Source organism: Actinosynnema sp. NPDC050436, from assembly GCF_040655415.1.
GTDB lineage: Bacteria > Actinomycetota > Actinomycetes > Mycobacteriales > Pseudonocardiaceae > Actinosynnema.
In genome coordinates this window covers 1-57000 of sequence record NZ_JBFAJV010000010.1, presented here as the reverse complement: position 1 = coordinate 57000, position 57000 = coordinate 1, and the positions used below count along the sequence as shown (strand labels likewise).

The 57000-nt window shown below is 72.6% G+C and carries 54 protein-coding genes (1 of these 54 only partly in view); 25 read left to right on the top strand and 29 right to left on the bottom strand.

The features are described 5' to 3' along the window. Nucleotides 1-231: the 3' portion of a preprotein translocase subunit SecG gene (gene secG / locus AB0I60_RS23450; protein WP_360732945.1), read on the top strand. Its footprint begins 3 nt before the window's first position; 231 of the gene's 234 nt are visible here — the last part of the coding sequence; its start codon lies off the left edge, out of view; it ends in the stop codon at nucleotides 229-231. 36 nt (nucleotides 232-267) lie between these two features. Then, nucleotides 268-612 (top strand): RNA polymerase-binding protein RbpA, encoded by a 345-nt coding sequence (locus AB0I60_RS23445; RefSeq protein ID WP_015103628.1) that lies wholly within the window; start codon nucleotides 268-270, stop codon nucleotides 610-612. Between the two features lie 401 nt (nucleotides 613-1013). Here AB0I60_RS23445 and AB0I60_RS23440 read toward each other — a convergent pair whose 3' ends face one another. The 3 genes from AB0I60_RS23440 to AB0I60_RS23430 all read right to left on the bottom strand — a co-directional run bounded on the left by AB0I60_RS23440 (nucleotide 1014) and on the right by AB0I60_RS23430 (nucleotide 2338). Continuing rightward, on the bottom strand, nucleotides 1014-1196 hold the full coding sequence (locus tag AB0I60_RS23440; RefSeq protein ID WP_360732943.1) for a hypothetical protein: 183 nt from the start codon (nucleotides 1194-1196) through the stop codon (nucleotides 1014-1016). Next, nucleotides 1193-1783 (bottom strand): hypothetical protein, encoded by a 591-nt coding sequence (locus AB0I60_RS23435; RefSeq protein ID WP_360732942.1) that lies wholly within the window; start codon nucleotides 1781-1783, stop codon nucleotides 1193-1195. Before AB0I60_RS23435 ends, AB0I60_RS23440 begins: the two co-directional genes overlap by 4 nt. Before the next feature lie 165 nt (nucleotides 1784-1948). Then, nucleotides 1949-2338, bottom strand: a complete 390-nt coding sequence (locus AB0I60_RS23430) for a hypothetical protein (protein ID WP_360732941.1) — start codon at nucleotides 2336-2338, stop codon at nucleotides 1949-1951. Between AB0I60_RS23430 and AB0I60_RS23425 the strand changes: the two genes are divergently transcribed. The 3 genes from AB0I60_RS23425 to AB0I60_RS23415 all read left to right on the top strand — a co-directional run bounded on the left by AB0I60_RS23425 (nucleotide 2328) and on the right by AB0I60_RS23415 (nucleotide 5374). After that, nucleotides 2328-2828 carry a hypothetical protein gene (locus AB0I60_RS23425; protein WP_360732939.1) on the top strand — a complete coding sequence of 167 codons (501 nt, stop codon included), beginning with the start codon at nucleotides 2328-2330 and terminating at the stop codon, nucleotides 2826-2828. The two genes, AB0I60_RS23430 and AB0I60_RS23425, sit on opposite strands and share 11 nt — an antisense overlap. A 99-nt stretch (nucleotides 2829-2927) precedes the next feature. Next, the gene (locus AB0I60_RS23420) at nucleotides 2928-3719 is read left to right on the top strand and encodes a hypothetical protein (RefSeq protein ID WP_360732938.1); all 792 of its coding nucleotides are present in this window, start codon (nucleotides 2928-2930) and stop codon (nucleotides 3717-3719) included. After that, nucleotides 3716-5374, top strand: a complete 1659-nt coding sequence (locus AB0I60_RS23415; RefSeq protein ID WP_360732936.1) for a serine/threonine-protein kinase — start codon at nucleotides 3716-3718, stop codon at nucleotides 5372-5374. Before AB0I60_RS23420 ends, AB0I60_RS23415 begins: the two co-directional genes overlap by 4 nt. On the opposite strand, the gene AB0I60_RS23410 is transcribed toward AB0I60_RS23415, so the two are convergent. From AB0I60_RS23410 to tkt, 7 genes are all read right to left on the bottom strand, one after another. Further along, nucleotides 5340-6599 carry a histidine kinase gene (locus AB0I60_RS23410; RefSeq protein WP_360732935.1) on the bottom strand — a complete coding sequence of 420 codons (1260 nt, stop codon included), beginning with the start codon at nucleotides 6597-6599 and terminating at the stop codon, nucleotides 5340-5342. The two genes, AB0I60_RS23415 and AB0I60_RS23410, sit on opposite strands and share 35 nt — an antisense overlap. A 242-nt stretch (nucleotides 6600-6841) precedes the next feature. After that, the gene (gene pgl / locus AB0I60_RS23405; RefSeq protein ID WP_360732933.1) at nucleotides 6842-7594 is read right to left on the bottom strand and encodes a 6-phosphogluconolactonase; all 753 of its coding nucleotides are present in this window, start codon (nucleotides 7592-7594) and stop codon (nucleotides 6842-6844) included. Further along, the gene (opcA, locus tag AB0I60_RS23400) at nucleotides 7591-8799 is read right to left on the bottom strand and encodes a glucose-6-phosphate dehydrogenase assembly protein OpcA (RefSeq protein ID WP_360732932.1); all 1209 of its coding nucleotides are present in this window, start codon (nucleotides 8797-8799) and stop codon (nucleotides 7591-7593) included. The genes pgl and opcA overlap by 4 nt, the downstream gene beginning before the upstream one ends. Further along, the gene (gene zwf, locus AB0I60_RS23395) at nucleotides 8796-10337 is read right to left on the bottom strand and encodes a glucose-6-phosphate dehydrogenase (RefSeq protein WP_360732930.1); all 1542 of its coding nucleotides are present in this window, start codon (nucleotides 10335-10337) and stop codon (nucleotides 8796-8798) included. Before zwf ends, opcA begins: the two co-directional genes overlap by 4 nt. After that, complete coding sequence (locus AB0I60_RS23390) at nucleotides 10334-11950, bottom strand: glucose-6-phosphate isomerase (RefSeq protein ID WP_360732928.1); 1617 nt, start codon at nucleotides 11948-11950, stop codon at nucleotides 10334-10336. The genes zwf and AB0I60_RS23390 overlap by 4 nt, the downstream gene beginning before the upstream one ends. A gap of 7 nt (nucleotides 11951-11957) precedes the next feature. Then, nucleotides 11958-13070, bottom strand: coding sequence for a transaldolase (tal, locus tag AB0I60_RS23385; RefSeq protein WP_360732926.1), 1113 nt, complete (start codon nucleotides 13068-13070; stop codon nucleotides 11958-11960). Between the two features lie 36 nt (nucleotides 13071-13106). Beyond that, complete coding sequence (tkt, locus tag AB0I60_RS23380) at nucleotides 13107-15200, bottom strand: transketolase (RefSeq protein WP_360732924.1); 2094 nt, start codon at nucleotides 15198-15200, stop codon at nucleotides 13107-13109. A 286-nt stretch (nucleotides 15201-15486) separates the two neighbouring features. Between tkt and AB0I60_RS23375 the strand changes: the two genes are divergently transcribed. Then, entirely contained in the window at nucleotides 15487-16410 is a 924-nt protein-coding gene (locus AB0I60_RS23375) for a heme o synthase (RefSeq protein ID WP_360732923.1), read from the top strand. 61 nt (nucleotides 16411-16471) lie between these two features. Here the strand turns inward: AB0I60_RS23375 and AB0I60_RS23370 are convergent, their stop codons facing one another. The 4 genes from AB0I60_RS23370 to AB0I60_RS23355 form a co-directional block, all read right to left on the bottom strand. After that, nucleotides 16472-17023, bottom strand: a complete 552-nt coding sequence (locus AB0I60_RS23370) for a sigma-70 family RNA polymerase sigma factor (protein WP_360732922.1) — start codon at nucleotides 17021-17023, stop codon at nucleotides 16472-16474. 185 nt (nucleotides 17024-17208) lie between these two features. After that, the gene (locus AB0I60_RS23365) at nucleotides 17209-17862 is read right to left on the bottom strand and encodes an HD family phosphohydrolase (RefSeq protein ID WP_360732921.1); all 654 of its coding nucleotides are present in this window, start codon (nucleotides 17860-17862) and stop codon (nucleotides 17209-17211) included. A 50-nt stretch (nucleotides 17863-17912) separates the two neighbouring features. Next, nucleotides 17913-18560, bottom strand: coding sequence for a hypothetical protein (locus AB0I60_RS23360; protein WP_360732920.1), 648 nt, complete (start codon nucleotides 18558-18560; stop codon nucleotides 17913-17915). Nucleotides 18561-18566: 6 nt separating this feature from the next. Continuing rightward, nucleotides 18567-19574 (bottom strand): hypothetical protein, encoded by a 1008-nt coding sequence (locus AB0I60_RS23355; RefSeq protein WP_360732919.1) that lies wholly within the window; start codon nucleotides 19572-19574, stop codon nucleotides 18567-18569. A gap of 222 nt (nucleotides 19575-19796) precedes the next feature. Here AB0I60_RS23355 and AB0I60_RS23350 point away from each other — a divergent pair, with 222 nt between their 5' ends. Beyond that, the gene (locus tag AB0I60_RS23350) at nucleotides 19797-20381 is read left to right on the top strand and encodes an FKBP-type peptidyl-prolyl cis-trans isomerase (RefSeq protein ID WP_360732918.1); all 585 of its coding nucleotides are present in this window, start codon (nucleotides 19797-19799) and stop codon (nucleotides 20379-20381) included. A gap of 84 nt (nucleotides 20382-20465) precedes the next feature. Here AB0I60_RS23350 and AB0I60_RS23345 read toward each other — a convergent pair whose 3' ends face one another. After that, the gene (locus AB0I60_RS23345; protein ID WP_360732917.1) at nucleotides 20466-21437 is read right to left on the bottom strand and encodes a quinone oxidoreductase; all 972 of its coding nucleotides are present in this window, start codon (nucleotides 21435-21437) and stop codon (nucleotides 20466-20468) included. A gap of 73 nt (nucleotides 21438-21510) precedes the next feature. After that, complete coding sequence (locus AB0I60_RS23340) at nucleotides 21511-23133, bottom strand: DUF885 domain-containing protein (protein ID WP_360732916.1); 1623 nt, start codon at nucleotides 23131-23133, stop codon at nucleotides 21511-21513. Between the two features lie 37 nt (nucleotides 23134-23170). Between AB0I60_RS23340 and AB0I60_RS23335 the strand changes: the two genes are divergently transcribed. Both AB0I60_RS23335 and AB0I60_RS23330 read left to right on the top strand, forming a co-directional pair. Continuing rightward, a complete protein-coding gene (locus AB0I60_RS23335) occupies nucleotides 23171-23458 on the top strand; it encodes a hypothetical protein (protein ID WP_360732915.1) in 288 nt (95 codons plus the stop codon). Nucleotides 23459-23600: 142 nt separating this feature from the next. Then, nucleotides 23601-24455, top strand: coding sequence for a hypothetical protein (locus AB0I60_RS23330; RefSeq protein ID WP_360732914.1), 855 nt, complete (start codon nucleotides 23601-23603; stop codon nucleotides 24453-24455). A gap of 215 nt (nucleotides 24456-24670) precedes the next feature. Here AB0I60_RS23330 and AB0I60_RS23325 read toward each other — a convergent pair whose 3' ends face one another. Beyond that, nucleotides 24671-26248, bottom strand: coding sequence for a cation acetate symporter (locus tag AB0I60_RS23325; protein ID WP_360732913.1), 1578 nt, complete (start codon nucleotides 26246-26248; stop codon nucleotides 24671-24673). Continuing rightward, the gene (locus AB0I60_RS23320) at nucleotides 26245-26652 is read right to left on the bottom strand and encodes a DUF485 domain-containing protein (protein WP_360732911.1); all 408 of its coding nucleotides are present in this window, start codon (nucleotides 26650-26652) and stop codon (nucleotides 26245-26247) included. Before AB0I60_RS23320 ends, AB0I60_RS23325 begins: the two co-directional genes overlap by 4 nt. Nucleotides 26653-26999: 347 nt before the next feature. Here AB0I60_RS23320 and AB0I60_RS23315 point away from each other — a divergent pair, with 347 nt between their 5' ends. The 4 genes from AB0I60_RS23315 (at nucleotide 27000) to AB0I60_RS23300 (ending at nucleotide 31105) form a co-directional block, all read left to right on the top strand. Then, on the top strand, nucleotides 27000-29648 hold the full coding sequence (locus AB0I60_RS23315; RefSeq protein WP_360732909.1) for a nitrate- and nitrite sensing domain-containing protein: 2649 nt from the start codon (nucleotides 27000-27002) through the stop codon (nucleotides 29646-29648). Continuing rightward, nucleotides 29645-30088 carry a roadblock/LC7 domain-containing protein gene (locus AB0I60_RS23310; RefSeq protein WP_360732907.1) on the top strand — a complete coding sequence of 148 codons (444 nt, stop codon included), beginning with the start codon at nucleotides 29645-29647 and terminating at the stop codon, nucleotides 30086-30088. Before AB0I60_RS23315 ends, AB0I60_RS23310 begins: the two co-directional genes overlap by 4 nt. A 7-nt stretch (nucleotides 30089-30095) precedes the next feature. Continuing rightward, complete coding sequence (locus tag AB0I60_RS23305) at nucleotides 30096-30593, top strand: DUF742 domain-containing protein (RefSeq protein ID WP_360732905.1); 498 nt, start codon at nucleotides 30096-30098, stop codon at nucleotides 30591-30593. 71 nt (nucleotides 30594-30664) lie between these two features. Continuing rightward, a complete protein-coding gene (locus AB0I60_RS23300) occupies nucleotides 30665-31105 on the top strand; it encodes a helix-turn-helix domain-containing protein (RefSeq protein ID WP_360732904.1) in 441 nt (146 codons plus the stop codon). Here AB0I60_RS23300 and AB0I60_RS23295 read toward each other — a convergent pair. Then, complete coding sequence (locus AB0I60_RS23295; protein WP_360732903.1) at nucleotides 31042-31983, bottom strand: COX15/CtaA family protein; 942 nt, start codon at nucleotides 31981-31983, stop codon at nucleotides 31042-31044. The two genes, AB0I60_RS23300 and AB0I60_RS23295, sit on opposite strands and share 64 nt — an antisense overlap. Nucleotides 31984-32169: 186 nt before the next feature. On the opposite strand from AB0I60_RS23295, the gene AB0I60_RS23290 reads away from it, so the two are divergent. Continuing rightward, complete coding sequence (locus AB0I60_RS23290) at nucleotides 32170-32736, top strand: hypothetical protein (protein ID WP_360732901.1); 567 nt, start codon at nucleotides 32170-32172, stop codon at nucleotides 32734-32736. 4 nt (nucleotides 32737-32740) lie between these two features. Here AB0I60_RS23290 and AB0I60_RS23285 read toward each other — a convergent pair whose 3' ends face one another. Further along, nucleotides 32741-33517 carry an ABC transporter permease gene (locus AB0I60_RS23285; protein ID WP_360732900.1) on the bottom strand — a complete coding sequence of 259 codons (777 nt, stop codon included), beginning with the start codon at nucleotides 33515-33517 and terminating at the stop codon, nucleotides 32741-32743. Continuing rightward, entirely contained in the window at nucleotides 33514-34446 is a 933-nt protein-coding gene (locus tag AB0I60_RS23280) for an ABC transporter ATP-binding protein (RefSeq protein ID WP_360732899.1), read from the bottom strand. The genes AB0I60_RS23285 and AB0I60_RS23280 overlap by 4 nt, the downstream gene beginning before the upstream one ends. 168 nt (nucleotides 34447-34614) lie before the next feature. Here AB0I60_RS23280 and AB0I60_RS23275 point away from each other — a divergent pair, with 168 nt between their 5' ends. Together AB0I60_RS23275 and AB0I60_RS23270 are read left to right on the top strand one after the other, a co-directional pair. Continuing rightward, nucleotides 34615-35226 (top strand): DUF998 domain-containing protein, encoded by a 612-nt coding sequence (locus tag AB0I60_RS23275; RefSeq protein WP_360733366.1) that lies wholly within the window; start codon nucleotides 34615-34617, stop codon nucleotides 35224-35226. Next, complete coding sequence (locus AB0I60_RS23270) at nucleotides 35223-37265, top strand: glycosyltransferase (protein WP_360732898.1); 2043 nt, start codon at nucleotides 35223-35225, stop codon at nucleotides 37263-37265. Before AB0I60_RS23275 ends, AB0I60_RS23270 begins: the two co-directional genes overlap by 4 nt. Nucleotides 37266-37334: 69 nt before the next feature. Here the strand turns inward: AB0I60_RS23270 and AB0I60_RS23265 are convergent, their stop codons facing one another. The 3 genes from AB0I60_RS23265 to mptB form a co-directional block, all read right to left on the bottom strand. Then, nucleotides 37335-37643: a hypothetical protein gene (locus tag AB0I60_RS23265; protein WP_360732896.1), complete on the bottom strand. Its 309-nt coding sequence runs from the start codon at nucleotides 37641-37643 to the stop codon at nucleotides 37335-37337. 247 nt (nucleotides 37644-37890) lie between these two features. Continuing rightward, nucleotides 37891-41574 (bottom strand): patatin-like protein, encoded by a 3684-nt coding sequence (locus AB0I60_RS23260; protein ID WP_360732894.1) that lies wholly within the window; start codon nucleotides 41572-41574, stop codon nucleotides 37891-37893. A gap of 172 nt (nucleotides 41575-41746) precedes the next feature. After that, entirely contained in the window at nucleotides 41747-43330 is a 1584-nt protein-coding gene (gene mptB / locus AB0I60_RS23255; protein ID WP_360732893.1) for a polyprenol phosphomannose-dependent alpha 1,6 mannosyltransferase MptB, read from the bottom strand. A gap of 95 nt (nucleotides 43331-43425) precedes the next feature. Here mptB and AB0I60_RS23250 point away from each other — a divergent pair, with 95 nt between their 5' ends. From AB0I60_RS23250 to AB0I60_RS23215, 8 genes are all read left to right on the top strand, one after another. Then, nucleotides 43426-44154 carry a metalloregulator ArsR/SmtB family transcription factor gene (locus AB0I60_RS23250; RefSeq protein WP_360732891.1) on the top strand — a complete coding sequence of 243 codons (729 nt, stop codon included), beginning with the start codon at nucleotides 43426-43428 and terminating at the stop codon, nucleotides 44152-44154. Further along, nucleotides 44151-45596, top strand: coding sequence for a Fe-S cluster assembly protein SufB (gene sufB, locus AB0I60_RS23245; RefSeq protein WP_360732889.1), 1446 nt, complete (start codon nucleotides 44151-44153; stop codon nucleotides 45594-45596). Before AB0I60_RS23250 ends, sufB begins: the two co-directional genes overlap by 4 nt. 1 nt (nucleotide 45597) lies before the next feature. Further along, nucleotides 45598-46773: a Fe-S cluster assembly protein SufD gene (sufD, locus tag AB0I60_RS23240; protein ID WP_360732888.1), complete on the top strand. Its 1176-nt coding sequence runs from the start codon at nucleotides 45598-45600 to the stop codon at nucleotides 46771-46773. Then, nucleotides 46770-47102, top strand: coding sequence for a non-heme iron oxygenase ferredoxin subunit (locus tag AB0I60_RS23235; RefSeq protein ID WP_360732886.1), 333 nt, complete (start codon nucleotides 46770-46772; stop codon nucleotides 47100-47102). Before sufD ends, AB0I60_RS23235 begins: the two co-directional genes overlap by 4 nt. A gap of 46 nt (nucleotides 47103-47148) precedes the next feature. Next, a complete protein-coding gene (sufC, locus tag AB0I60_RS23230; RefSeq protein WP_360732884.1) occupies nucleotides 47149-47922 on the top strand; it encodes a Fe-S cluster assembly ATPase SufC in 774 nt (257 codons plus the stop codon). Nucleotides 47923-47970: 48 nt separating this feature from the next. After that, complete coding sequence (locus AB0I60_RS23225; RefSeq protein WP_360732882.1) at nucleotides 47971-49251, top strand: cysteine desulfurase; 1281 nt, start codon at nucleotides 47971-47973, stop codon at nucleotides 49249-49251. Then, on the top strand, nucleotides 49252-49695 hold the full coding sequence (gene sufU / locus AB0I60_RS23220) for a Fe-S cluster assembly sulfur transfer protein SufU (protein ID WP_360732880.1): 444 nt from the start codon (nucleotides 49252-49254) through the stop codon (nucleotides 49693-49695). It begins immediately after the preceding gene. Between the two features lie 83 nt (nucleotides 49696-49778). After that, nucleotides 49779-50132 carry a metal-sulfur cluster assembly factor gene (locus tag AB0I60_RS23215; RefSeq protein WP_360733364.1) on the top strand — a complete coding sequence of 118 codons (354 nt, stop codon included), beginning with the start codon at nucleotides 49779-49781 and terminating at the stop codon, nucleotides 50130-50132. Between the two features lie 74 nt (nucleotides 50133-50206). Here the strand turns inward: AB0I60_RS23215 and AB0I60_RS23210 are convergent, their stop codons facing one another. Then, complete coding sequence (locus AB0I60_RS23210) at nucleotides 50207-50410, bottom strand: hypothetical protein (RefSeq protein WP_360732879.1); 204 nt, start codon at nucleotides 50408-50410, stop codon at nucleotides 50207-50209. 103 nt (nucleotides 50411-50513) lie between these two features. On the opposite strand from AB0I60_RS23210, the gene AB0I60_RS23205 reads away from it, so the two are divergent. Then, nucleotides 50514-51347, top strand: a complete 834-nt coding sequence (locus tag AB0I60_RS23205; RefSeq protein ID WP_360732877.1) for a DUF5753 domain-containing protein — start codon at nucleotides 50514-50516, stop codon at nucleotides 51345-51347. A gap of 127 nt (nucleotides 51348-51474) precedes the next feature. On the opposite strand, the gene AB0I60_RS23200 is transcribed toward AB0I60_RS23205, so the two are convergent. The 4 genes from AB0I60_RS23200 to AB0I60_RS23185 form a co-directional block, all read right to left on the bottom strand. Continuing rightward, the gene (locus AB0I60_RS23200; RefSeq protein WP_360732875.1) at nucleotides 51475-52593 is read right to left on the bottom strand and encodes a glutamate--cysteine ligase; all 1119 of its coding nucleotides are present in this window, start codon (nucleotides 52591-52593) and stop codon (nucleotides 51475-51477) included. A gap of 90 nt (nucleotides 52594-52683) precedes the next feature. After that, a complete protein-coding gene (locus tag AB0I60_RS23195) occupies nucleotides 52684-54387 on the bottom strand; it encodes a GGDEF domain-containing protein (protein ID WP_360732873.1) in 1704 nt (567 codons plus the stop codon). 42 nt (nucleotides 54388-54429) lie between these two features. Beyond that, the gene (locus AB0I60_RS23190) at nucleotides 54430-55512 is read right to left on the bottom strand and encodes a lycopene cyclase family protein (protein ID WP_360732871.1); all 1083 of its coding nucleotides are present in this window, start codon (nucleotides 55510-55512) and stop codon (nucleotides 54430-54432) included. Beyond that, nucleotides 55512-56486 (bottom strand): MASE1 domain-containing protein, encoded by a 975-nt coding sequence (locus tag AB0I60_RS23185; RefSeq protein WP_360732869.1) that lies wholly within the window; start codon nucleotides 56484-56486, stop codon nucleotides 55512-55514. The genes AB0I60_RS23190 and AB0I60_RS23185 overlap by 1 nt, the downstream gene beginning before the upstream one ends. Nucleotides 56487-57000: the final 514 nt, after the last annotated feature.

The following is a 57000-nucleotide window of genomic DNA, read 5'->3' as shown; positions in this document are numbered from 1 at the left end:
ACACTGTTCCTGCAGATCCTGTTGGTCGTCTCCAGTGTGCTGCTGATCCTCCTGGTGCTGCTGCACCGAGGCCGTGGCGGCGGTCTGTCCTCGCTGTTCGGCGGCGGAATGCAGTCGAGCCTGTCCGGGTCGAGTGTGGTGGAGAAGAACCTGGACCGCCTGACGCTGTTCGTCGGCGCCATCTGGGTGATCGCCATCGTCGGCATCGGGCTGCTGATCAAGGTCAACTGACGACAGGGAAACCACGTGGTGGGGGTGTGAGGGTCGATGGCTGGTGGTAACGCGATTCGCGGTACCCGCGTCGGCGCAGGCCCGATGGGTGAATCGGAGCGCGGCGAGTCCGCGCCCCGGCGTCGGGTGTCGTACTGGTGCGCCAACGCGCACGAGTCGCGTCCGTCGTTCGCGGTCGAAGCGGAAATCCCGGAGAACTGGGACTGCCCCCGGTGCGGTCTGCCGGCGGGCCGCGACGAGCAGGCTCCGCCTGCTCCTCCGCGCAACGAGCCGTACAAGACGCACTTGGCGTACGTGAAGGAGCGCCGTTCCGACGCGGACGGAGAGGCGATCCTCGAAGAGGCGCTCACCAAGCTGCGCAAGCAGCGCGAAGAGCCCTAGCCGCACGACAACGCGCCGGCCCCCGTGGACCCACCACGGGGGCCGGCGCGTCTGCACACCCGAACACCCACCCCGCCCCCTCCACTCCCGCGCCCGCGACTGGCCGCGACTCGCCGTGACTGTCGGTGGGTGCTGGGACAATGGTGATCGGGGGCCGGAGGCCGACCCGATCACAGGCCGCGCCGCCTGGCTGAGATCCAGGACCATCGGCTGAGCGCCAAGCCCGCCAAGCCGCAGGCAACACCCGCCAGGATGCGGCTCCCGGGCCTCAACCCCCGGGACGGGCAGACCCGCTCGCCGAGTCCCAGGCAGAGCCGCTCGCCAGGCCGCTCACCGTCGACGAAGCCGGCACACCTGGCACGGGTTCGAAGATCGTCGTGGACCAGTGGTGACCAGTGGGTTCACGTGCCCAGCGCGCCGGCGACCGCCGTGGCCACGTGCTGGGCCTGGAGGTCACGACCCCGGGTGTTCGGGTGCAGGAACCACGGCAGCACCGCGTCCTCGCCGAACTTGACCTGCGAATTCTCGAACAGGCCGCCGATACCCCGCTCCGCGCCGTCGCACGCCGTGTTGTCGCCGGTCACCGCGTACAGGTCGATGAACCTCGCCCGGCCTCGGTGGCGCGGGTGCGCATCACGTCGTTCAGGCGTTGCTCGATCGCGTCGAACACGGGCAGCGCGTCGGCAGGGACGTTGGCCAGCGGCTTCAGCGCCGGTGGTGAGTACTCGGCGCACTGGCCGGCCGGCTGGTCACCGTCGACCAACCCGACGGTGTTCCCGCCGAGGCTGCCGACGGCGAGTCTGGTCTCCGTGCCCAGGGCTTCCTGCTGCGGTGGCCTGGCGGGTACTCCGTCCAGCAGGGTCCGGGCGGTCCAGAAGTGCTCGGCCGGTGCACCGCCGCAGGACCGGTCGGAGGCGATGTCGAGCGCGACGCCCTGCCGATCGGGTTGCCGGGCGACGACCGCCGGGTGGTTCTCCTCGGCCCGGAAGCAGAACAGGGTCTCGATGTCGTCCGCCCTCGTGCACGGGGGCGATGCCGTAGTCGGCGGTGTAGGAGTCGCCGAAGAACACCGTCGACACCGGCTCCGCCCGCAACGCCTGCTGCGCCCCGGCCGGCCCGGCGGCCCCGTGCCCACCGCCGCCACGAGCAGGCCCCGCCTCATCGCTGTCACCACTGCAACGTTCCTCCACAACATCCCTCCACCGGAGTCCGAAGAGGACCGCAGCGGCAGTCGCCCACCTGGCGACCCGTCGAGGAGCGTCGGTCGGGGTCGAACCCGCCGCCGGCGGCGGGCGCGAACTCCACCCGTCCGTGCGCCGGGGTCCGCTCCTGCCGGTCAGGCCGGGGTGCGGCGGAACGCGCTGAACTGGCGGCGGAGCAGGACGGCTCCGATCAGCAGGAAGAAGACCAGGACGACCAGGGTGGAGGTGGTTCCGGACGTGGAGCTGGTCAGGGCGACGTCCACGCTGCCCAGCAGGACGATGCCGCAGTCGGCGCGGATGACGTGCCGGCCCGGCTGGATCGTCGAGAACTCGACCCGCGTGCTGAACGTCCCGGCCTGGTCCGCCCGCGCGGTGCCGACGTCCTCGCCGAGGGAGCTGAGCTTCACCTCCGACCCCGGTGCGCACCCCGTGCCGGTGGCGGTCAGCGGGTCGCCGGGCTGGATGTTGTCCTTGTCCAGCGTCAACGCCCCGTCGCCGCGCTCGAACGTGGCCGTGGTCGGCACCGGGCCCGTGCTGCTCCCGGTGGTGGTGGTCGTGGACGTCGTGGTGGACGTGCTGGTCGTCGTCGTGGTGGGCGGCGTGGTCGTGGTGACCGGCGGGGGAGTCGTGGTCACGGCGGGCGCCGTGGTGGTCGTCGTGACGGGCGGGGGAGTGGTCGTCGTCGGCCTGGTCGGCGCGACGGTCACCGAGTACGTCGCGCGGGCGGTGCTGCCCCGGCACACCGTCCGCAGCACGACGGTGTGCGTGCCCGGGTCGGACCACGTCGGCGAGGACACCGTGACCGAGCCCCGGTACGCCTGCGCCGGCGTCGCCAGGACGTTGCCCAGGTTGTCCCACAGCACCTGCATCCGCTGGTGGCAGTCGGGATCCCAGGAGAACCCCACCCAGCTCACCGTGAACGCCGACCCGGCCGTCCCGGTCGCGGGGGAGAGCGTGATCGACGGGGGAACCTGCGCGGAGGCCGGGGCGGACCACGGGGAGGTAACGCCATAGGCCACTGCGCCGAGTAGAGCTAGTGTTCCTGCCGATCGCATACCGACTCCCGGACTCGTCCGCGTCCCTGAACTTCGAGGTGCCCCTGTGAGACGCATTATGAGCGGGGTCGGTTTGCTGCTCGTCTGCGGGATCTTCGGGGTGCTCCCCGGTGTGGTCGTCCCGCCCGCCGCGCGGGCCGCCGGCGACGGGGTCACCCTGACCGCCTACGTGGACGGTCGCCAGGTCGGCCCGGACGACCTGGTGCTCGACCCGTCCCGCTCGGTGAAGGTCGCGGTGACCGTCCACAACGGAACGGACACGGCTCGCCACGTGAAGACCGTCCGGCTCTCCGGCACGGCGCTCGCGCTCACGTTCTTCTCCTACGACACCACCGTCCCGTTCGAGGTGCCCGCGAAGCAGAGCGTCAGCCGGGCCTTCCACCTCGACCTCGGTCAGCTCGGCACCCAGGCGACCGGTCTGCTGCCGACCGACGTCGAGGTGCTCGACGGGCAGCGCGAGGTGGTCGCCGCGATCAGCGCCACGGGTGACGTGCGCGGTTCGCTGTGGTCGGTCTACGGCGTGTTCGGCCTCGCCGTGTTCTTCCTGACCGCGCTGGCGTGGGCGGGTGCGCTGTGGGCGCTGGCCCGCCGCCGGCTGCCCGCGAACCGGTGGCAGCGGGCGATGCAGTTCCTCCCGGCCGGTGTCGGCACCGGGCTGGTCGCGGTCATCTCGCTGTCCGTGCTGCGGGTGGTGGCCCCGTCGCCGGCCGCCGAGGTGCCGTTCGTCCTCGGCGCGGCGGCGGCGGCGTTCCTGCTCGGCTACCTGACCCCGAACGCGGCCGAGCCGCCGCCGGTCGACCCGGAGGCGACCCTGCGGATCACCCGCCCGCTGCCCGGCGGTGCGGCGTGAGCGCCGGCACGGCACCGAGCCCGACCGTGGTGGCCGCGCTGCCGCAGTACGAGATCGGCGCGCAGATCGGCCACGGCGGCATGGGCGTGGTCTACGAGGGCGTGCACCGCCCGCTGGGCCGCCCCGTCGCGATCAAGCGGCTGCCGCACGTGCTCGCCGAGGACGTCCGGATGAGCGCCCGGTTCGAGCACGAGGCACGGCTGCTGGCTCGCCTGGACCACCCGCACATCGTGCCGGTCTACGACTACGTGCAGAGCCACGGCGAACACCTGCTGGTGATCGAGAAGCTGGACGGCGGCACGGTCTGGTCGGCGTCCACCGGGCGCGGCCTCACGCCGTCCGAGTCGTGCGCGATCGCCCTGGCGGCGCTGTCCGGCCTGCACGCCGCGCACGGCGCGGGCGTCCTGCACCTGGACGTGAAGCCGAAGAACCTGCTGTTCACCGCGCAGGGCGCGCTGAAGGTCGCCGACTTCGGCATCTCCCAGGTGGTCAGCGAGGGCGCGACCCTGGTCACGCACGGCGGCCAGGTGCTCGGGACGCCCGCCTACCTGTCGCCGGAGCAGGCGCTGGGCAACCCGCTCAGCCCGGCCGCCGACGTCTACGCGACGGCCACCGTGCTCTACGAGCTGCTCAGCGGCCGGCTGCCGTTCGAGTCCGGCGGCGGCGCGCTGGCGGTGATCCAGCGGCACGTGCACCAGCGGCCCCGCCCGCTGACCGAGGTGCCCGACCCGCTGGCGCGGGTGGTGATGCGCGGGCTGGAACGAGACCCGCAGGCCCGCTACCGCAACGCGGAGACCTTCGCCGTCGACCTGGCGGGCGCGGCGGCCGAGGTGCTCGGGCCGGACTGGCTGCTGCGGGCGGCGCTGCCGGTGCACCTCGCGCCGCAGGTGGCCGCCGCGAGCACCCGGCCGTCCGGCCGGCCCTCGGTGCCGCGCGAGACGCTGGACATCCCGGTCCGGGCCACCGCCGTCGACCTGCCGCCGCCGGCCCGGCTCGACGGCCGGACCCTGCTGCCGGCCGCTGGCCTGCTCGACCGGCCCAAGCCCGCCCGCTGGTTCGCCCTGGCCGCCGTCGTGGCGGCGCTGGTCGCGGTGGCGCTGCCGTTCGCGCGGCCCGGCCGCGACCTGCCGGTGCTGGAACGCGACCTGAGCAGGCCCGTCGTCGTGGAGGACGCGGTCGCGCCCGCCCGGCTCACCGTCACCGCCGGCGGGTTCCCGCTCGCGGAGGTGACCGCCGTGCCGCAGAGCGCGCCCGCCGCGTTCGAGCTGCCCGGCGCGGCCCGCTGGATCGTCGGCGGCGCGGCCGTGGCGACCGTCGAGGCCGGCGACCGGCGCACCGAGTACTCGCTGCGGCCCACCGAGCACCCGATGATCAGCGTCATGGGCGTGGGCGGCGCGGTGCTGCTGCTGTTCACCCTGGCCTACCTGGAGTCGCTGCTGCGCTCGCTGCGCCGCCGCCAGGCGGGTGCCGCCGCGCTGGTCGCGTCGGCACCCCTCGGGTTCGGCCTGGGTGTCGCGGTGTGGCTGCTGCCGTCCGTGCTGCTGCGCCACGAACCCACGCCGCTGCCGGCCCTGGTGTGCGGAGTCCTGGGCGCGGCGGCGGCCGTGTGCACGGCGGTGGCTACCCGTCGAGCGGCCGGGCCAGCGGGAAGGTGACCGCGAGCCGGAACCCGCCGTCCTCGCTGGGCCCCGCCTCGAACGTGCCGTCCAGCAGCGCCGCGCGCTCCTGGAGCCCGACCAGGCCGTGCCCGCCGCTGGGCAGGAGCGGGCACTCGCGCGGCTGGACCGGCGGGTCGTTGCGGATCTCCACCCGCAGCACGTCCGGCTCGGCCTGGACGTGCACGGCGGTCGACGCGCAGCCCGCGTGCTTGCGGACGTTGGTCAGCGCCTCCTGCACGGTCCGGTAGACCGCGCCCGAGATCGGCGCGGGCAGGTCGCCCACCGGGCCCAGCACGGTCAGCGACGCCGGGATGCCCGCGCCCGCGACGAGCTGCGGCAGGTCCTCCACGCGCGGCTGGGGCGAGTCGTCGCCGCCGGTCGTGCGCAGCACGCTGACCAGGTGGCGCAGCTCGTCCAGGGTCCGCGTGCTCAGCGTGCGGATCGTGCCCGCGACCTGCTTGGCGTCCGGGTCGGCGACGGCGATCCGCAGCGCGCCGGCCTGCATCGCGATGAGGCTCACCTGGTGCGACACCACGTCGTGCATCTCGCGGGCCAGCCGCGCCCGCTCGTCGGCCCGCACGGCGTGCGCGTGCAGCACCCGCTCCCGCTCCCGGCTGGCGGCCAGCTCGGCGATCCGGGCGGACAGCTCCTCCCGGGCGTGCGCGAGCAGCCCGATGGCGATCGGCATCCCGGCGACGATGCAGCCGTAGATCGCGTCGTGGATGTGCGTGGTCCAGGGCAGCGCCAGGAACTCGTCCGGCGGCCACAGGAAGAACCGGCTCAGCCACACCAGCCCGGCCGCGACGCAGGTCTGCGTCGACAGCAGCTTCTGCCGGGCCAACGTGCCCAGGGCGATCATCGCGGCGAGCTGCGCCATGCCCGCGAAGAACCCGGGCACGGTCAGCAGCACCACCAGGAACGGGAAGCGCCGGCGCAGCACGAGCGCCGACACGGCGATGATGGAGAGCACGTAGTTGTAGTGCTCGGCGTCCGGCGCGAACCAGAACCAGACGTCGAACGCGCCGATCGCCACGGCGGCGAAGTCCAACGCCAACTGCCGGTGCCGGAACAGCCGCTCCCGCCACCCGCGGGCAGCGCGAGGCACCCGCTCGGTGGGGACGCCGTTGACCCCGCCGCTCGGCAGCCGTTCGACAGCGTTGCCGGCCAGGACTCGCCCTCCCGTGTCAGCTACCCGCTGGTCGTCACCGTACTGCGCTGTCATCACGCTTGGCATGACCGCCCCTTCGCCCCCGAAAGTGCCTGCCGAGCCCCCCTCACCCAACGAGATGCAACGATTACCCGAAAGGGACGTGCGCACCACTACAAAGTTGCGACCGCGAACGCTTGTTCGACATCCGGACGTCTGACGGGTGATGTGGATCACCGGGGCCGATGGGGGTGCGGAGAAGCGAAACGGGGCGGTGGCGACCCGCAGGTCGCCACCGCCCCGTTCGTTCGACCCGGCTAGCTCGGGAGCTTGCCCGCCGCTGCCGCGTCGAGCAGCCAGAGCGTGCGGTCGGAGCCGGTTGCGCCGGCGGCCGGCAGATCGGTCGGGGACGCGCCCGCCAGGGCTGCCGCCACCGCGTCGGCCTTGGCCTCGCCGGTCGTCATCAGCCACACCTCGCGGGCGCGGCGGATCGCCGGGAGGGTCAGGCTGACCCGGGTCGGCGGGGGCTTGGGGCAGTCCCGGACCGCGACGACGGTCCGCGCGCCCTCGTGCACCGCCGGCGAGTCCGGGAAGATCGACGCCACGTGGCCCTCCTCGCCGACGCCGAGCAGCAGCACGTCGAACGCCGGCACGCCGCCCGCCGCCTCGCCGCCCGCTGCCAGCACCTCGGCGTACGCGGCGGCTGCGGCGTCCGGGTCGTCGCCGAACCGACCGTCGGACGGCTCCACCGCGTGCACCCGCGCCGGGTCGACCGGCACGTGGTCGAGCAGCGCCGCCCGGGACTGGGTCTCGTTGCGGTCCGGGTGCCCCGAGGGCAGGAACCGCTCGTCGCCCCAGTACAGGTCGACCCGCGACCAGTCCACGGCGTCGCGCGCCGGGCTCGCCCGGACCTGCTCCAGCACGGCGGCACCGGTCCGGCCGCCGGTCAGCACCAGGGACGCGGTGCCCCGGGCGGCCTGCGCGTCGACCAGCGCGGTGATCAGCCGGGCGGCCGTGACGGCGGCCAGCAGGCCACCGTCGCGGTGCACGACCACAGCGGGCCCGGTCATGCCCGCGCCCTCGACCGGGTGGCCTTCGCCGGAGCCGCCTTGGCCGCCGGGGTCTTGGCCGCCGAGGACTTCGCCGCCCGGGTCTTGGCCGGCTGAGCGCTGCCCGCTGCCTTGGCCGCCGGCTCCTCCGCCGGGATCGTGGCCGCCGCCACCTCCGCCACGGCCGCAGCCGTTGACGTCTTCGCCGCCTTGGCGGCGGCCGGGCCGTCGCCGTTCAGCGAACCGGCCGCGTCGGGTGCCGGGGCGGGTTTGCGGGCGGCGGGCTTGCGGGCCGTCGACGAGGTCCGGCCGCGCACGACCTTGCCCAGCGACCGCAGCGCCGACTCGTACACCTCGTCCGGGTCCAGCCGGCGCAGCTCCTCGGCCAGGCAGTCGCGGATCTCGCGGCGCTGCAGCGCCACCCGCCGCTCCGGCTGGCCGGGCTGGGACAGCGTGCCGACCTTGCCGTCCGGCCGGACCAGCTCCACGACCCCGGACCGGCGGACCAGCTTCACGTCCACGATGCCGACGCCGCGCGCCGCCTTGGACCGCTTGACCGGGGCCTTGAGCGCACCCGCCAGCCACGCGGCCAGCAGGTCCGTGGACGGCGAGTCGACCTCGCCGCCCACCTCGGCCTCGGTGACCTTCTCGAACGGCGGCAGGTCCAGCGCGGAGGCGAGCATGGCCCGCCACAGCGTCAACCGGGTCCACGCCAGGTCCGTGTCGCCCGGCGTGTATCCGGACTTGCGCTGCTCCAGGGCCTTGATCGGGTTCTTCTCGGCCGCCGCGTCGGTGATCCGGCGCTGCGCGAGCTGGCCGATCGGGTCCTTGGCCGGCACCGCCGGGGCCTCGTGCGGCCACCACGCCACGACCGGGGTGTCCGGCAGCAGCAGCGGCACCACGCACGACGCGCCCTCGTTGGCCAGCTCCCCGTACAGCCGCAGCACGATCACCTCGGACGCGCCCGCGTCGCCGCCCACCCGGATCTGGGCGTCCAGCCGGGGCGCGGCCTTGCGCGCGCCCCGCGCGACCACGATCACCCGGCACGGGTGCTCGCGGCTGGCGTCGTTGGCCGCGTCGACGGCGTCCTCGGTCTTCGCGCCGTCGTCGGTGACGATGACCAGGGTCAGCACCCGGCCGAGGGTGACCGCGCCGCCCTCCTCGCGCAGCTGCACGAGCTTGCTGTTGACCTGTGACGTGGTGGTCGAGGGCAGGTCGATGATCACGGGCGCCTCCAGTGCCTGCCGGTGCGGGCCAGCATCTCGTCCGCGGACGCCGGACCCCAGGTGCCCGCCTTGTACTTCTCCGGCGTCCCGGTCGCGGCCCAGTGCCGCAGCACCGGGTCGAGGATCTCCCAGGACAGCTCGACCTCGTCGTTCTTCGGGAACAGCGACGGCTCGCCGAGCAGCACGTCCAGCAGCAGCCGCTCGTACGCCTCGGGCGAGGACTCGGTGAACGCGTGGCCGTAGCCGAAGTCCATCGTGACGTCGCGGACCTCCATGGTGTTGCCGGGCACCTTGGAGCCGAACCGCATGGTCACGCCCTCGTCCGGCTGCACCCGCACCACCAGGGCGTTCTGCCCCAGCTCCTCGGTCGCGGTGTCGTCGAACGGCAGGTGCGGCGCGCGCTTGAACACCACGGCCACCTCGGTGACCCGGCGGCCCAGCCGCTTGCCGGTGCGCAGGTAGAACGGCACGCCCGCCCACCGCCGGGTGGCGATCTCGCAGGTGATCGCGGCGTAGGTCTCGGTGGTGGAGTCCTTGGCGAAACCGCCCTCCTCCAGCAGGCCGGGCACCTTCTGCCCGCCCTGCCAGCCACCGGTGTACTGGCCGCGCGCGGTGGTCTCGTCGAACGGGCCGACCGGCTTGGTCGCGGAGAGCACCTTGACCTTCTCCGCGCGCAGGTCGGCCGGCTTGAACGAGACCGGCTCCTCCATCGCGGTCAGCGCGAGCAGTTGGAGCAGGTGGTTCTGGATCACGTCGCGCGCCGCGCCGATGCCGTCGTAGTAGCCCGCGCGCCCGCCCAGGCCGATGTCCTCGGCCATGGTGATCTGCACGTGGTCGACGTAGTTCGCGTTCCAGATCGGTTCGTAGAGCTGGTTGGCGAAGCGCAGCGCCATGATGTTCTGCACCGTCTCCTTGCCGAGGTAGTGGTCGATGCGGAACACCGACTCCTCGGGGAAGACGTCGTTGACGATCTTGTTGAGGTGCTTGGCGCTGGGCAGGTCGTGCCCGAACGGCTTCTCGATGACGACCCGCCGCCACTGGCCGGGGCTGTCGTGCGGCGGGGACGCCAGGCCCGCGCGCTTGAGCTGGTTGACCACGGTGGTGAACGCGCTGGGCGGCACCGACAGGTAGAACGCGTGGTTGCCGCCCGTGCCGCGCTCGCGGTCGAGGTCGGCGATCGTCTCGGCCAGGGTGTCGAACGCGGTGTCGTCGTCGAAGGTGCCCTGCACGAACCGGATGCCCTCGGCGAGCTGGTCCCAGACCTCCTGCCGGAACGGCGTTCGCGCGTGCTCCTTGACCGCCTCGTGCACGACCTGCATGAAGTCCTGGTCGGCCCAGTCCCGCCGGGCGAAGCCGACGAGCGCGAAGCCCGGCGGCAGCAGGCCCCGGTTGGCCAGGTCGTAGATGGCGGGCATCAGCTTCTTGCGCGACAGGTCGCCGGTCACGCCGAAGATCACCAGCCCGCACGGGCCGGCGATCCTCGGCAGCCGCTTGTCCCGGGGGTCGCGCAGCGGATTGCGCTTGGCTGGCGCAGTCACGAACCGTCCTCCTGGATGGCCTCGACGAGCTGCGCGAGCCCGGCGACGCGGTCGGTGAGGTGCAGGCGCAGCACCGGGCGGCCGTGCCCGGCCAGCACCTGGCCGTCGCCCAGCGCCTGCGCCGTCTGCAGCGTGCCCAGGTCGTACGGCCGGCCCGGCACGTCGAGGGACGTCTCGGACGCCCCGGTGATCTGGAGGAACACCCCGTTCTGGTGCCCGCCCTTGTGGTACTGCCCGGTGGAGTGCAGGAACCGGGGCCCCCAGCCGAACGTGGTCTGGAGGTGGGCCCGCTGCGCCAGCTCCGGGCGGACCAGCGCGAACGACGCGTCGTCCAGCCGGTCCAGGTACGCCTGCACGGACAGGTAGCCGTGGTCCGGCGCGGCGGCGACGAGCTGCTTGAGCGCGTCCGCGACGGTCTTCACGTCGGTGGGCAGCCAGCCGTCGCTCGCGTGCACCTCGATCGGGCCGTCCACGAAGGCCGGTGCCGGTGCCGAGGAGGTCGGCGCGTCCAGCAGGGAGCGGGCGGCCTTCTTCGCCGCCTCCACGTCCGGCTGGTCGAACGGGTTGATGTCGAGCACCCGGCCCACCAGCGCGGTCGCGTACTCCCACACCAGGAACTGCGCGCCGAGCGCGCCCTCGACGGCCACCGACGACGAGCCGGTGGCCGGTCCGATGGCGACGGTCGTGGCGTCCGAGCGGGCGTCCACGAAACCGGGTGCCCCGGGACCTTCCACGACCACCGGCAGCAGGCCGGTGCCGTCCTTGCCGGTGGACTCGGCGATGAGCTGCTCGGCCCAGTCGCCGAAGCCCCGGATGCCCGACCCGGTGTCGGCGAAGACGACCTTCTCGGCGCCGTGCGCGTGCGCCACCGCGAAGGTCGCCGCCAGCACCACGGCCGGGTTGTCCGGCGAGTCCGCCGAGACCAGCGGCGCGACCGCCGCCGCGTCGTCGAGCAGGCCCGCGACGTCCGCGCCCGCCAGGCCGGAGGGCACCAGGCCGAACGCGGTCAGCGCCGAGTACCGGCCGCCGACGTGCGGGTCGGCCAGGAACACCCGGCGGTAGCCCGCCTCCCGCGACGCCGCTTCCAGCGGCGAGCCCGGGTCGGTCACGACGACGATCCGCGACGCCGCGTCCACGCCCGCGGCGGTGAACGCGGCCTCGAAGATCCGCCGGTGGCTGTCGGTCTCCACGGTGCCGCCCGACTTGGACGACACCACCAGCACGGTCCGCTCCAGGTCGCCCGCCAGCGCGTCGGCCACCTGGCCGGGGTCGGTGGTGTCCAGCACCACCAGCGGGACGCCGGCCGTGCCGGTGATCACCTCGGGCGCGAGCGACGAGCCGCCCATGCCCGCCAGCACCACCCGGTCCACGCCCTCGGCGAGCAGTTCCGCCCGCAGCGCCGCGATCTCGGCGACCAGCGGGCGGGACGTCTCGTGCAGCGCGGTCCAGGCGAGCCGGATGGACGCCTCGGGTTCCGCCTCGGGACCCCACAGGGTCGCGTCGCCGGCGGCGAGCCTGCTCGCGACCCGGTCCCCGACCAGGTCGGCCACCACGAGCGCGACCTGGTCCTCGTTGGGCGAGCGGACGATCTCCACGGAGACCACCTCGGTCATGTTCTTCTCAGTCCTTAGCCTGGTCCAGTTGGCCGGTCACCGTCTCGAGCAGTTCCGCCCAGGACTTCTCGAACTTGTCCACGCCCTCGGTCTCCAGCACGACGAACACGTCGTCGAGGTCGATGCCGACCTCGGTGAGCCCGTCGAAGACCTCCTGCGCCTGCGCGGCCCGCCCGGTCACGGTGTCACCCGTGATCTTGCCGTGGTCGGCGACGGCCTGCAGCGTCTTCTCCGGCATCGTGTTGACCGTCCCGGCGACGACCAGCTCGTCGACGTACCGGGTGTCGGAGTACGCGGGGTCCTTGACGCCGGTCGAGGCCCACAGCGGGCGCTGCGGGCGTGCGCCGGCGGCGGCCAGCGCCTCCCAGCGCTCGCCCTGGAAGGTCTCCTCGTACGCGGCGTAGGCCAGCCGCGCGTTGGCGATCGCGGCCTGGCCGCGCAGCTCCTTCGCGCGCGGGGTGTCCAGCGCTTCCAGCCGCTTGTCGATCTCGGTGTCCACCCGGGACACGAAGAACGACGCCACGGAGTGGATGCCGCGCAGGTCGTGGCCGTTCTCCTTGGCCTGCTCCAGGCCCGCGACGAACGCGTCCATCACGTGCCGGTAGCGCTCGACGGAGAAGATCAGCGTCACGTTCACGCTGATGCCCTCGGCCAGCACCTTGGTGATCGCGGGCAGGCCCTCGACCGTGGCCGGGATCTTGACCAGCAGGTTCGGCCGGTCCACCGCCTTGGCCAGGTCGAGCGCCTCGGCGATGGTGGCCCCGGTGTCGTTGGCCAGCCGGGGGTCGACCTCGATCGACACCCGGCCGTCCACGCCCTGGCTGGACTCGTAGAGCGGGCGGAACAGGTCGCACGCGGTGCGCACGTCGCTCGTGGTGATCTCGCGGACGGCGGCGTCGGTGTCCGCGCCGCGCGCCGCGAGTTCGCGCACCTGCTCGTCGTAGGCCGCGCCCTGGGACAGGGCGAGCGCGAAGATCGTCGGGTTGGTGGTCACGCCGACCACGTGCCGGTCGGCGACCAGCCCGGCCAGGTTGCCGGTGTTCAGCCGCTCGCGGGACAGGTCGTCCAGCCAGATCGACACGCCGGCGGCGCTCAGCGCGCCCAGGTTGTCGGTGCTCATCTCGTCATCTCCCGTTCGTGTCGCGCGGAGGTCGGGCTAGCGGGCGTTGGCCAGCGACCGGCGGGCCGCCGCGACGACGTTCTCGGTGGTGAAGCCGAACTCGCGGAACAGCGTCTGGTAGTCCGCCGACGCGCCGAAGTGCTCGATGGACACGATCTCGCCCGCGTCGCCGGCGAACCGGTGCCACGGCTGCGCGATGCCCGCCTCGACCACCACGCGCGCCTTCACCGACGGCGGCAGCACGGAGCGGCGGTAGGACTCGTCCTGCGCGTCGAACCACTCGACGCTGGGCATCGACACCACGCGGGTGGCCACGCCCTCGGCCTCGAACACCTCCCGCGCCTCGACCGCGACCTGGAGCTCGGAGCCGGTGGCGATCAGGATCAGCTCGGGCTCGCCCTCGCCGGCCAGCACGTAGCCGCCGCGCTTGACGCCCTCGACCGCCTTCTCCCGGGTGCCCTCCAGCACCGGCAGGTTCTGCCGGCTCAGCGCCAGGCCCACCGGGCCGTCGAGCTGCTCGATGGTGGCCCGCCAGGCGGCGGCGGTCTCGTTCGCGTCGCCGGGCCGCACCACGGCCAGGCCCGGGATCGCGCGCAGCGCGGCCAGGTGCTCGATCGGCTGGTGCGTCGGGCCGTCCTCGCCGAGGCCGATGGAGTCGTGCGTCCACACGTAGGTGACCGGCGACTTCATCACCGCCGCGAGCCGCACGGCCGGCCGCATGTAGTCGGAGAACACGAGGAACGTGCCGCCGTACGGGCGGGTCGGGCCGTGCAGCGCGATGCCGTTGAGGATCGAGCCCATGGCGTGCTCGCGGACGCCGAAGTGCAGCGTGCGGCCGTACGGGCTGGTCTTCCACATGCCGGTGGAGATCGACTCCGGCCCGAAGGACGTCTCGCCCTTCATCGTGGTCAGGTTCGACTCCGCGAGGTCGGCCGAGCCGCCCCACAGCTCCGGCAGCACGGCGGCGAGCGCGGTCAGCGTCTGGCCGGACGCCTTGCGGGTCGGCACGCCCTTGGCGTCCGGCTCCCACGACGGCAGCGCGTCGGTCCAGCCCTCGGGCAGCTCGCGCGCGGTGAGCCGGTCGAACAGCGCCTTGCGCTCCGGGTTGGCCGACGCCCACGCGTCGAACGACTCCTGCCACTCGGCGCGGGCGGACTCGCCGCGCTTGACGACCTCGCGGGCGTGCGCCAGCACGTCGTCGCCGACCTCGAAGGTCTGCTCCGGGTCGAAGCCCAGCGCCTTCTTGACCGCCGCCACCTCGTCGTCGCCCAGGGCCGCGCCGTGCGCCGCGCCGGTGTTCTGCTTGTTCGGCGCGGGGTAGCCGATGATCGTGCGCAGCAGGACGAACGACGGGCGCGAGGTCTCGGCGCGGGCGTTCTCCAGCGCGGCCAGGATGCCCGCGACGTTCTCGCCGCCCTCGACGACCTGCACGTGCCAGCCGTAAGCCTCGTAGCGCTTCGCGGTGTCCTCGGACAGCGCGATCGCAGTGTCGTCCTCGATGGAGATCTTGTTGTCGTCGTAGACCACCGTGAGGTTGCCCAGCTGCTGGGTGCCCGCGAGCGAGGACGCCTCGGAGGTCACGCCCTCCTCGATGTCGCCGTCGGAGGCGATCACGTAGATCTGGTGGTCGAACGGGCTCTCGCCGGGCGCGGCGTCCGGGTCGAACAGGCCGCGCTCGCGGCGCGCGCCCATCGCCATGCCGACCGCCGAGGCCAGGCCCTGGCCCAGCGGGCCGGTGGTGATCTCCACGCCCCGGGTGTGCCCGTGCTCGGGGTGGCCGGGGGTCTTGGAGCCCCACGTGCGCAGCGCCTTGAGGTCGTCGAGCTCCAGGCCGTAGCCGGAGAGGAAGAGCTGCACGTACAGGGTCAGGCTGGAGTGGCCGGCGCTGAGCACGAACCGGTCGCGGCCCGGCCAGTCGGCGTCCGCCGGGTCGTGGCGCATGACGCGCTGGAACAGCGTGTAGGCGAGCGGCGCCAGGCTCATCGCGGTGCCGGGGTGGCCGTTGCCGACCTTCTGGACCGCGTCGGCGGCCAGGACGCGGGCTGTGTCGACGGCGCGCTTGTCGAGCTCCGTCCAGTCGTCGGGCAGATGGGCCTCGGTCAGCCGGGTGATGTCATCGGTGACGGACACGGACTTCCAGCTCCAGTCTCACGTAGGCGGCAGGTGTTCGACGGGGCGTTCTCAATCGATCCCGTCAGGCCCGATCCGCGGTTTTCCCTCGTCCGCCGGCCAGCCTAGTCCGCTGACCGGACCCCCGTTGCGCGAACACTCTGTGGGTGTACGCACAGGGCGTGTGCACAGGTCGTCAAGCGCGTGCGGGACCGGTGCCCCGTCACCTCCAGGCGTACCCGAACGGGCTGTGCTTTCCACCCGCGGTTACGATCTGCGCATCCCCGTGACCTGACCAAGGAGTGCGATGAGTGCCGTCAGCGAGCTACCGGCGCGGTCGCCCCGACAGGTCGTCGGCGCGTACGTGGCGCTCACCAAGCCGCGCGTGATCGAGCTGCTGCTCATCACGACCATCCCGGCGATGCTGCTGGCCGCCCGGGGTCTGCCGCCGCTGTGGCTGATCGCGTGCACCCTGGCCGGCGGCACCCTCGCGGCGGGCTCGGCGAACGCGCTGAACTGCTACGTCGACGCCGACATCGACTCGGTGATGAAGCGGACCGGGGCCCGGCCGCTGGCCCGCAACACCATCCCGCCGCGCAACGCGCTGATCTTCGGCGTGGTGCTGGGCGTGGTGTCGTTCGGGTTCCTGTGGCTGACCACGAACCTGATCTCGGCCGTGTTCGCGGTGGCCACGATCCTGTTCTACATCTTCGTCTACACGCTGGTGCTCAAGCGGCGCACGTCGCAGAACATCATCTGGGGCGGCATGGCCGGCTGTATGCCGGTGATCATCGGCTGGTCCTCGGTGACGGGCACGGTCGCGTGGCCGGCGCTGGTCATGTTCGGCGTGATCTTCTTCTGGACGCCGCCCCACACGTGGGCGCTGGCGATGAAGTTCAAGGAGGACTACGCGCGGGCGGGCGTGCCGATGCTGCCGGTGGTGGCGACGGCGCAGCAGGTCACGCGGCAGATCGTGATCTACTCCTGGATCACCGTGGTGTGCACGCTGCTGCTGGCCCCCGTGACGTCGTGGATCTACGTGTCGGTCGCGGCCCTGTCGGGCATCTGGTTCGCGGTGTTCGCGCACCGGCTGCACGGCGTCGTGCGGCGCGGCGGGTCCACCAACACGATGAAGTTCTTCCACATGTCGAACCTGTACCTGATGCTGGTGTTCTGCGGCCTGGCCGTGGACGCGGTCGTCGGCCTGCCCGTGCTCGGCTGGCCCTCCTAGACCCCACGGCCGGACCGCCGCGACCCTGTAGCAGGGCCGGCGGCGGTGGGCGTCGAGTGGTTCAGTGGGTCACCAGGTGGTCCGCGATCACCTTGCGCAACCGGGTGAGCGCGCGGTGCTGCGCGACGCGCACCGCGCCCGGCGTCGACTCGACGGCCTCGGCCGTCTCCTCCGCCGACAGCCCCACCACGACCCGCAGCAGCAGGATCTCGCGCTGTTTGGGCGGCAGCACGTCGAGCAGCCGCGACATCTCCTCCGACAGTTCACCGCGCAGCAGGACCAGTTCCGGCCCGGCCTCGGTGACCGGCCCGTCCGGCACGTCGGCCACCGGGTCGATCCGGTTGCGCGCGCCGTACCGGTGGGCGTCGGCGACCTTGTGCGCGGCGATCCCGTACACGAACGCGAGGAACGGCCTGCCCTGGTCGCGGTAACGGGGGAGTGCCTGCAGCACGGCCACGCACACCTCCTGGGCGACGTCGTCGGGCGAGACCAGTGATCCGCCCAGCCGTGCCCGGCAGTAGCGCAGGACGGCCGGCCGGACCGCCCTGAGCAGCCGGTCCACGGCGTCGCGCACGCCCGCCACGGCCTGCGCCACGATTTCCGGGGACACCATCTCCTTTAACGGGACCGTCCTGTCGTCCGCGAACACCTCGCACCTCCACCCCCGCCACAGCGCCCACTGCGGCTTCGTACGGGTGACGCGCACTCTCGGTGAGCCTTACGCGGGCAGACGGAGTATTTTCGGGTGAGTTTCGGACCAACTTCGGTCGGATCAGGTTTGGAGAGTAACCAGAGCGGTCATGAGACGTCGGCCAGCAAGCGGTCGACAGTAGGATCGTCCAACGATTCAACGATGCAGTGCCAGAGTTCGAGGTTCGCCGTCGCCCACCGGGAGTAGGTCGCCGCCGCCTCCGGGTCGTAGAAGTAGTAGCCCTCGTCCTGCTTGGCCTGCTGCTCGCCGACGATCTTGTGCGCCAGCTCGCGCAGCGTGATGCCGTTCTCCTCCAGGTACTTGGGCGCGAGCACCACCGGCGTCACCGGCAGCGCCTTGAACAGGGTGTCCGCGTCGGACAGCGCCTGCGCCTCGCGCGAGATGTGGCGGTGGCGGGTGCGCATCTCGGCCTCCTCCACCACCGCGTCCACCCTGGCCGCGACGGTGTCCGGGACGCCCGCGCCGGCCAGGACGGACAGCCGCAGCTGCCGCCCGTCCACCGGCAGCGAGTTCTTCCGGACCATGTAGTTCACGTCGTGGACGAGGGCGGCGACCTCGACCAGCGCCACGTCCGCGCCGTTGCGCCGGGCGAAGCCGACCGCCTTGTCCCGCACGAAGCTGACGTGGTGCCAGCCGTGGAACTGGAGCTTGGCGGCCAGGGTGCGGCACAGCCGCCACACCTCGCACTCCACCGCGGAGACCGCCTGTGCCGTGATCGTCGGTGCCGAGACCGTGCTCATTGGACCCCTCCCGTGCCGGGTGGGGCGATGGTAATTCGGTCGGGTGATCCTTAGAACGCCTTCGCCAGTTCCTCCAACCTGGACTCGACCGGGACGTGCCGGTGGCTGGTGCGGGTGTCCGGGTCGTACGACAGGCTCCACGGCGTGACCGCCCGGCTCTTCACCAGGAACGTCACGGTGTCGTCCGCCGCTTTGGGGATGCGGTGGAATTCGTGCGCCAGCATCGTCCCGGAATCACCCTCGACGGCCTGGGTGCTGCGCAGGAACGTCGTGTCCCGGATGGACCGGCCGTCCGCCGCCAACCGCGCGGAGAAGCGTTCGTGCAGGTAGGAGCCCGCGAGCAGGACCGTGCAGAAGTGGTAGCGGTGATTGTGGATGGAATCGGCGTAACCCTGCCGCCAGTCCTGCTGCGGTTTGTACTCGTGCAGCCAGAAGGTGAACGGCTCGGCCGGCTCGTCCCGCAGGCACCACGCGAAGTGCGTCGTGGTCTCCCGCGATTTGGCGACCACCCGCATTTCCTCCTGCGGGGTCAGCCGGTGCAGGTGCGCGCGCAGCCGGTCCCGGAGGTCGGGTTCGGCCGACCACTCCCGGAACCGGCCGCGCACGTGTTCCCAGTGGTCGACGACAGGGGGGTCGGCCACGGCGATGCCCGTGGCGAGCTCCGCGAGGGCGGAGATCCCGGCAGACTCGGTCAACACGACTTATCAGCTCCCCAACCGAGCGGAGGCGGAGAATTCCCGGCGGAACCGGTGGAACTTGTCCTCCAGTGCTCGAAAACGTTCATCGGTCAGCGGCACGCCGGTGATCTTCTCGAACAGCACGCGGAAGTCGGCCCGCGTGCTGTTCGGTGTGATGACGACGTGCAGCCCTGCCTTGGAATTGCTGATGCGCAAGAACTCCGCGCGTTCCATCCCGTACAGGAAGGAGCCCTCGGAGAAGCGGAGCGTGCGCGGGTAGAGCCGGACCACGCCCGCGCCGGCGTTGCTGTAGAGGGTCAGCCAGGCGCTGTCGTCGAACAGCTCCAGCCGGTCCAGCGGCGGGTCGGACACGATCGTCAGGTCGATCCGCGAGCACCGGCTGCGGGCCAGGAACAGGCCGACCAGCCCGACCGAGATCTGCTCGCGCAACCGGTCCACGATGGTGCCGTAGTCGCCCTCCGCGCCCTCGTGGCGCAGCAGGTAGCGGGCCCGACCGCTGATCGCGTCGTCGTCGCGCGGGTCGGCCAGGACGGCCCGCAGCTCGCACTCCGACTGGGCCAGCAGCAGCCGGCAGGCCGCGTACCGGCCCGCGAACCCCCGGAACCCGTACAGCCTGGTCCGCTCCAGGTCCTGCATCATCACCTGGTTGAACGCCGGGTCCGGCCGCGCGGTCGGCTCGAACACGTCGCTCGGGAAGAACTCGCGGTCCAGCGCCCGGTACTCGGCGGTCAGCTCGCGCAGTGCCCGGCGGCTTTCCTCCACCACCGGGGTGATCAGCGCGCGCTGCGCGGCGGAACTGGTGACCAGCGTCTGCGTGAAACCCACCACCGCCGAGATCATCGTTCCGGTGCCGACCGACGTGATGAAGTTCCGCGCGGTTCCCGGGTCCATTCCACTCGAAATGGCCAGGCTCGTTCCGGCGGTCACCACGAGGAGCAGCAGAAGCAGCCCCGTCCTGGTCCAGAATAATTCCAGCAACAGGTTGCCGCGTACACCCCCGGGCTGCGCGGACACGGGGTTCACCTCCTTGGCGGGCACCCGGAAGGCCGAATGCCGGCGGTATCCGATCAACTGCGCGGAGTTACTGTACGCTGGGGTGTCGAACTGCGAAAGCGGTAATTAGTGGAACATTTGCGGATTAATTTCCGCCGGATCGGCAGCGGACCGTGACCGGCGTTGCGCCTGCGGTGGGCCTGGGCGTACGGCGTCCGGGGCCGCACCATAAGCTCCGCAACCATGCGTACTGTCGGCCGTACGGCCCTGGTCCTCGTTCCCCTGCTGTCCGCCGGCCTGGCGCTGTCCGCCTGCACGGCGAGCGACCGGCCGTCCACCAAGACGAACACCCCCACGGCGACCGCCCCCGCCACCTCCGAGGCGCAGGCCGAGCAACTGCCCGAGCCGAGCGGCCCGCCGTGCGAGGTCACCCAGTACGAGGTGACCGGCGAGGCCGGCGCGAAGCCGACCATCACCGTGCCCACCGGGTGCAAGCCGCAGGACGGGCTGCTGGTGAAGGACCTGACCGAGGGCACCGGCCCGGAGATCAAGGCGGGCTCCAACGCCGAGCTGCACTACGTACTGGCCACCTTCCGCGACCGCAAGACCCGCGAGGCGTCCTGGGACAACGGCGCACCGTTCCCGCTCAAGAACATCGGTCAGGCCCCGGTCATCCAGGGCTGGAACGAGGGCCTCATCGGCCTCAAGGAGGGCGGCCGACGCCTGCTGGTCGTGCCGTCCGACAAGGGCTACCCGCAGGGCAAGGGCACCATCCAGCCCGGCGAGACGCTGATCTTCGTCGTGGACGCCGTCAAGGTCGAGGGCTGATCCCCGGCCGACGACGAGGGGCCCGGCACACCGCCGGGGCCCCTCGTGGCATGAGCGCTGGTCACGCCAGTGCCGGCCGCGCCGTCACGGCACGAGCAGCAGCTTGCCCGTCGTGCGCCGGCCTTCGAGGTCCTCGTGCGCCTTGCGGGCGTCCGCGAGCGCGTAGCGCCCGCCGATCCGGACGGTCAACGACCCGTCCGCGACCGCCGCGAACAGCTCGCCCGCACGCCACTCCAGCTCCTCCCGGGTCGCCGTGTACGCGCCCAGCGACGGGCGGGTCAGGTACACCGACCCCGCCTGGTTGAGCCGCTGCGGGTCGACCGGCGGCACCGCGCCGCTCGACGCCCCGAACAGCGCCACGCACCCGCGCCGCCGCACGCTGGCCAGGCTCCCGTCGAACGTCGCCGCGCCCACCCCGTCGTACACGGCGGCCACGCCCTCGCCGCCGGTCAGCTCCCGGACCACCGGCGCGAACTCCACCCGGTCGTACCGGATCACCTCGTCCGCGCCCGCCTCGCGGGCCAGCGCCTCCTTGGCCTCGGTGGACACCGTCCCGATCACCCGCGCGCCGCGCGCCTTGGCCAACTGCACCAGCAGCAGCCCGACCCCGCCCGCAGCCGCGTGCACCAGCACGGTGTCGCCGCTGCGCACCGGGTACGTCGACGCCACCAGGTAGTGGGCGGTGAGGCCCTGCAACAGCAGCGCGCCCGCCGTGTCGTCGTCCACGCCGTCGGGCACCGGCACCGCGTCCGCCGCCGACACCAGCGCCTGCTCGGCGTAGCTGCCCGGGGCCGACGACCACGCCACCCGGTCGCCCACCGCGAACCCGGACACGTCCGCGCCCACCGCCGCCACCCGTCCCGAGCCCTCCAGCCCGATCCCGAACGGCAGCGGCAACGGGTACCGGCCCTCCCGGTGGTAGGTGTCGATGTAGTTCACGCCCGCCGCGGCCACGTCCACCACCACCTGGCCCGCACCCGGCGACTTCGCCCCGACCTCGCCGAACTCCAACACCTCGGGCCCGCCGGTCGCGCGCACCACCACTGCCTTGGGCATGTCCCGTCCTTCCGAAAGCGCCAGTACCGCTACAAGCCAACCCGCGCGCGGCCCACCCTGTTCCGCGCGCCGCTCAGCCGCCCAGGGCGACCCGGCGGGCCAACCCCAGGGGCAGCGACCCCGACCCGGCCAGCTTGTCGTGGAACTCGCGCTGCGTGCCGGTGAACTCGTCCCGGATCTTCTCGATCTCCAGCGCACCGGTCAGGTAGGACGGTGCCTGCGTCGGCCACGCGCAGTACCGGTTCACCTCGCCCTGCGCCGTGCTCGGGGTCAGCGACGCCTTCGTGGTCATGAACTCCTCGGCCTCCGCCACGTCCATGTCACCGCAGTGCAGGGCGGTGTCCACGATCATCCGCGCCGCGCGGAACAGCCGGGCCTCCACGAACGCCAACTCCTGGGCGCGCGCCCTGGCCGCGTCACCGACCACCTCGGGCGCGTAGTAGCCGTGCTCCCGCAACAGCTTCTCCGAGTACAACGCCCAGCCCTCGGAGAAGTACGGCGTGCGCAGCACCTTGCGCACCGGCCGGTTCTGCGTGGCCAACCACGACAGGTGCCAGTGGTGGCCCGGGTACGCCTCGTGCACCGCGATCGTGGCGAGCTGCGCCCGCGAGTTCGTCCGCAACCGCTGCTCCACCTGCGCGGCGGTGAACTCGTCCGGCGGCGTCGGCACGAAGAAGTGGCCCACCCGGGCGGGCGTCAGCGGCGGCGGCGACATGTAGGACGCGACGCTCAGGATCGGCCGCTGGAACGCGGGCGACGGGACCACCCGGCACTCCTCGCCCTCGGCCAGCGTCACCAGCCCGCGCTCCACCAGGAACGCCCGCGCCCGCCGCGTCTCCGCCTCGTACTCGACGCGCATCGCCTCCGGCGTCGGCGGGTGGTCGTCCTGGAGGGCCAGCATCACCGAGTGCCAGTCGTCGGTGCCGGCCAGGGCCCGGATCTCGGCCTCCAGCGCCGCGTACGCCGCCTTGCCGCGCTCGTGCAGCTCGGCCGCGCCGTAGCCGAGCACCTCCTGCTCGCGCAGCAACGTCGAGTAGAGCCGCTCGCCCATCCGCCAGTCGCCCCGCGCGGACGCCCCGAACCCGTCCAGGAAGTCCGCCAGCCGGTCGAACGCCTCCGCCGCCGGCTCGGCCGCCTCCGCCAGCCGCGCCCGCAGCGCTGGGTCGGCCACCTCGCCCGGCAGCGTCCGCGTCACGAACGCCCGCCCGGTCCGGGCCTGGGCCGCCGCCCGCGCCACGATCGGCGGCGCGGCCAGGTCCGGGTCGAGGTTCGCCGCGCACGCCGCCAGCACGGACGGCACCTCGGCCAGCCGCGCGACCACGGTGTCCACCAGCTCCGGCTCCGGCCGCAGCCGGTTGAGGAAGGCGGAGAACAGCGGGAAGAACACGGCCGACGTGTAGGTCGTGGGGTCCCGCCGCCACGCGGGCCAGGACGTGCGGGCGAGGTGCCCGCGCAGCACGGAGATCACCAGGTCGCGGTCGACGGACTCGTCGAGGTCGTCGGTCTTGACCCGCTCGAACCGCTCCAGCCAGCCGGCCGCCTCGCGGTCGTAGGCGGCGAAGGCCCCGGCGTGGAACTCGCCGAGCGTGCGGTCGTGGTCGAGCGAGCCGAGCAGCGCGGCGGTGCCCGGGAGCCGGTCGAACTGCCACGAGAGGAACTCGTCGACCAGCCGGGGGAGTGTCGTGGTTTCGGTCACGTGCACGGAAGTTACCCGCAGGTTCTACTCTGGCGGGGTGGCTGAGGACAAGAAGATCGGCGCGGCGGTGAAAACGGCGGAAGCGTTCGTGGCGGCGCACGGCAAACCCGCGCGCGCGGTGGTGGAGCACATCGGCCGCGCGGGCGCTCGGGTGGTGCTGGTGGGCGACGACGGCGCGATGGGCGACGTGGTGCTGCCGACGGTGGAGGCCGCCGAAGCCGTGGTGGAGGCCGTCCCCGACCTGACCGCCCACGACTGGGACCGCGAGACCACGGCGGCCACCAAGATCGGCCCCGCCCACCGCCGCCGGATGGCGGGCCGCTGACCTGCGGTTGTGCGGCCGGCCGTCGAGTTGCGGGCGGCCGTGGGACGTGATCACCCGATCGTGTGAAGGTCGGTCGGTCGGGGTTCGGTCGCGGACCGGTGGTGCAGGCCGCGACCCGGCCGGGGGCGGCGCTTAGGCTGCGGTGGTGAAGGTTCTTCTGGCTACTTGCGCGTCCCTGCCCGAGGGGGACGGGGACGACCACGCGGTGATCGACGCCCTGTCCGACGTCGGGGTGGCAGCGGGCTGGACCGTCTGGGGCGAGAGGGCCGGTGCCGACCTCGTGGTGGTCCGGTCCACTTGGGACTACGCCGAGCGGTTGGCCGACTTCCTCTCCTGGTGCTCGTCCGTGCCCGCGCTGGCCAACCCGGCCGCCGTCGTGTCGTGGAACGTCGACAAGTCCTACCTGGTCGACCTCGCCGCCGCCGGCGTGCCCGTGGTGCCCACGCGGGTCGTGTCGCCCGGGTTCACCGAGTGGCCCGAGGGCGAGTTCGTGATCAAGCCGACCGTCGGGGCCGGGTCCCGGGGTGCGCTGCGCGTGGCAGCGGGCGACCGGTCGGGCGCGGCGGCGCACCTGGACTCGTTGGGCGGTCCGGCGCTCGTCCAGCCCTACCAGTCCGCTGTGGACTCGGCGGGCGAGACGGCGCTCGTCTACTTCGGCGGCCACTACTCGCACGCGTTCGCCAAGGGCGCGATGCTCACCCCGGACGCCCGGCTCGACGAGAGCGGGCTCTACGTCGTGGAACGGCTCTCCGCCGCGTCGCCGACCGCCGCCCAGCGCCTGGTCGCCGAGGACGTCCTCGACGCCGCCGCCCACCTGCTCGGCCTCCGCCGGTCCGACCTCCTCCACGCCCGGGTCGACCTTGTCGCCGGCGACGACGGCGAGCCGCTCCTGCTGGAACTCGAACTCGTGGAGCCGTCCCTGGGCTTCCGCCAGGCCGACGCCGCCGCGCCCCTGCGGTTCGCCTCGGCGGTGCGGTCCGCGTTGAGCGTCCGCTGACCGTCGCGCGACCGGACCGGGTGGACTCCTGACGGAACGGCCGAACGCCGGAACCGGTCGTTCAACCGGTTCCGGCACCCGGTCCGGCATTCGGCGGAAAGCACGGGGAACCGGCCGGCGGTCACGGCCGTTCGTTGACGCTGCGCAGTGGACCCGTCACAGGAATGCCCCCGGAAACGCGACCGCCGAAATGCGGCGCTCCGTGGGAAGATCGCTCACCGCAGCCCCGAGCCGATACCCGTCAACGAACGGACTTCCATCTCGGCCTGCTTCGCCGGGTCGACCGTCTCGCGGCTGAACACCGTTCCCAGCCAACCGCACAGGAACGAGAACGGGATCGACACCAGGCCCGGGTTCGCCAACGGGAAGAACGCGAAGTCCGCGTCCGGGAACACCGACGTCTTCGAGCCCGACACCGCCGGCGAGAACGCGATCAGCACCACGCACGCCGCCAGCCCGCCGTAGATCGCCCACAGCGTCCCGGTGGTGTTGAACCGCTTCCAGAACAGCGAGTAGACGATCGTGGACAGGTTCGCCGACGCCGCCAGCGCGAACGCCAACCCCACCAGGAACGCCACGTTCTGCCCGTTCGCCGCGATCCCGCCGCCGATCGCCAGCAGCCCGACCGCGACCGCCGTCAGCCGCGCGACCCGCACCTCCGAGCGCGGGTCGGCCCGGCCGCGCTTGATCACGTTGGCGTACACGTCGTGCGCGAACGACGCCGACGCCGTCAACGTCAACCCCGCCACCACGGCCAGGATCGTGGCGAACGCCACCGCGCACACGATCCCCAGCAGCACCACGCCGCCGATCCGGAACGCCAGCAGCGGCGCGGCGGAGTTCTCGCCGCCGGGCGCGTTCTTGATCGCGTCCGAGCCGACCAGCGCCAGCGAGCCGTACCCGATCACCAGCGTGCACAGGTAGAACACGGCCATCACCCAGGTCGCCCACACCACCGACCGCCGCGCCTCGCGCGCGTTGGGCACGGTGTAGAAGCGCATCAGCACGTGCGGCAGCGACGCGGTGCCCAGCACCAGCGCGAGCGCCAGCGACACGAAGTCCAGGCCCGCCACCGCCGAGCCGCCGTAGCGCACGCCGGGTTCCAGCACCTCCGGCCCGAGCGAGCTGTTCCGGGTCGCCGCCTCCAGGATCGAGGACAGGCTGAAGCCGAACTTGCCCAGCAGGAACACGCTCATCAGCGTCACGCACAGGATCAGCAGCACGGCCTTGATGATCTGCACCCAGGTGGTGCCCTTCATCCCGCCGACGAGCACGTACAGCACCATGACCACGCCGACTACCGCGATCACGAGCGCCTGCCCGCCCGCAGTGCGCACGTCGAGCAGCAGCGCCACCAGTGCGCCCGCGCCGGCCATCTGCGCGATCATGTAGAACAGCGAGATCACCAGGGTGACGTTCGCCGCAGCCGCCCGCACCGGGCGCTGCCGCATCCGGAACGCCAGCACGTCGCCGAGGGTGAACCGCCCGGTGTTGCGCAGCCGCTCGGAGATGATCATCAGGCCCAGCAGCCAGGACACCACCCAGCCGATGGAGTACAGGAACCCGTCGTAGCCGTTGACCGCGATGCTGCCGGTGATGCCCAGGAACGACGCGGCGGACAGGAAGTCGCCGGACAGCGCGACGCCGTTCTGCGGCCCGGTGAAGCTGCTGCCGGCGGCGTAGTAGTCCGAGGCGGACGCGGTGCGCGAGCCGACCCGGTACACCACGAACAGCGTGATCACCACGAAGACCGCGAACACGCCGAGGTTGAGCCCGGTGTCCGCGCCGGTCACCGCCGTTCCTCCGAGGTCAGCGCCCGGACCTCGGCGACCTGCGGGTCGATCCGCCGCCGGGCGTAGCGGGCGTAGGCCACGGTGAGCGCGAGCGTCGAGGCGAACTGGAGCAGCCCGAGCACGATGCCCGCGTTCACCTCGCCGACCACCTTGGTGGCCATGAACCCCGGCGCGAACGCCGAGGCCGCCACGTACCCCAGGTACCACACCAGGAACCCGAGCACGGCGGGCAGCACGAACACCTTGGTGCGCCGCTTGAGCTCGCGGAACTCGTCGGTGTCGCGGATCGCCGCGAAGTCCGGCCGGCCCGCCGCGTCCACCAGCAGCGGCGGTGGCGGCTCGTCGAACGTCGCGAAACCGCGCGCCCGTCTGGACTCGCCCGGGGGCAGGATCGCCTTGGCCATCAATCCTCCACGGTGATTTGCCTTCTCCACCGCAGGGTTCGCGCGGCTCGGTGAGCGATCAGCCTAATCACGAAGAGCCACCAGTCAACGGCCGATTGCGTCACGAAACGCCACCGCACAAGCATTCCGGCTGCTCAACTCCCGTGCCGTCGCGCCGGTCCCGGGCCGTTTCGACGTTAACTTCACTGTGCGTGCCTGATCCGAACGGCTGAGCACATGCGCCGAGGTCGTTGTCCCGGCCCCGATCACGACCTACTATCGCCCATCAGCATCCGCCGCCGGCGTGCCTTGGCGCAGGCGTCGAATTGCGCGGCGGATCAACTACTCGAACTCCCGGGGCTTGTGTGGTGACTGGCGACAACAGCGCGCGCTGGGCGTGGCGGAGCGCTGTCGCGGACTGGCGGAACTGGCGGCTGCCGGTCAAGCTCGCCGCCGTGCTGGCGGTGCCGGTGATCGTCGCCATCGGCGCGGGCACGGTGCAGATCCGCGGTTACGTGAAGGCAGCGGACGGTTACTCGGCGGCGCAGCGGATGGTGACGCTGCGCGCCGGCCTGGACCCGCTGATCGCCAACATCCAGGCGGAGCGGGCGGTCGCCGCGCGCGGTGTGGAGGCGACCAGCGCGGAACAGCGGCGGTTCAAGGAACTCCTGCGCAACACCGACGCCGCAGCCGCCGGTGTGCGCAACCTGCTGGAGCGCACCGCGTCCTCGCTGGGCGAGGTGGCGACCGCCCGGTTCCACGACGTCACCGTGCAGATCGACGGCCTGCCGCAACTGCGCGACCGGGTGCTGGCCCGCACGGTCGACCCGACCGGCGCGATCGGCGGCTACACCGTCGTGCTGCGCGCGCTGCTGGACTTCGACCAGGCGATGGTCGGCGACTTCGGCGACCCGGCGCTGGCGGGCACGGCCAACGCGCTGCACAACCTGGCCATGGCGAGCGAGCAGATCTCCTGGCAGCACGCGACCGTGCTGTCCGGCATCCGCACGGGCGGGCTGCCCGACACCGAGCGCAACATGCTGGAGCAGTCCTACACCCGCCAGCAGGACAAGGTCGCGGACTTCATCGCGGTGGCCACCCCGCAGCAGCAGGCCGACTTCCGGGCCTCCGTGGCGGGCGAGTCGGTCGAGGCCCGCAACGCCCTGCTGCAGGAGGTCCGGATCGACCCGGAGGGGCTGCGCCGGATCGACGCGAAGGCGTGGGACGACGGGTCGACGGTCATCGCCCGGCAGTTCGAGCGCGTGCTGCGCGGCCTGGAGGACCAGCTCAAGGCGTCGGCGGCCCGGCTGCAGGACGAGACCAGCGACCGGGCCGGCTTCGCGTCGGCGATCCTGCTGGCGTCGCTGTTCGCGGCGGTGGCGGTCGGGTTCGTCGTCGGCAGCTACCTGCTGCGCTCGCTGCGCGCCCTGCGGGTCGCCGCGCTGGACGTGGCCCAGCACCGGCTGCCGACGCTGGTCGCCCAGTTGCGCGAGGAGACCGTGCCGGACGTCGCGATCGACCCGGTGCCGGTGCACACCCGCGAGGAGTTCGGCCAGTTGGCGCGCGCGTTCGACGCGGTGCACCGGCAGGCGGTCAGCTCCGCCACCGAGCAGGCCGAGCTGCGCACGGGTATGCGCAACGCGTTCATCAACCTGTCCCGCCGCAGCCAGAGCCTGGTGGAGCGGCAGTTGCGCCTGATGGAGGAGCTGGAACGCCGGGAGGAGCAGCCCGAGCAGCTCTCCGGCCTGTTCAAGCTGGACAACCTGGCGACCCGGATGCGCCGCAACAACGAGAACCTGATGGTCCTCTCGGGCAGCGACCTGGCCCGCCGCTTCACCCGCCCGGTGCCGCTGGGCGACGTGCTGCGCGCCGCCGCCTCCGAGATCGAGCAGTACCAGCGGGTCGTGGTGCAGGCCACGCCCGCCGTGGAGGTGGTCGGCTACGCGGCGGGCGACGTGGTGCGGCTGATCGCGGAACTGGTGGACAACGCGACCACGTTCTCGCCGCCGAGCACCCAGGTCGTGGTCGGCGGTCGCGGCCGGCCCGGCGGCGGCGTCCTGGTGGACGTGGTGGACGTCGGCGTCGGCATGTCGGAGGAGGACTTCGCCGAGGCCAACGCCAAGATCGCGCGGGCGGCGGCCGACGAGGAGGCGGGCGACCTGCCGGTGTCCCGGCAGCTCGGCCTGTACGTGGTGGGCCGGCTCGCCGGGCGGCACGGCATCCAGGTGGCGCTGCGCGAGCAGGGCGAGGGCGTGCGCGCGGTCGTGGCGCTGCCCGCCGAACTGGTCCGCGCGGCGCAGCCGGCACCCGGCCGCCCGGTGCACCCCGCCGCGTCCGGTGGGCCCAGGCACGCCGCCCCGGACGTGCCGGGGGCCACCGCCACACACCAGGACGCCACACCCCAGAACGCGGCAACCCGGAACGCGGCAACCCGGAACGGGACGGCCGACAACGGGGTGCCGAGGAACGGCACGCCGGTGGTCGCCGCCACGAACGGCACCCCTCCCCGCGACGAGAAGTGGGCGTCGTTCCGGGGGCGCACCGCGCCGACCGGCACCGCGCCGACCGGTCCCACGGCCCCCGGCACCCCGTCCCCGCCGGTCAAGGCCGGGGCCTTCTTCACCAAGCCCGCGCCGGCCTCCGCACCCGGCGCGGCGACTCCCGCACCACCCGACACCCCCGCCGCCGCGCCGCGCCCGCCCTCGACGTGGTTCGGCAAGTCCCGGCCCCCGGACGGGTCCGGGGAACCACCGCGCCCCGGCGGCGTTGAACACTCCGGGCACGTGGAGGTGCCCGGACAGGGGGAGCCGCCGGTGCAGGAGAACTCCGCGGGGTTGCCGAAGAGGCGTCCGCGCTCGAACCTGGCCGCCGAACGGCCGGTCGCCGCCGACCCGGCGGCACCCGTCCGGAGGGACCCGAACGCGACACGCGGGTTCCTGGCGAGCTACCAGACCGGCGTCAGGCAAGGTGTACGCGACTCCGGTGAGAACCGAACGGGGCGGGAGAACACGACATGAGCGGGCAGAGGTCACGGCAGATCGACCAGTTCGGCTGGCTGGTGAGCAACTTCGCCGAACGCGTGCCGGGCGTCGCCCACGCCGTGGTGATCTCCGTGGACGGGCTGCTGCTCACCGCGTCCGACGGCCTGCCCGACGACCGGGCCGAGCAGCTCTCGGCGATCGCGGCGGGGGTGGCGAGCCTGACCGAGTCGGCGGCGCGCTGCTTCGACGGCGGCGGCGTGCTGCGCTCGGTGATCGAGATGCAGTACGGCATCATGCTGCTGATGTCGATCCGGGACGGCTCGTGCCTGGCGGTGCTGGCCGCGCCGGACGCGGACGTCGGCCAGGTCGCCTACGAGATGACCGTGGTGGTGGACCAGGTCGGCCAGCTCCTCACCCCGGAGCTGCGCGCGGAGCTGCACGGCGTGAAGCGGATGATGGCCCGCCCTTCGGCGTGAGGTGGTCATGACCCAGGACGACGGACCGGACGCGGAGCGGTCGTTCGCCGACCTGCTCGACGGGTTCAGCCTGAGCGGGCGGCGGGCGCCCCGGCGTGCCGAGGAGCCGGCCCCGGTGGAGCGGCCGACCAGGCCGCACCCGGTGTTCCAGGACGAGCAGGAGTTCCCGCGCGAAGAGGCGGCGTCGAGCGTGCGCGCCTACGCGTGGACCGGCGGCCGGACCACGTCGTCGCACCAGTTGGAGGTCGAGACCCTGGTGTCGGCGGTGGACCGGGACTTACCGGGCGCGCTGAAGTCCGAGTACCAGGAGGTGGTCACCCTGGTGGCCGTGCCGCGCTCGGTGGCCGAGGTGGCGGCGCTGCTGCGGCTGCCGCTGGGCGTGGCGAAGGTGCTGCTCGGTGACATGGCCGAGCGGGGCCTGGTCGACGTGCACGGCACCGCGTCGACCGGGGAACCCGATCTCGACCTCATGGAGCGCGTGTTGGCCGGCCTGCGCCGCCTCTGATTGCCTACGATGGCTTCAGCGTCGACAGAACCAGGGGGCTGGTCAGCGTGGGTGTGGGGCGGGAGACGCGGTTGTCCGCGTGGATCGAGCGGTTCGCGGCGCACTTCGCCGAGGAGGGCATCCCGCTGATCGGCGGGCGGATCCTCGGCTACCTGCTGGTGTGCCGGCCGGTCGAGCGCACGGCGGCGGAGCTGTCGCAGGAGTTGGAGGCGTCCAGCGGTTCGATCTCCACGAACCTGAAGTTCCTGGTCAACGCAGGTCTGGTGACCAAGCGGACGCGCCGGGGCCGGCAGGCGGCGCAGTACCGGATCAACGAGAAGAAGTGGGCCGACCTGGTGCAGCGCAAGCTGGACGCGCTGACCAGCGTGCGCGAGCTGACCGAGTCCGGGATGCGGCTGATGAGCGGCGACCCGGAGCGGGCCCAGCGGCTGCGGACCGTGGACGACCTCTACACGTGGCTGGCGACCGAGCTGCCCGACGTCTGGGAGCGCAGGCCCTCGTCGTCGAGGTGAGGGCGCACGCGGGTCGCGGTCCACAGGTTCGCCGTGGCGATCACGACCGCCCCCGCGCCCAGCACGTGCACCGAGACGAGCACCTCGGGCACGCCCGTCCAGTACTGGACCATGCCGACCGCGCCCTGGGCGAGGACGGTGGCGATCAGGGCGAGGTACGCGCGCCGGGCCGCGCGGCCGAGCATGAAGCCCAGCGCGACGAGCATCCCCAGGAACAGGAACAGCAGGTCGGCGTGGATCTGCGCGAGGGCGGGCACGGGCAGTTGGAGCCGGGGCGTGGCGGCGTCGCCGGCGTGCGGGCCGGCGGCGGTGACGAACGTGCCGGCGAGCATCAGCAGGCCCAGCACGACCGCCTGCACGACCTGCAACCGCATCACGTTCGCCGACACCAGCGGCACGGCGGGCCCGTCGCCCTCCCGCAGGGACGAGACCAGCAGCACCGCCGCCCAGGTGAGCACCATCGACACCAGCATGTGGATGCTGACCGTCCACCACAGCAACCCGGTGAGCACCAGCGACCCGCCGATGACGGCCTGGAGCACGACGCCGCCGAACTGGACCAGCGCGAGGGTCAGCACCCGCCGCCGGCGCGGCCGGTCCACCCAGGCGGACAGCACGCACAGCGCGGCGATGATGCCGACGACGCCGGTCAGCGTGCGGTTGCCGAACTCGACCCACTGGTGCAGCGGCGCGACCTCGGGGTGCTCGACGGGGATGAGGCTGCCGGACACGCACTGGGGCCACGTGGGGCAGCCGAGCCCGGACCCGGTGACCCGGACGACCGACCCGGTCACCGCGATCCCCGCCTCCGCGATCACCACCGCGATGGCGAACACGCGCTGGAACTTGAGGAGGAAAGCGGTCAACCAGGTGGGCACGGCTACCGATGGTAGGTACCGGGAGCTGAGAGGTCGCGGCCGGGTCGGTGGCCCTTCCGGGTGACGTGGTGCGGCTCACCGCGCCCCTCGGTCTTCCCGGTGGGGTGAAAGCAGTTGGCGGTCGGGCCGGTCCGGAGGTTGCATCGGGTGCGGGGCAGTTCGGACGACATGTGGGGAGACAGGCACATGAAACTGCGCACCACGGGCTTGGCGGCGGCTGTGACGCTCGCCGCCGGCCTGCTCACGACCTCGCCCGCCACCGCCGCGCCGGTGGGGGTGGGCCTGCCCGCCGTGGTGGCCGCCGCGAAGGACAAGGCCGCGCAGAAGTATCCCGACGCGCGGTTCCGGGGTGCGGAGGCCGCCCTGGACGAGCCGCCGGTCACCGGCGTCGAGGGCATCCGGCGGTGGGCGCTGCACTTCACCGACCCGAGCCACCCGTCCGGCGGTTTCAGCTACGTCTACGGCGTCGACGGCGAGTACCAGGTGACCGAGATCTGGGAGCCCGTGGCGGGTCTGCGCGTCGTGGACCCGTTCACGATGATCGAGGACAAGGCGCTCGCCGCGTTGCGCGGCAGCGGGGTCGACGAGCCGTTCAGCGCGCTCTCGCTGTCCCAGCCGGAGGGAGGGGACGCGCGGGCGGCCACGGAGCCGACCTACTACTTCTGCGTCGACCACGGGGGCGAGGGGCGGGTCACCGGGATCGGCACGGAGACGCTGGAGGTGTACCCGGACCTGTACGCCTGCGAGGTGTGACCGGTCAGCTCAGCCTGGTGGTGCGGGTGGCCAGCACCGCGGCGGCGGCACCCCAGCCGAGCAGCACCAGCACCTGCCGGAGGCCGGGCGCACCGCCGTCGACGACGGCGGTGTGCAGGCCCTCGGCCAGGGCGGCGGAGGGCAGCAGGTGGACGACGGCGGCCAGCCAGCCGGGCAGGGTGTCGACGCCGAGCGCCACGCCGCCGACGAGCAGCAGCGCGAACCACACGATGTTGGCCAGCGCCAGCACGATCTCCGCGCGCAGCGCCCCGCCGAGCAGCACGCCGAGCGCGCCGAAGGACAGCGTGCCGAGCACGAGCAGCACGACCGCCCACAGCAGCCCGCCGGCGGCCGGCAGGTCCCAGCCGAGCAGCAGCGCGGTGCCGGCGATGATGGCGACCTGGACGGCGACGACGGCGAGCGCGGCGGTCACCCGCCCGGCCACCAGCAGCCAGCGGGGCAGCGCGGTGGCGGCCAACCGCTTGAGCACGCCGTAGCGCCGGTCGAAGCCCAGGGCGATGGCCTGGCCGGTGAACGCCGAGGAGATGACGGCGAGCGCGAGGACCCGGGCGACGGCGGAGCCGACCCTCGGCTCGGGCACCGGGATGACCGCCATGGTGGCGAGCGCGACCAGCAGCGCGACCGGGATGAGGACGGTGAGCAGGATCTGCTCGCCGTTGCGCAGGGTCAGGACGGCTTCGGTGCGCGCCTGGGTGAGCAGCATCCTGCCCAGCGGGCCCCGGCCGGGCGCGGGGGTGAAGGTGCCGGGGGCGAAGGTCATGACCGCAGCTCCCGTCCGGTCAGGTCGAGGAACACGTCCTCCAGGCTGCGTTTCGCCACGGTCAGCTCCTCGGCCAGCACGCCCTGCTGGGCGCACCACGACGTCACGGTGGACACGACCTGCGGGTCGATGCGGCCCTCGACCAGGTAGCCGCCCCGGCCGGCTTCGCGGACCCGCATCCCCTCCGGCAGCGCGCCGGTCAGCAGGGTCAGGTCGAGGCCGGGTCGGGCGCGGAACCGGAGCTGCTGGTCGTCCTCGGTCCGGGCGGTCAGCTCGGCCGGGGTGCCGGCGGCGACCACGCGGCCCGCGTCGACGATCACGACGTGGTCGGCGAGCGCCTCGGCCTCGTCCATGAGGTGGGTGGTGAGCAGGACGCTGACGCCGTCCGCGCGCAGGGCGGTCACCAGGTCCCACACCAGCCTGCGGGCCTGGGGGTCCATGCCGGCGGTGGGTTCGTCCAGGAACACCAGCTCCGGCCGGCCGACCAGGGCGCAGGCGAGTGAGAGCCGCTGCTGCTGGCCGCCGGAGAGGCGCTTGTACGGGGTGCGGCCGACGCCGCCGAGGCCGAGGACGTCCAGCAGCCACGCGGGGTCCAGCGGGTTCGCGGCGCACGCGGCGACCACGCGGAGCATCTCGTCGGCGCGGACGCCGGGGTAGCCGCCGCCGCCCTGCGGCATGACGCCGACGCGCGGGCGCAGCGCGGGGGAGCGCGGGTCGAGGCCGAGCACCCGGACGTGGCCGCCGTCGGCCTTGCGGAAGCCCTCGCACACCTCGACGGTCGTGGTCTTGCCCGCGCCGTTGGGCCCGAGCAGCGCCAGGACGGCACCTCGGTCCAGGGTGAGGTCGAGTCCGTTCACCGCGACGACGGAGCCGTAGCGCTTGACCAGCCCCGACACTTCCACGGCAGGGTGCTGGGGGTGCGGGCTCACGACGGCAGAGCCTAAGGCGTCCGCCGCGCGGTGCCGGTGGTGGGGTCCGCGCCACCCCGGGGTGGGGCTGGCCCCACCAGGGTCGTCGGGGACACCTCAGGGTCACCTCGGGGGCAATCCGGATAGTTCAGGGCGTTGTTCCGCGACGAAGATTCCGGTGTGGCGGAGATGCGGGGGAAAAGACGGGCGGCGGTGCTGCCGCTGGCTGTTGCGGGCCTTGTCCTGTCGCTGTTCCCGATTGTTTACCTGCACGTGGCGTCGGTCGGCCAGCTTAGCCCGATCAGCCACACGATCAGCGATTACATCTTCGTCGCCAACGGCAGCGGGCTGCTGGCGGTCACCGCGCTGTCCCTGGCGGCGGCGTCGGTCGCGCTGCTGGCCGTGCTGGTGCGACGGGGTTTGCCCAGGCGGGGGCCGGTGGCGGTGCTGATGGGGCTGTGGGCGGCGGGGCTGGCGGTGGCCGCCGTGTTCCCGACCGACCCGACCGGCACGCCGACGTCGTTCTCCGGCGCGGTGCACCGCTACGCGGGCGCGGTGATGTTCGCCAGCCTGCCGCTGGCCGGGTGGTTGATTTCCCGCCGGTTCATTTCCAGTACCACGGTGCGCCGTTTCTCGGTCGCTTCCGGGATCACCTCGGTGGCATTCATGGTGAGCCACGTGACGCTGACCTACCAGGGTGCGGTGCTGCTCGGCCTCTTCGAGCGGCTGCTGTTCGCCCTGCTGTACGGGCTGCTGTTCGCGCTGGCCGCCGCCGTCGCCCGGCGGGAGGTGCGGTCGTGACGTGGCTCGCGGTCCTGCTCGCCGTGGTGGGCGCGGTGTTCTTCGCGGTCGCCGCGCGGTGGCAGCACGACGCGGTGCGCGCGACCGAGGGCGCGCTGCGGGTGGTGGAGCTGCTGCGCCGGCCGCGCTGGCTGGCCGGGCTGGTGCTGCTGGTGGTCGGTGCCGGGCTGCACGCGGTGGCGCTGGGCATGGCCCCGCTGAGCGTCGTGCAGCCGGTGGGGGTGCTGGCGATCGGCATCACCGCCGTGCTCGACGGCCGCCGCCGCGAGCTGCCCGCCGTGGCCGTGACGACCTTCGGCGTGGGTGCGTTCGTGTTCCTGGCGGCGGGCAGCGCCACTGCCACCCCGGTCGTGCCGGAGGCGGAGCTGACGGCGGGGCTGCTGGTGCTGGGCCTGATCGCCGCGCCGGTCCTGCTGGGCGTGCTGTCGACCGGGCCGGTGTCGCGGGGGCTGGGCTTCGGCGCGGCGGGCGGCGTCGCCTACGGCTACGTGTCGGTGCTCATGCGCTCGGTGTCCCAGGACGTCCAGGCCGGCCGGGTCGACTGGACGACCGCGCTCTCGGCGGCGGGCATCGCCGCCTCCCTGCTCGTCGGCGGCTGGTTCATCCAGCACGCCTACGCCAGTGGGCCGCCGCACCTGGCGGTGGCCTGCCTGACCGTGGTGGACCCGCTCGTCGCCGTCGGCATCGGCGCGGGGCTGCTCGGTGAGGCCACCAGGACCTCCGGGTTCGTCGCCCTGGCCGAGCTGGCCTGCGCCGTGACCGCCATCGGCGGCGTGGTCGTGCTCGCCCGCAGGCAGGACCCCGAGCACGGCAACCACAACGACTTCCACGCACCTTCGAGATCGGAGACCACTGTGTACAACGGACGCGCCATGCGGATCGTGATCGCCGCTGAGACGTTCCCGCCGGACGTCAACGGCGCGGCCCGGTTCGCCCACCGCCTGGCCACCGGCCTGGCGGGACGGGACCACGACGTGCACGTGATCGCGGTCGACCCGGTGGGCCGGGCCCGCACCGAGCAGGTGGACGGGATCACCGTGCACCGGCTGCGGTCGCACCGCACGCCGTTCCACCGCACGTTCCGGATCGGCCTGCCGTGGCAGGTGAGCAAGGACGTGGGCGCGCTGCTCGCGGAGCTGAAGCCCGACCTGGTGCACGTCCAGGCGCACTTCGTGGTCGGCCGGTACGTGCTGAGGCAGGCGGCCGAGCTGGGCATCCCGACCGTGGCCACCAACCACTTCATGCCGGAGAACCTGTTCGGCCACGCCCGCTGCCCGCAGTGGTTGCAGGGCCTGGCGTCCCGGTGGGCGTGGCGCGACCTGGGCCGGGTGTTCGGGGTGGCGGACGTGGTGACCGCGCCGACCCCGCGCGCGGTGCAACTGCTGCACGACAACGGTTTCCCGCCGAGGGCGGTCGCGGTGTCGTGCGGCATCGACATCGACCGCTACCGGCTGCGCCCGGCGGTGCGCTCGAACGACGGCCCGACGGTGCTGTTCGTGGGCCGGCTGGACGAGGAGAAGCGGGTGGACGAGCTGCTGCGCGCGGTGGCCCTGGTGCCGCGCCTGCACGCCGACATCGTGGGCGACGGCTCGTGCCGCGCGGAGTGGGAGCTGCTGGCGGCGGAACTCGGCATCACCGACCGGGTGCGGTTCCGGGGGTTCGTGGGCGAAGAGGAGCTGCTGGACGCCTATACGGGCGCGGACCTGTTCTGCATGCCGGGCATCGCGGAGTTGCAGAGCCTGGCGACGATGGAGGCGATGGCGGCGGGCAAGCCGGTGGTGGTGGCCGACGCGATGGCGCTGCCGCACCTGTGCCGGCCGGGCCGCAACGGGTGGCTGTTCACGCCGGGCGACGTGCCGGGCCTGGCGGACCGCCTGCACTCGGTGGTCTCCGACCCGTCTGTGACGGCGCGGATGGGCGCGGCGAGCCTGGAGCTGATCGGCGCGCACGCGATCGAGGCGACGCTGGAGAAGTTCGAGGGCCTCTACGCGCAGGCGATGGGCCTGCCCGCCGTCGCCCACCCGGTCCTGGCGGCGTGACCGCCCCGGCGTCCCGAGGCGGCTCTCCCGGTCCGGGGACGGCGCACCGCCGTCCCCGGACCGGGCCGGTCAGCCGAAGTCCGGCGGGTCGAACGTGACGTCCGGCGGGTCGTAGCCGCCGGGGTCGTTGTCGGTGCCGGTGTTGTCGTCGTGGCGGTGGCGGTGCTTGTCGTCGTACACGTGGTGCGCGTGCTTGATGCCCTCGCTCACCCCGGTGTTGACGGCGGTGGCCGCCGCGCCGGCCGCGTAGGGGCCGATCCCCGAGGACCTGCCCTCGGCCTCTTCCCGTTCCCTGCGGCGTTTGCCCGCGTTGCGCCGGTGGGCCGCGCCCATGATGGCCGGCAGGGCCGTGAACACCAGTAGGAGAAGTCTCGACATCGCTGTGCGCCCTTCTCTCCGAGGGACTAGCGGCTCGCAGTCTCACTCCCGGCGGGAATACCTGTCAACGGTGAAATGCGTTGTCCGCCAGGTGGCCCACCCGGTCCGACGAGCCGCGCACGGCCACCCGGCGCAAGGGTCGCCGTTCGGTCGCCGGGCTGCTGGGCCGAGAGCCACCGCACCTCCGCCGTCCGGCCCAATCCCGCCGTCCGGCCCAACCGGCGTCCGGCCGACGGCATCGCAGGGGTCAGTCGTCGTCCTCGCCGGTCGCCTGGAGGTGGGCGATGCGCTGGGCCACCCGCAGGCCGGCCGGACCGAGCACCGGCTTGCCGTGACCGTCCACAGTGGTCAGGAAGCGGAACAGCATCGCGTGCCCCTCCAACCGCTTGAGCAGACCTTCCGCCACGTTGCCCGCGAAGTCGACGAACGACGCCTGTTCCACCAGGTTGCGGGTGATCCGCCGCCGCGCCTTCAACGGCACCCACCACGTGGTCACCAGCAGCAGCACCAGGCCGAACGACAGCGCCGTCGCCAGCACCGCCTCCCAGCCGACGAACCGGAGCGTGAACACCTGCACGGCCGCGCCGAGCACCAACAGCAGCGCCCCGTACACGGCGGCCCACCCGGCCGTCGCGGCGGCGGGCGGCTCGGCGTTCTCGGTGGCCCACACGCCGTCCACCTGGCGCCAGCGCTGGAGCGAACGGCCCAGCCGCAGCGACACCACCGCGCCGAACACGATCGCCACCACCGTGCCGACCACCACGAGGGTCGCGTCCACGTCGTAGAGCCGGTAGCGCACCACGGCCCAGATCCCGGCCACGATCAGCGCCACCACCAGCACCCGCACCAGCAGCCGGGGCCTGAGCCGGATCCTCTTGAGCACCGCCAGCGGCGTGCCGACCGGCGCGGGCAGGCTGCCGATCACCAGCAACCCCAGCACGACCAGCACCACGCCGCCGAGGGCGACCATGCCGGTCAGGCCCTGCTCGGCGGTCACGCCCGACCCCATCGCCGCCCGCGTCCGGTCCACGGCGACCGCCGTCAGCGGGATCACCGGCGACAGCAGCACCAGGCCGTGCAGCAACGTCCCGGTGCGCAGCGCGGCGTAGCCGAACGCGGCCAGCAGCGTGGCGCTGCCGAACGCCGCCGCCGGCCCCACCGCCCACGGCGGCAGCAGGTCGAACAGCGCCAGCACCAGCAGCGCCCCGCCCAGCGCGAACCCGAGCAGCCCGAGGAACTGCGCCAGCCGCCCGCCCCGGGTCAACCCGGTGATGGTCCAGTACGGCAGCAGCGCCGCCCCGCGCAGCGTCCGGGTCAGCGGTTTCGCGGGCCCGAGCCCGGAGTTCTCGCTGTCCGCCACGGTGATCGCCACCGCCGCGGCGGTCGCGGCGGTCCGGATCACCTGGTCGCTGGACGCCTCCTGGGACAGCGGCTCGCGCCCGATCCCGGCCCGGTCGAACGCGGCCAGCGCCTCCATGCCGATCTCCACCCGCTGCGCGTCGGTGCGCACCGGCAGCCGCGCCAGCAGCGCCGCCTGCTCCTCCAGGAACAGCTCGCCGCGCGAGCGCCGGTCCGCGCCCTCGCTGCGGTCGGCCAGGATCGAGGCCCGCAGCGCGGGCAGCTCCTCGCAGATGATCCGCACGTGCAGCCCCCACGCGGCCAGCTCCGCCAGCGCCTCGCACGTCGGCGGGTGGTCGCCGCCGGAGCTGTCGTACAGCGCCGCCAGGTCGGTGACCGCCCGCTCCACCAGGGGTTCCAGCGACGCGGGCAGCCCCTCGCCGAACAGCTTGCGCACCAGGTGCTCGACGCGGTCGCGGGCGCGCTCGGCGGCGGGCGCGTCCGACGGCGTCAGCCGGTCGATCCGCATCAGCCGCTTCGGGTCGAACACGACCTTGCACAGCATGGTCGCCCCGTCGACCCGGCCCCAGATCCAGTCGTTGACCCGCCAGGACCGCTTCAGGAACCCGGAGAACCGGCTCAGCGACGCCCCGCCCGCCTTGTCGTCGGGCGTGGTGCTGTGCTCGGCGAACGCGTTGCGGGTCTGGAGGCTGATCTGCACCAGGTCGACCGCCTGGTCCATGCCGCTGCGCGAGTCGTCGGCCAGGCAGGTCACCGCGACCTCCAGGGCGAGCGCGCGGGACAGCAGCAACTCGTCGCCCAGCAGCCCGGCGGCGGTCTCGTCGTCGGTGCGCGGCTGGGCCAGCAGCTCCCGCCACGACACCAGCCCGGCCATGCGCACCCGGTCGTCGTCCAGCTCGCCGAGCACGTCCCGCGCGTCGCCGAGGATGGCGGCGATCCGGTCCACCTGGGCGCGCACCCTCTGCCCGACCGAGTCCGCCGCGCCGTCGGCGCCCGCCGGCCCGGTGGGCAGCATTCCGGCCGCGAACGCCTCGACCCGGCCCTCCCAGTACTGCTGGTTGAGCGCCTGCGCCCGGCCGGTCGTCCACTGCCCGTCCAGCTCGGCGCGCGCCGCCCGCAGCCCGGCGCGCAGGTCGTAGAGGTTGGTCCGGGCCTGGGCGAGCCGGTCGGCGCCGGGCAGGTCCTTCGGCACCACCCACACCAGCCGCTTGAGCAGGTCCATCGCCGCCGCCGAGAGCCGGTCGGCCATCCCGATGCCCCACGGCCAGCCGCGCTCGGGCAGCGGGGCCGGCTGCGGACTGCCCGGCACGTAGGGCAGGCCGCCCCACTGGGCCAGGTAGGACCGCTGCGCGGCCTCGGCCGAGGCGCGCACCCGCTCGAAGGTCCAGCCGGCGGCGTTCGCGCCCGGCACCTCGAACTGGCGGGAGGTGACGTCCCGGGCGGCGTGCCGGATCCGGATGTCCTCGTAGTGGTCGTGCAGCGTGGCCGCGAGCCCGTAGAGCTTCGCCACCACCGCACCGCCCGAGGCGAGCCGGTCCAGCAGCGCGCTGCGCCCGCCGCGCCGCGACGCCGCCAGCCGGTTGTGCTCCTCGATCCGCTCGACGTAGGTGCGCCCGCTCTGGCTGGTCAGCGCGCCGAGCAGGCGCGCGCCCGTGCCGATCGTGCTGGGCGGCTTGCCGTCGACCGGGGCGGTCGGCGCGTCGGCGTCCTCCTTCGCGTGCGGGAAGACCAGGAGCATCACCCGCCGCACGGGCCCCTCGGCCGGCATCCGGTCGATGGCCTCCAACGCCTCCTTGGTCGGCGTGTTGACCAGCACGCCGCCGTCCACGGCGTACCGCGACCGGTTGTCGGTGCCGTTGGCCCACGACGCGACCTCGGCCATGTTGGGCCGCCCGTTGTCCGTCTCCGGTCCCACGGGCACGTAAGACGGTTCGAACGCGAACGGGAACGACGCGGAGGACCGGGCCGCCAGCGCCATCCGGTCCACCAGCGTCGGCAGCCGGTCGGCGGTGAAGTCGTCCTGCCCGTTGGGCTCCCGCCGGAACGAGAAGCTGCCCTGGTAGGACGACTGGACCAGGGCCTGCCCGAGGTCGTCGTAGGTGACCGTCGGCACGCCCCCGAGCAGCGTGGTGGTGATCCGCAGGTCCACGGGCCGCTCGTCGGCGGGGGTGGGGGAGAAGTCGGTGGTCAGCCGGTCCAGCGCCTCCTGCAACCGGGGCAGGAAGAACTCGTCGCCCTTGAGCAGCGAGACCGGCGACCCCCGGAACGGGGTGCGCAGCAGCTGTTCCATCCGGCCCTGCTCGGCCCACAGGTCGCGCAGGCGCTCCAGCTTGGCGTTCGCGTTGACCTGCGACAGCGCCAGCGCGGCCCCGTTGATGCCGCCGGCCGAGGTGCCGGTGATCACGTCCGCGCGGGCCGTGCTGCCGACCAGGTCCAGCAGGTCGGCGTACACCCCGTCGCCCCGGGTGAGCCGGTCGAGCTCCAGGACGACACCGCCCATCCACACGGCCAGGCTGACCCCGCCGTTGAGCACGACGGCAAACCGGATCTGCTCGTGCGGCACGTCGGCCATCACACGCTCCCTCCCCGGACGTGCGGGCGATCTTCCCAGGTACCGGTAAGTCGCCCGCCGGGACCAACGGGTTACGCCCCGATCGGGTCACCTTCCCACCGCACGCACGTCCGGGAACCGGACGCCGTGCCGCGCACCCGAACGGCCGCACGCCACGAGCGCGCCGAGGGGGTCAGGCGGCGTCGGGCACCGGGTCGCGCCGGATCAGCGGCATCACCTGCTTGCGCGCCACGAAGACGCACAGCAGGAACGCGAGCACCGAGGCCGCCACCGCCTGCGGGACGATGTAGGCCCGCCCGTCGAACGCCGCGCCCGTGGGCGGCAGCACCACCGCGACCACCGCGCTGGTGACCATGGCGAACATCCGGAACCGCTTCGCCAGCACGGCAGTGGCCAGCGGCAACGCCGCCCACAGCACGTACCAGGGCTGCAACACCGGCCCGAGCACGAGCACCGCGCCCAACCCGGCGCCCAGCCCGTTGACGGCCTTGATCCGCCCCTTGAACGCCTTCCACAGCAGCAGGCCCGCGATCACCACGGACACGGCCTGCGTGACCAGCCGCATCAGCGCGATCATCGAGTCCGTGTGGTTGCCCAGCCCGAGCAGCAGCCCCAGCCCGCCGCCCATGAAGCCCATGGCGGTCGGCGGCGACATCCAGCTCTTCACGGTCCCGGCCACGTTGAGCGTCGAGATCCAGCCGAACCCCAGCCCGGTGCCCAGGCACGTCCCGACCATCACCACCCCGGAGACCACGCCCAGCAGCAGCGCGGCCTTCACCAGGTCGAGGAACGACCCGCCCATCCGCCGGGCGATCATCACCCCGAGGAACCCGAGCGCGAGCGCGGCGGGGATCTTCACCGCCGCGCCGAAGGTGATCATCGTCGCGCCGAGCGCGATCCACAGCAGCTCTTCCCGGGTCATCGGCGACCCCGGCACCACCGGCATCTTCCGCAGCGCCAGTTCCAGGCCGACCAGCATCAGCCCGATCGCCAGGCCCTCGTTGTGCACGCCCACGACCAGGTGGAACAGCACCAGCGGGTTGGCCGCGCCGAGCCACAGCGCGCTGACCGGCGGCACGCCGAAGCGCCGCGCCAGGCGGGGCAGCGCCCACACGATCATCGCCAGGCCGACCAGGACGAGCAGGCGGTGCAGGAAGATGCCCGGCAGCACGCTGTCGCCGGTCACCATCGAGATGACCCGGCCCATGGCCAGGAACAGCGGCCCGTAGGGCGCGGGCGTCTCGCGCCAGATGTTCGGCACGTTCCAGGTCAGCGGGTGGTCCACGCCCAGCGCGCTCTGCGGCCCCAGCTCGTAGGGGTCCTGCCCGTTGGCGGCGATCTGCGACTGGGCGAGGTAGCTGTACACGTCACGGCTGAACATCGGCAGGACGAACACCAGCGGGGTGATCCACATCAGCAGCGTGCGGTCGAGCTGGCTGCGCGAGACCAGCCGGGGCCGGCCCGGCCGGGCGAACCTGCCCAGCCACAGCCACGCCGACACGACCAGGAACACCCCGGTCCACACCACGGCCATCGAGGCGGTCGACATCCGGGGGAACAGGCCGAGCACCGGGGTGCCCGGCAGCGGGCTGAACACCGGGGCCGCGCCCGCGCCCAGCGAGCCCACGAACATCAGCAGCGCGCCGACCGTGCCCCAGCGGCGGATGATGTCGAGCTGCCGCCGTTCACGGGTGTCCAGCGGCGCTGCCTCGCCCAACCCGTCCCGGTCCGCCATCACCAATCCGCCCGCCGTCACGCCCGAAGGGTAGCGACCGCCCCCGGCACGTGAGTCGGGTCACCCGATCCGGGCTGATCTTTGCGAGCACCGGGGAAATACGCAACACTGGTGTTGTGAAAAACGTCGGGAGCGATCCGACCGCCGTGCCCCCCGGGCACGACGGGCGCACCCGGCACGCCGTCGCACGCCTGCTGCTGGAGCAGGGCCCGATCGCCGCGGCCTCGGTCGCGGAGGAGCTGGGCCTGAGCCCCGCCGCGGTGCGCCGGCACATCGACGCGCTGGTGGCCGACGGGGAAGCGGTCGGCAGGGAGGCCCCGCGCCGGGGTCAGCGCGGCCGGGGGCGCCCGGCCAAGCTGTTCCTGCTGACCGAGCAGGGCAGGTCCCGGTTCGGGCACGCCTACGACGACCTCGCCGTCGCGGCCCTGAGGTTCCTCGCCGAGCAGGGCGGGGAGGAGGCGGTACGAGCCTTCGCCGAGCGCCGGGTGTCCGCACTCGTCGACCAGCACCGGGCCGCCATCGTGGCGCAGCCGGGCCCGGCCGGGCGGGCGCAGGCCCTCGCGGTCGCGCTGACCAGGGAGGGCTACGCTGCCTCGGCGCGACACGTGGGGGCGGGCGAGCAGCTGTGCCAGCACCTGTGCCCGGTCGCGCACGTGGCCGCCGAGTTCCCGCAGCTGTGCGAGACCGAGACGGCGGCGTTCGCCGACCTGCTCGGCACCCACGTGCAGCGCCTGGCGACGATCGCCCGGGGCGACGCCGTGTGCACGACCCACATCCCGAACACACCCCCGATCACCGTCGGCGAGACCGACCCACGACCTTCAGATGGAGGGGAGCCCGCATGACTGCCGCTGCCGAGCAGCGCACCACCACAGCCCCGCTCACCCAGGAAGAGACCCTGGCGAGCATCGGCAACTACGAGTTCGGCTGGTCGGACTCGGACGTGGCAGGCGCGAGCGCCCGTCGTGGTCTGAACGAGGACGTCGTCCGGGACATCTCGGCGAAGAAGGCCGAGCCCGAGTGGATGCTCGACTTCCGCCTCAAGGCGCTGCGCCTGTTCGACCGCAAGCCGATGCCGACCTGGGGGTCGGACCTGTCGGCGATCGACTTCGACAACATCAAGTACTTCGTCCGGTCGACCGAGAAGCAGGCCCAGACCTGGGAGGACCTGCCGGACGACATCAAGAACACCTACGACAAGCTGGGCATCCCGGAGGCGGAGAAGCAGCGCCTGGTCTCCGGTGTCGCCGCCCAGTACGAGTCCGAGGTGGTCTACCACAAGATCAACGAGGAGCTGGAGCGCCAGGGCGTCATCTTCCTGGACACCGACACGGGCCTCAAGGAGCACCCGGAGCTCTTCCAGGAGTACTTCGGCTCGGTCATCCCCTCCGGTGACAACAAGTTCTCCGCGCTCAACTCGGCGGTGTGGTCCGGCGGCTCGTTCATCTACGTGCCGAAGGGCGTGCACGTGGAGATCCCGCTCCAGGCGTACTTCCGGATCAACACCGAGAACATGGGCCAGTTCGAGCGGACCCTGATCATCGTCGACGAGGGCGCCTACGTGCACTACGTCGAGGGCTGCACCGCGCCGATCTACTCCTCGGACTCGCTGCACTCCGCGGTCGTGGAGATCGTCGTGAAGAAGGGTGGCCGCTGCCGCTACACGACCATCCAGAACTGGTCGAACAACGTCTACAACCTGGTCACCAAGCGCGCCAAGGCCGAAGAGGGCGCGACCATGGAGTGGATCGACGGCAACATCGGCTCCAAGGTCACCATGAAGTACCCGGCCGTGTTCCTGATGGGCGAGCACGCCAAGGGCGAGGTGCTCTCCATCGCCTTCGCGGGCGAGGGCCAGCACCAGGACGCCGGCGCGAAGATGGTCCACATGGCACCGCACACGTCGTCCACCATCGTGTCCAAGTCGGTGGCGCGCGGCGGCGGCCGGACCTCCTACCGGGGCCTGGTCCAGGTCAACAAGCGGGCGCACCACTCGAAGTCCACGGTCAAGTGCGACGCGCTGCTGGTCGACAACATCAGCCGCTCCGACACCTACCCGTACGTCGACGTCCGCGAGGACGACGTGTCGATGGGCCACGAGGCCACCGTCTCCAAGGTGTCCGAGGACCAGCTGTTCTACCTGATGTCGCGCGGCCTGGACGAGGACGAGGCCATGGCGATGATCGTGCGCGGGTTCGTCGAGCCCATCGCGCGCGAGCTGCCCATGGAGTACGCCCTCGAGCTGAACCGCCTGATCGAGCTGCAGATGGAAGGGGCCGTCGGCTGACATGGCCGTCACGACTGAGGACCAGCAACACGGCCTGACGGCCCACTCCCACGGCGCGGGCGTGCCGATCTCCTCGCGCGCGGACCACTTCACGTCGTTCGACGTGGACGCGTTCGAGGTGCCCGGCGGCCGGGAGGAGATCTGGCGCTTCACGCCGATGAAGCGCCTGGCCGGCCTGCACACCGGCGTGCCCGCCACGGGCACCGCGACCGTCGAGGTCAAGGCCGCCGACGGCGTCCGGGTCGAGACCGCCGCCAAGGGCGACGAGCGCCTGGGCACCGCCGGCACCCCCGGCGACCGGATCGCCGCGCAGGCGTGGACCTCGTTCACCGAGGCCACCGTCGTCACGCTGCCCAAGGACACCAAGGTCGGGCCGACCACCGTCACGGTGACCGGTCCCGGCCTGGGCCAGGTCGCCTACGGGCACCTCCAGGTCCGGGCCGAGCAGTTCGCCGAGGCCGTCGTGGTGGTCGACCACCGGGGCTCCGGCGCGTACGCGGACAACGTGGAGTTCGTCGTCGCCGACGGCGCACACCTGACCGTCGTGGCGATCCAGGACTGGGCCGACGACGCGGTGCACGTCTCCGCGCACCACGCGGAGCTGGGCCGCGACGCCACGTTCAAGCACACCGTCATCACCCTGGGCGGCGACCTGGTCCGGCTCACCCCGGTGGTCACCTACACCGGGCGCGGCGGCGACGCGGAGCTGCTCGGGCTGTACTTCGCCGACGCGGGCCAGCACCTGGAGCACCGCACGTTCGTGGACCACGCGGTGTCCAACTGCCGCAGCAACGTGGTCTACAAGGGTGCCCTCCAGGGCGACGACGCGCACACCGTGTGGATCGGCGACGTGCTGATCCGCGCGGCGGCCGAGGGCACCGAGACCTTCGAGCTCAACCGCAACCTGGTGCTCACCGACGGCGCGCGCGCCGACTCGGTGCCGAACCTGGAGATCGAGACCGGCGAGATCGAGGGCGCGGGCCACGCCAGCGCCACCGGCCGGTTCGACGACGAGCAGCTGTTCTACCTGCAGGCCCGGGGCATCCCGGAGGAGCAGGCCCGGCGGCTGGTCGTGCGCGGCTTCTTCCACGAGATCCTGCTCAAGATCGGCGTCCCCGAGGTGCGCGAGCGCCTGGAAGCCGCGATCGAGGCGGAGCTGGAAGCGGTGGGCGCGTGATCCGGGTGTGCTCGCTGTCCGACCTCGACGACCGCAAGCCGGTCGCGTTCGAGGTCGGCGACGAGTACACCCCCGTGCTGCTCGTCCGCGACGGCGGGTCCGTCCACGCGCTGCGCGACCTCTGCACCCACGCCGAGGTCGCGCTGTCCGAAGGCGACGTGACCCGCAAGGGCGTCGAGTGCTGGCTGCACGGGTCGTGCTTCGACCTGCGCACCGGCCGCCCCTCGTCCCCGCCCGCGACGGAACCGGTCGACGTCTTCGCCGTCGACCTCCGTGGCGGCGACGTCTACGTGGACGTCACCGCCACCCTGAACGCCACCACGAACTGACTTCCGAGCGCCCCACCCGGCGCACACCAGGAGAACTGAGCACCACATGGCCACTCTGGAGATCAAGGACCTGCACGTCTCGGTGACCACCGACGAGGCGTCCAAGGAGATCCTCAAGGGCGTCGACCTGACCATCAAGGCCGGCGAGACCCACGCGATCATGGGTCCGAACGGCTCGGGCAAGTCGACCCTGTCCTACGCCATCGCCGGTCACCCCAAGTACGAGATCACCTCCGGCAGCGTGACGCTGGACGGCGAGGACGTGCTGGAGATGTCGGTGGACGAGCGGGCCCGCGCGGGCCTGTTCCTCGCCATGCAGTACCCGGTCGAGGTCCCCGGCGTCTCGATGTCGAACTTCCTGCGCACCGCCGCCACCGCCGTGCGCGGCGAGGCCCCGAACCTGCGGCACTGGGTCAAGGAGGTCAAGGGCGCGATGTCCGACCTGGACATCGACCCGGCCTTCGCCGAGCGCTCGGTCAACGAGGGCTTCTCCGGCGGCGAGAAGAAGCGCCACGAGATCCTCCAGCTCGGCCTGCTCAAGCCGAAGATCGCCATCCTCGACGAGACCGACTCCGGCCTGGACGTCGACGCGCTGCGCGTGGTGTCCGAGGGCGTCAACAAGTTCAAGGCGTCCGGCGAGGCCGGCGTCATGCTGATCACCCACTACACCCGCATCCTCAAGTACATCCAGCCCGACTTCGTGCACGTGTTCGCCAACGGCCGGATCGCCGAGTCCGGTGGCCGCGAGCTGGCCGACCAGCTGGAGGAGCAGGGTTACGTGAAGTACACCGGCAACCAGGAAGCCGCCAAGGTCGGCTGACGTTGTCCTGTTCGTGAGATCAACAGTTCGAGAGGAGGCGTCGGAGTCGTGACCACCACCGCTGCTCCGCTGGACGTCGCTGCCGTGCGCGCGGACTTCCCGATCCTGGGACGCACCGTGCGCGAGGGCAAGCGGCTGGTGTACCTGGACTCCGGTGCCACCTCGCAACGGCCCACGCAGGTCCTCGACGCCGAACGGGCGTTCCTGGAGACCGCCAACGCCGCCGTGCACCGGGGCGCGCACCAGCTCGCCGAGGAGGCGACCGACGCCTACGAGGGCGCGCGGGCGAGGATCGCCGCGTTCGTAGGCGTCGACTTCGACGAGGTCGTCTTCACCAAGAACGCCACCGAGGGCATCAACCTCGTCGCGTACGCGATGGGCAACGCCTCGGTCGCCGGCCCCGAGGCCGCGCGGTTCCGGCTCGGCCCCGGCGACGAGGTCGTGGTGACCGAGATGGAGCACCACGCGAACCTCGTGCCGTGGCAGCAGCTCGCGCAGCGCACCGGGGCGACCCTGCGCTGGTTCGGCGTGACCGACGAGGGCAGGCTCGACCTGTCCGACGTGGACTCGCTGATCACCGAGCGGACCAAGGTCGTCGCGCTCACCCACCAGTCCAACGTGCTCGGCACGGTCAACCCCGTGCGGTCCATCGTGGACAAGGCGCACGCGGTCGGCGCGCTCACCGTGCTCGACGCGTGCCAGTCGGTGCCGCACGGCCCGGTCGACTTCCGGGCGCTGGGCGTGGACTTCGCGGTGTTCTCCGGCCACAAGATGCTCGGCCCGTCCGGCGTCGGCGTCCTCTACGGGCGCCACGAGCTGCTGGCGGCGCTGCCGCCGTTCCTCACCGGCGGGTCGATGATCGAGATGGTGCAGATGGCGGGCTCGACGTTCGCCCCGCCGCCGCAGCGCTTCGAGGCCGGCGTGCCGATGACGTCGCAGGCGGTGGCGCTCGGCGCGGCCGTGGACTACCTCGGCGCGATCGGCATGGACCGCGTCGCCGCGCACGAGCACGTGCTCACCGAGGCGGCCCTGCGCGGGCTCGCCGAGGTCCCCGGCGTCCGGGTAGTCGGCCCGCTCGACCTGGAGGACCGGGGCGGCGCGGTGTCGTTCGTGGTCGACGGGGTGCACGCGCACGACGTCGGCCAGGTGCTCGACAGCCTCGGCATCGCGGTCCGCGTGGGCCACCACTGCGCGTGGCCGCTGCACCGGCGGATGGACGCCGCCGCCACCGTGCGCGCGAGCTTCTACCTGTACAACACGCTGGACGAGGTGCACGCCCTGGTGGACGGCGTGCGCGAGGCCCAGCGGTTCTTCGGGGTGGTGGCGTAGGTGCAGCTCCAGCAGATGTACCAGGAGATCATCCTGGACCACTACAAGAACCCGCACGGCCGGGGCCTGCGCGACCCGTACGACGCCGAGTCGCACCAGATCAACCCGACCTGCGGCGACGAGGTCACGCTCCGGGTGAAGCTGGACGGCGAGCGCGTCGCCGACGTGTCCTACGACGGCCAGGGCTGCTCGATCAGCCAGGCGTCCACCTCGGTGCTGACCGACCTGGTGGTCGGCAGGCCGGTGGGGGAGGCGTTCGAGAAGATGGACGCCTTCGTGGAGCTGATGCACGGCCGGGGCAAGGTCGAGCCCGACGAGGACGTGCTGGAGGACGGCATCGCGTTCGCCGGCGTGGCGAAGTACCCGGCCCGCGTGAAGTGCGCCCTGCTGGGCTGGATGGCTTTCAAGGACGCGGTGGCCCGCAGCGAAGGAGCAACGGCATGACCTCCCCGGACAAGACCACCGAGAACAGCACCGCCCCGGAGGCGTCGGCCCCGGGTGACGACGTGGTGCGCGGCGTCGGCGGGATGCCCGAGCCGCCCGCGCCGAAGGCGGACCTGCCCAGCGTGGACGACCTCGAAGAGGCCATGCGCGACGTGGTCGACCCCGAACTCGGCATCAACGTGGTCGACCTGGGCCTGGTCTACGACATCCGCGTGGACGCCGACAACGTGGCGCTGATCGACATGACCCTGACGTCGGCCGCGTGCCCGCTGACCGACGTCATCGAGGACCAGACCCGCACCGCCCTCACCGGCGGACCGGGCGGCGGCATCGTCGACGACTTCCGCATCAACTGGGTCTGGATGCCCCCGTGGGGCCCGGAGAAGATCACCGATGACGGCCGCGAGCAGCTCCGCGCCCTCGGCTTCACGGTCTAGGCCCTCCTCCCCGCACGACCACCGACAGCGGTCGCCATCCCCGTGGCGACCGCTGTCGGCGTTCCCCCACCGGGTCAGCCGCCGGCGTTCATCAACCGCAACGCCTCCGCCCCCTCGCTGAGCAGCCGTGCCAACGCCTCGGGCGTGAACAGCAGCTCGACGGACCCGTCCCCGAACGTGAACTGCACGGCGTCCGCGTGCAGCTCGCTCTTGATCGGCGAACTCCCGTCCACCATCGCCCACTGGTGGGCCACCACCCCTTGCACCGATCCCGCCATGCGTCGACCCTCCCTTGATCGCTATCGTCCTGTGCGCAGGACACGACTAGCGTACCGACTGCAAAGCAAGATTCCATTGCTCGAACGGGTGAGGTGAACGACGGTGGTCGACCCGCTGATCTCACGACTCCGGTGCGGCGAGCTGGCCAGGCAGCTCCGCCGCGCGGCCCGCCTCGAACCCGGCCGCGCGGAGAGCCTGCTCAGGGACCTGCGACCGGGGTTCTACGCCACCAAGCTCTCCAAGATCGAGAACGGTGTGATCGCGCCCGCGCCCGGCGACGTCGAAGCGATGGTCACCCTCTACCGGCCCTCCGCCGAGCGGACCGGCGCGTTCCGCGCCCTGGCCCAGGACGCCCGGCGCAGGGCACGCCCCGGGGCCACGGTCGGCGCACGGGCCAAGCAATACCTGGCCCTGGAGCGGCTCGCCGTCGAGATCCGCATGGTCTACAACGAGATCCCCGGCCTGCTCCAGACCCGCGAGTACGCCCACGCGCTGATGACCGCCTCACCCCTGGTCGTCACGTCCAAAGTGGACGCACTCGCCGAGGAGCGGGCGGAGCGGGGCCGCACCGTCCTGCGCCCCGACGGCCCGCGCGTGTGGGTCGCCCTCGGCGAGGACGGCCTCACCCGCTCCAGCGGCGGCCCGGCCACCCTGCGCCGCCAGCTCGAACACCTCCGCGAGACCGCGCACCTGCCCAACGTCGCCTTCCGCGTGATCACCCGCTCCGCCGGCAACGTCGCGGCGCTCGGCCTGCCGTTCACGCTGCTGCGCCTCGCGGGCGGCAAGTCGATCGCCTTCGTGGCCAACATCGCCCGCAGCGACTGCGTGAAGTCGACCGCCCCGTTCCTCACCGCGTTCCGCAACGCCTGGGAACGCGCCACCCACGAGCACGAGTCGACCGCGATCCTGGACGCCCGGATCGCCGAGCTGCGCTAGGAGCTGTTCGGGGGTTCGGATCATGTGGTCGAGGTCAGGGTCTCCAGCCACATGACCGCTCCTCGTAGGTGCAGTTCGGCTTCGTGGCTTTGCGGTGCCTTGTCGTGGCATCCCGGGTCTGGCCGTCTTACGTCTGCGCCACCAGCAAATCCACCACGTCGCCCAGCTCGCCCCGCCGGGTGAACGCCCGGCGCTGCCGCGCCGCGCCGCCGCCGTCCAGCAGCAGCCGCCCCACGCCGTCGTCCACCAGCTCCTCGTCCCCGCTCGCCCGCAGGGCCGGCCGGACCCACTCCACCAGCGCCCGCACCAGGTCCGCCGCCGCCACCAGCCGCCCGGTGTGCGGCTCGACGCCGGCCCCCTCGACGCCGTCCCGCGCGGCGCGCCACAGCGCCGCGCGCAGCACCAGGTCCGAGACGGGGAACGCCGCCGCCCCCGAGAGGGCGACCGCCGCGATGCCCCGCACCAGCGCCGCGACCAGCACGGCCTCCTCGACGGTCGCGCCCACGTCGCACACCCGCAGCTCGACGGTCGGGTGGCTGGCGGACAGCCGGACGTCCCAGTAGACCATCCCGACGTCCATCGCCGCCCCGGACGTGCGCAACGTGTGCGTCGCCAGGTGGTAGTCCTCCGCCGAGGCGAACCACGGCGGTGCCCCGGCCGAGGGCCACGGGCTCCACGACAGGTACCGCCAGCTCGCGTACCCGGTGTCCCGCCCCTCCGAGAACGGCGAGTTCGCGCTGATCGACAGCAGCACCGGCAGCCACTGCCGCAGGTGGTTGGCGATCCGCACCCCGCTCTCCTCGTCGGGGATGCCGACGTGCACGTGGCAGCCGCAGATGATGAGCGCGTCGATCAGCGACCCGTACCGGTGCTCGATGTCGCGGTAGCGCTGGCGGTCGGTCAGCGGCGGCGGCCGGGTCCCGCCCAGCACCGGCGTCCCGGTCGCCACGATCCTGGCCCCGTGCGCCTCCGCGAGCCCGCGCAGCGCCCGCCGGGACTGCACGAGCTGCGCCCGGACCTCGTCCATGGTCCGGCACACCGCAGTCGCGCTCTCCACCTGGTAGCGGGTCATCTCGGCCTGCAGGTCGAGCACCCCGTCGGAGTCTCCCAACACCTCGCCCGCCACCGGCGTCAACGCCCCGGTGACCGCGTCCACGAGCAGGAACTCCTCTTCCACGCCGACCGACAACGCGGCGTCGAACTCGGTTCGCGGGCGCGGCAGCGCGCTGACGTCGACTTCGCTCACCAGGGGCCTCCCTGCGGTGGGTAGTCATCCTGATGCTATGAGTGGTCAGCTCGGGTGCACATGCATCGTTGCGGTGAACTTCCGAGCCGCCTAGCTGACCGCCAAATGCGCGCCACCCCGCAGTACGTCCACGTGGTCGCTGCCCGGACGGCCCAACACCCAACTGTTGCCGCGCAACGACTTCGCGTGCTCCTTCAACGGGGCGAGCAGCCGGGAGACCTCCCGGTACGAACTCACCGACCCCGCCGCGCACACGAGCGTCGCCAAAGACAGGGTTACCGCGTGGCCCTCTGCGTCAAACGGCGTATCCAACACACCCGCCGCGTAAGGCACGATCTCGTTCAGCCCGGCCACGACGAGGAAGTCGTCACCGCCGACGTGCCCTACCTGCACGCCGGGGAACGCCGGCGCACCGTCCGACAACGTCCGCCCCAACGCCCTGATCAGGTCGTCGCCGGCCGCGAACCCCACCGAGTCGTTGACCCGCTTGAACGCGTCGACGTCCAGCCACCCCACCGCGAAGATCTCACCGGACAGGATCCGCCGGTCGACCTCGCGCGCGATCGAGTCGCTGCCGGGCAGCCTGGTCAGCGGGCTCAGCGCCGCCGCCTGCTCCACCTTCATCTCCGCGACGCCGCGCACCACGTCGGCCACCCGCACCACGCCCACGCACCGGTCGTCCCCGTCCACGACCACCAGGTCGTCGTTGGTGCGCTCGCGGTTGGTGTGCGCGACCACGTCGAGCATCTCCATGGCCGTCGACCCGGCCCCGATCACGCGCGGCTTGTCGGCCAGCCGCGCCGCCTCCCGCTTGGCGTGCAGCGCGTGCCCGAACGGCCCGGTCACGGCGAGCAGGAACCGGTTGCGGTCCACCGTCCACGCCGGGCGGCCGTCGTCGTCGACCAGCACCACCCCGGTCACCGACGGCTGGGACGCCAGCACGTCCCGCACGGCCTCGGACGTCGCCGACTCGGGCAGGGTCGTCGCCGGGTGCAGGAAGTCGGTCACCTTGGGGCCCGCCTTGCGGCGCAGCGGCCGGGTGGACGTCTTGGCCGTCGCCTCCGGGTCGTTGACCTCGCTGAGCACGGCCGAGATGGTCGCGTCGACCTTCGGCCGGCGCTGCGCGGCGGCCAGCAGGTTGCCCTGGGCCAGCCGCACGCCCAGCCGGCGCAGCGCCGCGAGCTGCGGCTCGGTCTCCACCCCCTCCGCGACCAGCAGCGACCCGGTCGCCTCGCACAGGTGCTGCAAGCCCTGGACCAGCGCGAACCGCGCCGGGTCGGCGGCCAGCTCCTGGACCACCTCGCGGTCCAGCTTCACCACCTCGGGCTGCACCTCGGCCAGCAGCGACAGCGGGGCGTCGCCCTCGCCGACCCCGTCCAGGCCGAGCTTGAAGCCGTCGTGGCGCAGCCGCTCCAGGCCCCGGACCAGCCGGTGGCGCGGCGCGCGCGAGTAGGGCGTGCCGACCTCGACCACCAGGTCGGCGGCCGGCCGCCCGGCGTCGCGCAGCGCCGAGTAGAGGGGAGCGAGGTGCTCCGGCTTGTCCGCGATCGTCATCGCGAGCAGGTTGACGTGCAGCGGGAGGGTGAAGTCGTGATCGGCCGCGCTGCGGATCGCACGGCAGGCGAGGGCCACATCGGTGTTCGCCAAGTACCCCGCACGGAACGCCATGCGGAGCAGATCCTGCACGCTGCCGTCGTGCGGGCGGGCCAGTGCCTCGACCGCGACGACCCCTCCGGTGTTGAGGTTGAACAGCGGCTGGAAGGCGAAGCGAACGTCATCCAGCAGAGCGGGCACGTCAGCAGATCCTGCCCGGTCGATCTTGTCTTGCCCAGAGCGTTAACCCGGAGTTCGCACACCTTTGGCCGAGCGCACGGACAATGCCATCCGGCCGCGCAACCCCCACCCCGCCGAGCGGAACAGCGCGGACATCGCGCCGGCGGTGCCGCGCAGGTCGGAGCGGTTCCCCAGGTAATCGCGCTGACGATTCCGGGGCAGGTGGAAGAACAGGTCGAAGAATTCCGGAACCTCCTCGGGTCGCATGGCGAGGACGGCGGCCAACCCGAACCGGCGCAGCGCGTGCACCGCGCGGGCACCCGCCGGCCACACCACCCGGTCCACCGGCACCCCGTCCGCGATCGCCCGCGCCACCTCCGGCGCGAGCCGCAGCGCGTCCGCCACGCTGTACCCGGTGGCCGGGTGCACCATCCCCGCCGCCGCGCCGAACGCGCCCGGCCGGGGCCGCGCAGCCAGCGGGACGCGCACCCGCTCCTCGGCCCGGGGAAGCGGGATCCCGTGCGCCGCGAGGCGCGCGTGCAACCGCAACCGCAGCTCCGCCACCGGCAGCCCCGGCCGACGCGCGAGCGAGGTCTCCTCCAGCAGCACCCCGCCACCCGGCACCGGGATGCCGTACAAGAACGTCGGGTCCGGCGACCCCGCCGCCGGCGGCTTGCGCCAATCCATCACCAGCGCCTCGTCGGCACCGACGAACGGGGCCGCCTGCTCCGCCGGCACCACCACGCCCACCGCGTGCTGCGCCACCCGCCCCGAAGCGCCCGACGCGTCCACCACCACACCCGCCCGCAGCACCTGCCCGTCACGCAGCACCACGTGCCCGTCACCCCGTTCGGCCACCAGGCCCCGCACCACGCGCACATCGTCCGGGAGCCGCCGCAACCGCTCGTTGTCCAACACCGCGTACCCGCGCGCGATCCGGTGCTCCGAGGCCGCGAACACCCGCGACCTCGACGTCGACACCGCCACCGGAGCACCCGCCGGAAGCTCGTCCGCCCACGCGGCGTAGGTCGCCCGCCACGGGCGTTCCGGGTTCGGGTCGACCAACGACGTGACCAGCCCGCGCGCCGAGCACGCCGACGCCAACGCCCGCCCGGCCGGACCCCCGCCGACCACCAGCACGTCCACTAGCGGCCCTCGGGACGTTCCGGGCGGACCCCGTTGCCCAACAGCAACGGCCGGTACGCCTCCACCACGTCGGTGAGTTGCGCGCACGTCCGCTCGATCGCCCGCCGTGCCTCGTTGCGCTCCGAGATCACCGCGCTCAACACCAACGTCGTCAACGCCACCGTGCCGTTGAACGCCTGCAACGTCACCATCCTGCTCAGCAGGTCCAAGCTGGCGAACGGCCCGATCCCCGCCGCCGCGCCGCGCGCCGCCATCACCGTGGCGATCAACGCGCACGGCGCCGCGCCGATGTGCTGGAAGCGCAGCGCACCCCAGATGGCGAACGGGAAGACCAGGTACAGCAACCGCAACGGGCTGCTCGCCGCTACCACCATGACGCCCGTGGTGGACACGATCAGCGCCACCGCCTCCCACAGCCGCGCCGACCGCACCGGGAACCGCAGCCTGCGCACCGCCAGGACCAGCGGCACCAGGATCAGCACGCCCATCGCGTCGCCCGTCCACCACACCGACCAGGTGGGCCAGAAGTCCGCCGACCGCACCGTGCCCGACAGCAGCAGCGCGCCGGTGCCGATCGTGGCGCTGACCGCCATCCCGGCGAACGCGCCCAGGAACACCAGCGTCAGGGCGTCGCGCGTGCGGTCGATCTCGGTGCGGAAGCCCGAGTGCTTGAGCAGCAGCAAGGCGACCACCGGACCCAGCGTGTTGCCGACGCTGATCAGGAACGCCGAGCTGCTGTCGCCCAGCGTCACGTTCACGACGAACGCCGCGACGGCGATCCCGGGCCACATCCGGACGCCACCGACCATCAGCGCCAGCAGCGCGATGCCCGTGGGCGGCCACAGCGGTGTCACCTGGTCGTTGACCAACGCCTGCAGGAGACCGAGGCGTGCGCCCGTGTAGTAGCAAGCGGCGACCACGACGAGGTGGATGCCGTACCTGCCCCACGGGCGGAGTCGAGGGGAGAGCAGCACCCGGACAGCATCCTCCGAGTCGGCCCCGGACACCACGTCTAGCTGCGGAGATGCCCTGACCGACCCCCCGATTTCACTATCCCGGAGCACTCGTGTAAGTTTCTCCCTGCCAGCGCGGAACGGGCCGGAAAACACCGGGGCGGAGCGCAGGACAAGCAAACTGAATGCGAAGCGGGTTTGACGCGGAGCCGAGAAGCCAAAACGGCCGATTTGACACCGCGAAAACGAACGAGCTAAGCTTCCAGCAACACAAACGGAAACACCAGCCCCGGAATGAACCGCGGTAAGACGCGGAACACGATGGTGAGCGCGTGTTCTTTGAGAACTCAACAGCGTGCCGAATAGCCAGTAAATTTATGAACCTCGTCAAGAGGTTTCCTTTGAGATTGACTGGACAACTGACATTCAAGTGGACCATGTTCCGGTCTGCGAGTCAGTGTTGTTCGAGCGATCAAACACAATCCTTATTGGAGAGTTTGATCCTGGCTCAGGACGAACGCTGGCGGCGTGCTTA

Coding starts and splice junctions, on each gene's coding strand:
- tal (WP_360732926.1), bottom strand. CDS start 13,070: ATGAGCACCGACAACCTGGGCGCGCTGAGCGCCGCCGGCGTGTCGATC.
- AB0I60_RS23285 (WP_360732900.1), bottom strand. CDS start 33,517: ATGACCTTCGCCCCCGGCACCTTCACCCCCGCGCCCGGCCGGGGCCCG.
- AB0I60_RS23310 (WP_360732907.1), top strand. CDS start 29,645: ATGAGCGGGCAGAGGTCACGGCAGATCGACCAGTTCGGCTGGCTGGTG.
- AB0I60_RS23210 (WP_360732879.1), bottom strand. CDS start 50,410: ATGGCGGGATCGGTGCAAGGGGTGGTGGCCCACCAGTGGGCGATGGTG.
- AB0I60_RS23260 (WP_360732894.1), bottom strand. CDS start 41,574: ATGGCCGACGTGCCGCACGAGCAGATCCGGTTTGCCGTCGTGCTCAAC.
- AB0I60_RS23350 (WP_360732918.1), top strand. CDS start 19,797: ATGCGTACTGTCGGCCGTACGGCCCTGGTCCTCGTTCCCCTGCTGTCC.
- AB0I60_RS23215 (WP_360733364.1), top strand. CDS start 49,779: ATGCCCGAGCCGCCCGCGCCGAAGGCGGACCTGCCCAGCGTGGACGAC.
- AB0I60_RS23410 (WP_360732935.1), bottom strand. CDS start 6,599: ATGACAGCGCAGTACGGTGACGACCAGCGGGTAGCTGACACGGGAGGG.
- AB0I60_RS23345 (WP_360732917.1), bottom strand. CDS start 21,437: ATGCCCAAGGCAGTGGTGGTGCGCGCGACCGGCGGGCCCGAGGTGTTG.
- AB0I60_RS23265 (WP_360732896.1), bottom strand. CDS start 37,643: ATGTCGAGACTTCTCCTACTGGTGTTCACGGCCCTGCCGGCCATCATG.
- AB0I60_RS23320 (WP_360732911.1), bottom strand. CDS start 26,652: ATGGCCAAGGCGATCCTGCCCCCGGGCGAGTCCAGACGGGCGCGCGGT.
- AB0I60_RS23375 (WP_360732923.1), top strand. CDS start 15,487: ATGAGTGCCGTCAGCGAGCTACCGGCGCGGTCGCCCCGACAGGTCGTC.
- AB0I60_RS23390 (WP_360732928.1), bottom strand. CDS start 11,950: ATGACCGAGGTGGTCTCCGTGGAGATCGTCCGCTCGCCCAACGAGGAC.
- AB0I60_RS23275 (WP_360733366.1), top strand. CDS start 34,615: ATGCGGGGGAAAAGACGGGCGGCGGTGCTGCCGCTGGCTGTTGCGGGC.
- pgl (WP_360732933.1), bottom strand. CDS start 7,594: ATGACCGGGCCCGCTGTGGTCGTGCACCGCGACGGTGGCCTGCTGGCC.
- sufC (WP_360732884.1), top strand. CDS start 47,149: ATGGCCACTCTGGAGATCAAGGACCTGCACGTCTCGGTGACCACCGAC.
- AB0I60_RS23420 (WP_360732938.1), top strand. CDS start 2,928: ATGAGCGGGGTCGGTTTGCTGCTCGTCTGCGGGATCTTCGGGGTGCTC.
- AB0I60_RS23365 (WP_360732921.1), bottom strand. CDS start 17,862: ATGAGCACGGTCTCGGCACCGACGATCACGGCACAGGCGGTCTCCGCG.
- sufB (WP_360732889.1), top strand. CDS start 44,151: ATGACTGCCGCTGCCGAGCAGCGCACCACCACAGCCCCGCTCACCCAG.
- AB0I60_RS23370 (WP_360732922.1), bottom strand. CDS start 17,023: ATGGTGTCCCCGGAAATCGTGGCGCAGGCCGTGGCGGGCGTGCGCGAC.
- AB0I60_RS23445 (WP_015103628.1), top strand. CDS start 268: ATGGCTGGTGGTAACGCGATTCGCGGTACCCGCGTCGGCGCAGGCCCG.
- AB0I60_RS23305 (WP_360732905.1), top strand. CDS start 30,096: ATGACCCAGGACGACGGACCGGACGCGGAGCGGTCGTTCGCCGACCTG.
- AB0I60_RS23290 (WP_360732901.1), top strand. CDS start 32,170: ATGAAACTGCGCACCACGGGCTTGGCGGCGGCTGTGACGCTCGCCGCC.
- sufD (WP_360732888.1), top strand. CDS start 45,598: ATGGCCGTCACGACTGAGGACCAGCAACACGGCCTGACGGCCCACTCC.